Origin of the sequence: Rhizobium sp. BK538, from assembly GCF_014197575.1 — a bacterium.
Taxonomy (GTDB): Bacteria; Pseudomonadota; Alphaproteobacteria; order Rhizobiales; family Rhizobiaceae; genus Rhizobium.
The window spans coordinates 1-57,671 of sequence record NZ_JACIFT010000020.1; the positions used below are offsets into that span (position 1 = coordinate 1).

39 protein-coding genes and 5 pseudogenes (1 of these 44 running past the window's edge) are annotated in these 57,671 nt (G+C 59.7%); 20 read left to right on the plus strand and 24 right to left on the minus strand.

Features of this window, described 5'->3' with window-relative positions; genetic code table 11:
- The 11 genes and pseudogenes from FHX09_RS22360 to FHX09_RS22410 form a co-directional block, all read right to left on the minus strand.
- Positions 1-347, minus strand: a pseudogene (locus FHX09_RS22360) (transposase); the annotation flags it as partial.
- A 49-nt stretch (positions 348-396) separates the two neighbouring features.
- Positions 397-576 (minus strand): hypothetical protein, encoded by a 180-nt coding sequence (locus FHX09_RS22365; RefSeq protein WP_184450654.1) that lies wholly within the window; start codon positions 574-576, stop codon positions 397-399.
- 388 nt (positions 577-964) lie between these two features.
- Complete coding sequence (locus FHX09_RS22370; protein WP_246699490.1) at positions 965-1,900, minus strand: hypothetical protein; 936 nt, start codon at positions 1,898-1,900, stop codon at positions 965-967.
- Between the two features lie 159 nt (positions 1,901-2,059).
- Positions 2,060-3,802, minus strand: coding sequence for an ATP-binding protein (locus FHX09_RS22375; RefSeq protein WP_184450656.1), 1,743 nt, complete (start codon positions 3,800-3,802; stop codon positions 2,060-2,062).
- 9 nt (positions 3,803-3,811) lie between these two features.
- Positions 3,812-4,732: an SIR2 family protein gene (locus FHX09_RS22380; protein WP_210301579.1), complete on the minus strand. Its 921-nt coding sequence runs from the start codon at positions 4,730-4,732 to the stop codon at positions 3,812-3,814.
- A gap of 604 nt (positions 4,733-5,336) precedes the next feature.
- The gene (locus tag FHX09_RS22385) at positions 5,337-6,344 is read right to left on the minus strand and encodes a hypothetical protein (protein WP_184450658.1); all 1,008 of its coding nucleotides are present in this window, start codon (positions 6,342-6,344) and stop codon (positions 5,337-5,339) included.
- Positions 6,345-6,681: 337 nt separating this feature from the next.
- Positions 6,682-6,984 (minus strand): annotated as a pseudogene (locus FHX09_RS30055) (AAA family ATPase); the annotation flags it as partial.
- Positions 6,985-7,300: 316 nt separating this feature from the next.
- Positions 7,301-9,208 (minus strand): hypothetical protein, encoded by a 1,908-nt coding sequence (locus FHX09_RS22395; protein ID WP_184450660.1) that lies wholly within the window; start codon positions 9,206-9,208, stop codon positions 7,301-7,303.
- 90 nt (positions 9,209-9,298) lie between these two features.
- On the minus strand, positions 9,299-10,204 hold the full coding sequence (locus tag FHX09_RS22400) for a hypothetical protein (RefSeq protein WP_184450661.1): 906 nt from the start codon (positions 10,202-10,204) through the stop codon (positions 9,299-9,301).
- Positions 10,205-10,237: 33 nt separating this feature from the next.
- The gene (locus tag FHX09_RS22405) at positions 10,238-11,836 is read right to left on the minus strand and encodes a S8 family serine peptidase (RefSeq protein WP_184450662.1); all 1,599 of its coding nucleotides are present in this window, start codon (positions 11,834-11,836) and stop codon (positions 10,238-10,240) included.
- 38 nt (positions 11,837-11,874) lie between these two features.
- A complete protein-coding gene (locus FHX09_RS22410; RefSeq protein ID WP_184450663.1) occupies positions 11,875-12,585 on the minus strand; it encodes a hypothetical protein in 711 nt (236 codons plus the stop codon).
- Positions 12,586-13,178: 593 nt separating this feature from the next.
- On the opposite strand from FHX09_RS22410, the gene FHX09_RS22415 reads away from it, so the two are divergent.
- Complete coding sequence (locus FHX09_RS22415) at positions 13,179-13,370, plus strand: hypothetical protein (RefSeq protein WP_184450664.1); 192 nt, start codon at positions 13,179-13,181, stop codon at positions 13,368-13,370.
- Positions 13,371-13,937: 567 nt separating this feature from the next.
- Positions 13,938-15,197: a group II intron reverse transcriptase/maturase gene (gene ltrA, locus FHX09_RS22420; protein WP_184450665.1), complete on the plus strand. Its 1,260-nt coding sequence runs from the start codon at positions 13,938-13,940 to the stop codon at positions 15,195-15,197.
- Between the two features lie 254 nt (positions 15,198-15,451).
- Here ltrA and FHX09_RS22425 read toward each other — a convergent pair.
- A pseudogene (locus tag FHX09_RS22425) lies at positions 15,452-16,114 on the minus strand (transposase); the annotation flags it as partial.
- Here FHX09_RS22425 and FHX09_RS30060 point away from each other — a divergent pair.
- The 3 genes from FHX09_RS30060 to FHX09_RS22435 are packed head-to-tail and all read left to right on the plus strand — an operon-like array spanning position 16,040 to position 17,489.
- Positions 16,040-16,747 carry a bis-aminopropyl spermidine synthase family protein gene (locus FHX09_RS30060; RefSeq protein ID WP_348649192.1) on the plus strand — a complete coding sequence of 236 codons (708 nt, stop codon included), beginning with the start codon at positions 16,040-16,042 and terminating at the stop codon, positions 16,745-16,747. The pseudogene FHX09_RS22425 and the gene FHX09_RS30060 sit on opposite strands and share 75 nt — an antisense overlap.
- Positions 16,744-16,926, plus strand: a complete 183-nt coding sequence (locus FHX09_RS22430; RefSeq protein WP_184450666.1) for a hypothetical protein — start codon at positions 16,744-16,746, stop codon at positions 16,924-16,926. The genes FHX09_RS30060 and FHX09_RS22430 overlap by 4 nt, the downstream gene beginning before the upstream one ends.
- A complete protein-coding gene (locus FHX09_RS22435; protein ID WP_184450667.1) occupies positions 16,923-17,489 on the plus strand; it encodes a hypothetical protein in 567 nt (188 codons plus the stop codon). Before FHX09_RS22430 ends, FHX09_RS22435 begins: the two co-directional genes overlap by 4 nt.
- Here FHX09_RS22435 and FHX09_RS22440 read toward each other — a convergent pair.
- From FHX09_RS22440 to FHX09_RS22460, 5 genes are all read right to left on the minus strand, one after another.
- Positions 17,464-18,228: a hypothetical protein gene (locus FHX09_RS22440; protein ID WP_184450668.1), complete on the minus strand. Its 765-nt coding sequence runs from the start codon at positions 18,226-18,228 to the stop codon at positions 17,464-17,466. The genes FHX09_RS22435 and FHX09_RS22440 overlap by 26 nt on opposite strands.
- A 992-nt stretch (positions 18,229-19,220) precedes the next feature.
- Entirely contained in the window at positions 19,221-27,911 is an 8,691-nt protein-coding gene (locus tag FHX09_RS22445; protein WP_246699491.1) for a hemagglutinin repeat-containing protein, read from the minus strand.
- A gap of 36 nt (positions 27,912-27,947) precedes the next feature.
- The gene (locus FHX09_RS22450) at positions 27,948-28,403 is read right to left on the minus strand and encodes a hypothetical protein (protein WP_184450669.1); all 456 of its coding nucleotides are present in this window, start codon (positions 28,401-28,403) and stop codon (positions 27,948-27,950) included.
- Positions 28,404-28,424: 21 nt separating this feature from the next.
- A complete protein-coding gene (locus tag FHX09_RS22455) occupies positions 28,425-30,113 on the minus strand; it encodes a ShlB/FhaC/HecB family hemolysin secretion/activation protein (RefSeq protein ID WP_246699498.1) in 1,689 nt (562 codons plus the stop codon).
- Positions 30,114-30,156: 43 nt separating this feature from the next.
- Positions 30,157-30,756, minus strand: coding sequence for an invasion associated locus B family protein (locus tag FHX09_RS22460; protein ID WP_246699492.1), 600 nt, complete (start codon positions 30,754-30,756; stop codon positions 30,157-30,159).
- A 193-nt stretch (positions 30,757-30,949) separates the two neighbouring features.
- Here FHX09_RS22460 and FHX09_RS30065 point away from each other — a divergent pair.
- The 4 genes and pseudogenes from FHX09_RS30065 to FHX09_RS22475 all read left to right on the plus strand — a co-directional run.
- Positions 30,950-31,042: pseudogene (locus FHX09_RS30065) on the plus strand (carbon-nitrogen hydrolase family protein); the annotation flags it as partial.
- A gap of 268 nt (positions 31,043-31,310) precedes the next feature.
- Complete coding sequence (locus FHX09_RS22465) at positions 31,311-32,081, plus strand: nitrate- and nitrite sensing domain-containing protein (RefSeq protein ID WP_184450672.1); 771 nt, start codon at positions 31,311-31,313, stop codon at positions 32,079-32,081.
- Between the two features lie 272 nt (positions 32,082-32,353).
- Positions 32,354-33,724 (plus strand): annotated as a pseudogene (locus FHX09_RS22470) (methyl-accepting chemotaxis protein); the annotation flags it as partial.
- Positions 33,725-33,928 (plus strand): hypothetical protein, encoded by a 204-nt coding sequence (locus FHX09_RS22475; RefSeq protein ID WP_183721860.1) that lies wholly within the window; start codon positions 33,725-33,727, stop codon positions 33,926-33,928.
- A gap of 207 nt (positions 33,929-34,135) precedes the next feature.
- On the opposite strand, the gene FHX09_RS22480 is transcribed toward FHX09_RS22475, so the two are convergent.
- Positions 34,136-34,921 (minus strand): IclR family transcriptional regulator, encoded by a 786-nt coding sequence (locus FHX09_RS22480; RefSeq protein WP_007791060.1) that lies wholly within the window; start codon positions 34,919-34,921, stop codon positions 34,136-34,138.
- Between the two features lie 62 nt (positions 34,922-34,983).
- Complete coding sequence (locus FHX09_RS22485; protein ID WP_183721863.1) at positions 34,984-36,321, minus strand: MmgE/PrpD family protein; 1,338 nt, start codon at positions 36,319-36,321, stop codon at positions 34,984-34,986.
- 138 nt (positions 36,322-36,459) lie between these two features.
- Between FHX09_RS22485 and FHX09_RS22490 the strand changes: the two genes are divergently transcribed.
- The 10 genes from FHX09_RS22490 (at position 36,460) to FHX09_RS22535 (ending at position 45,470) form a co-directional block, all read left to right on the plus strand.
- Positions 36,460-36,765 carry a (2Fe-2S)-binding protein gene (locus FHX09_RS22490; RefSeq protein ID WP_132593755.1) on the plus strand — a complete coding sequence of 102 codons (306 nt, stop codon included), beginning with the start codon at positions 36,460-36,462 and terminating at the stop codon, positions 36,763-36,765.
- The gene (locus FHX09_RS22495) at positions 36,765-38,135 is read left to right on the plus strand and encodes an NAD(P)/FAD-dependent oxidoreductase (RefSeq protein ID WP_184450673.1); all 1,371 of its coding nucleotides are present in this window, start codon (positions 36,765-36,767) and stop codon (positions 38,133-38,135) included. Before FHX09_RS22490 ends, FHX09_RS22495 begins: the two co-directional genes overlap by 1 nt.
- On the plus strand, positions 38,132-39,268 hold the full coding sequence (locus FHX09_RS22500) for an FAD-dependent oxidoreductase (RefSeq protein WP_184450674.1): 1,137 nt from the start codon (positions 38,132-38,134) through the stop codon (positions 39,266-39,268). Before FHX09_RS22495 ends, FHX09_RS22500 begins: the two co-directional genes overlap by 4 nt.
- A gap of 30 nt (positions 39,269-39,298) precedes the next feature.
- Complete coding sequence (locus FHX09_RS22505; protein ID WP_183721872.1) at positions 39,299-40,180, plus strand: transporter substrate-binding domain-containing protein; 882 nt, start codon at positions 39,299-39,301, stop codon at positions 40,178-40,180.
- 55 nt (positions 40,181-40,235) lie between these two features.
- Positions 40,236-41,012, plus strand: a complete 777-nt coding sequence (locus FHX09_RS22510) for an amino acid ABC transporter ATP-binding protein (protein WP_184450675.1) — start codon at positions 40,236-40,238, stop codon at positions 41,010-41,012.
- On the plus strand, positions 41,005-41,655 hold the full coding sequence (locus tag FHX09_RS22515; protein WP_184450676.1) for an amino acid ABC transporter permease: 651 nt from the start codon (positions 41,005-41,007) through the stop codon (positions 41,653-41,655). Before FHX09_RS22510 ends, FHX09_RS22515 begins: the two co-directional genes overlap by 8 nt.
- Positions 41,652-42,374 carry an amino acid ABC transporter permease gene (locus FHX09_RS22520; protein WP_184450677.1) on the plus strand — a complete coding sequence of 241 codons (723 nt, stop codon included), beginning with the start codon at positions 41,652-41,654 and terminating at the stop codon, positions 42,372-42,374. Before FHX09_RS22515 ends, FHX09_RS22520 begins: the two co-directional genes overlap by 4 nt.
- 63 nt (positions 42,375-42,437) lie before the next feature.
- Complete coding sequence (locus tag FHX09_RS22525; protein ID WP_184450678.1) at positions 42,438-44,132, plus strand: dihydroxyacetone kinase family protein; 1,695 nt, start codon at positions 42,438-42,440, stop codon at positions 44,130-44,132.
- A gap of 698 nt (positions 44,133-44,830) precedes the next feature.
- Entirely contained in the window at positions 44,831-45,070 is a 240-nt protein-coding gene (locus FHX09_RS22530) for a DUF4160 domain-containing protein (RefSeq protein WP_184450679.1), read from the plus strand.
- Entirely contained in the window at positions 45,018-45,470 is a 453-nt protein-coding gene (locus FHX09_RS22535; RefSeq protein WP_246699493.1) for a DUF2442 domain-containing protein, read from the plus strand. Before FHX09_RS22530 ends, FHX09_RS22535 begins: the two co-directional genes overlap by 53 nt.
- 405 nt (positions 45,471-45,875) lie before the next feature.
- On the opposite strand, the gene FHX09_RS22540 is transcribed toward FHX09_RS22535, so the two are convergent.
- The gene (locus FHX09_RS22540) at positions 45,876-46,157 is read right to left on the minus strand and encodes a DUF982 domain-containing protein (RefSeq protein WP_007791104.1); all 282 of its coding nucleotides are present in this window, start codon (positions 46,155-46,157) and stop codon (positions 45,876-45,878) included.
- Positions 46,158-46,447: 290 nt separating this feature from the next.
- On the opposite strand from FHX09_RS22540, the gene FHX09_RS22545 reads away from it, so the two are divergent.
- On the plus strand, positions 46,448-46,723 hold the full coding sequence (locus tag FHX09_RS22545) for a BON domain-containing protein (RefSeq protein ID WP_007791107.1): 276 nt from the start codon (positions 46,448-46,450) through the stop codon (positions 46,721-46,723).
- Positions 46,724-46,979: 256 nt separating this feature from the next.
- On the opposite strand, the gene FHX09_RS22550 is transcribed toward FHX09_RS22545, so the two are convergent.
- From FHX09_RS22550 to FHX09_RS22565, 4 genes are all read right to left on the minus strand, one after another.
- Positions 46,980-47,879 (minus strand): HipA domain-containing protein, encoded by a 900-nt coding sequence (locus FHX09_RS22550; RefSeq protein ID WP_184450680.1) that lies wholly within the window; start codon positions 47,877-47,879, stop codon positions 46,980-46,982.
- A gap of 553 nt (positions 47,880-48,432) precedes the next feature.
- Positions 48,433-49,911, minus strand: a complete 1,479-nt coding sequence (locus FHX09_RS22555) for an HlyD family type I secretion periplasmic adaptor subunit (protein WP_184450681.1) — start codon at positions 49,909-49,911, stop codon at positions 48,433-48,435.
- A complete protein-coding gene (locus FHX09_RS22560; protein ID WP_184450682.1) occupies positions 49,908-52,085 on the minus strand; it encodes a type I secretion system permease/ATPase in 2,178 nt (725 codons plus the stop codon). The genes FHX09_RS22555 and FHX09_RS22560 overlap by 4 nt, the downstream gene beginning before the upstream one ends.
- Positions 52,086-52,153: 68 nt before the next feature.
- Positions 52,154-57,671, minus strand: the 3' portion of a protein-coding gene (locus tag FHX09_RS22565; RefSeq protein WP_184450683.1) for an adhesin. It continues 1,223 nt past the right edge of the window; 5,518 of the gene's 6,741 nt are visible here — the last part of the coding sequence; the start codon falls outside the window, past its right edge; it ends in the stop codon at positions 52,154-52,156.

Below are 57,671 nucleotides of genomic sequence, written 5' to 3' on the forward strand. Positions count from 1 at the left end.
CTGGCGGACAACGGACAGTTTGTGCTCGCGGTTGATCATTTCTTTCCGCTCAGCAGTCCGGCTTTGCCGAGCGCACCGGATAAAAAATCGTTCTCTAACGTCAGCTCCCCAATCTTGGCGTGCAGGGTTTTGACATCGACGGTCGGAGCCGCCGGTTCCGCTTTGGCGTCATCGCCGAAAACGCCTGTCGCCCCCTCAAGGAGCTGGTCTTTCCACTGCTTGATCTGATTGGCGTGCACGTCGAACTGCTGGGATAATTCCACAAGCGTCTGTTCACCCCTGATGGCGGCCAGCGCCACCTTCGCCTTGAAAGCCGGACTATGGTTCCGGCGCGGTCGTCTCGTCATGGTATCTCCTGTTCCCGGCATCTAAGCCGAAGTCAGACAGAAATTCCACTTATCCGTGCTGTCCAAATTTCCCCGAGCCAGCTCTCCAGTAAGCCGCAATCGCCCTGATCGAATCCCGGTCCTTTTCCGAGATCTTGCCGTCGGCCAACATCCGGTCGAAGGCCTCGCCGAGCGCCTGTGTGACCGTTCTGCCCGCCTCGGCCGCCGCCTTCAGGCTGTTGGTCGACACATAGATGTCGAGGTTGAGCCCAATCCGTTAGGCCGGGCAACGTAGCGGGCGTTGCTTCCCCGCAGGTCCAAAGGCCGATGTGCTGCGGCCTTGGACGGCCCTCTCGCTGCCGAAGGAACTCCTTCGCCGTATCGGGATCGCCGCAATCCATCTCAGCCCAAAGCGAAGTAACCAGTTCAGCCCTCGGCACGATGACAAGCGTGATGCGACCGTCTCGTGACTGCCGCGCGAACTCCACCCGAAGCGATGGTCCGTCTGCAGACCAATCAGAACGAAGCGGTAGCTCCCTCGGAGCCCACACCAAGGACCCCCAACCTAGGCAAGCAATTTTCATCGAAGGCTCCGAACGACGGTTATTATGCAAAACTAATGCAAACCTGGGCACGCTCTAAAGAGCAACTGCTGCCAAGAACATGATTCCGCCCTCAACGCGTTGGCGAATGCTCAGGAGCTTGGCAAATCCATGTTTGCCTGCTGCGCCGTGTGTCGCTTCATTAAAGACGCCGAATAGTTGGATGATGTCATCGTTGTCCTTCTCGACGAACCCAAGCATTTCGGGTGTATCCGCCCCTTTCTTCTTCAAGAGGTATCGGATTTTTGCACGTCGTGAAGGCGTGCCGTTGGGAGTCCGTTCACAATTGGCATCCGCCGCGATGACATCATCGTTGTACGCCCATTTTTCCAGTATCTCTGTGAATATCTCCCGGACACTCGTGCAGAAATGGCGTGCGGCATCGGTGTTCGCTGGGTTCAGCGCGAAGATCGCACCTTTCCAGCGGTCGCACAAATCCTGAGAAAACCCCGAGAGATATTCGAGGATCCCCGAGTCCTCGAGTACCTCCGGTTCGGCCGGCACATCGGATACAAGGACCGCTGCGACCTTCGCACTGTTGGCGGCTTCCTGCTCGGAAAGCGCGAGCAGATCTGACACGCCCGATGAATGCTGGGCTTCGCGCTCCACCCGCTCGAACTGGTCATAGATATCGTACGCGGAGTTTCTGACCTCGACATAGCGAGTGGTGGAAGTCTGGGCTTTCAGCGCCGCTATCTGTCTCGAGAGCGCTTGTCGATTCTGTCGTACCTGGTTGTTATGAGACGTTACCGCCTGGTTATATTTCCTGACGGCAGCTTTCGCATTCTCGTTATAGCGGCGAACCTCGCGATTGTAGTCGTTGACGACCTTGTGGTTGTGGCGATTGATAGCGTCGATCTCCGCCTTGCGCTCGCGGTTGAACTTGTCGACGGCCGCCTTATTGGCGCGATTTACGCGATCGACTTCGGCGTTATACCGCCTGACCATTGCGTTATACTGGGCTGGAGTCATTCGCTTGACCATAGGAGTTCTTCAACCTGACCCACGAGTACAACTTATGTCTCGTTCGATTTTGAAACAAGAAGTGGAACTCTCAGCGCCCGGCTAGATCTGAAACTCCCGACCCCGCTCTCCGCCGGGCGCGACCCTCGTTCCCACCTGCAGCCGTGTTTAAGACATGCTTTGCCGACGCCACGCCCTAACGGCATTGGCCGTATCGGACTTCGCCTCGGCTTCGCTCCATCGATCCCAAAACGCGACGGTGTGGCTGTCGGGCTTTTGGGAAGGCTCCGAAATACGGATGCGCGTCGGCAACAGACTGGCGTCGCCGACGACAAGCGCCTCCCCTACGTCGAGCACCGGTAGGAGCTCCCCGAAACTTCCGAGCGAGTCCGGCAGCAGTCGCTTAATCACACTCTGGTCGTCACCGTTCGTGAGGCGCATAGCGATCACGTTGTTACACTGGCTGAGCACCGTCCGGTTGACCTCCGACGGTCTCTGACTAATGACCATCAGGCCGATCCCGTACTTTCGTCCCTCCTTGGCGATGCGCTCGAAAATCTCGACGGCGACTGCGTCGCCGCTGTCCGACTGCGTACGCTCCGGAATGTAGAGATGAGCTTCATCGCAGAGCATACCGATCGGGTGGCGCATTTCGGATTCCGTCCACAAGCTCGTCGTAAAGAGGATCTGCGCCAGCAGGCTGACCATTAGCGGAAGCACGTCGGAGGGCACTTCGGAGAAGTCGATGATCTTGACACCGCCCGTGCCCTGCTGCGCGCCCCGGCCGGCGACCAGTCGGTGCACCATCTTCTCGAGCCAGTCCAACTGCATGCATTCAGTCGGTGGCTGAAACAGGAACGCCAGACGACGGTCGCTGCTCTTCGCCTCAAGCCGCGCGATGAGCCTGCTAAGCTTGCCATGGAAGTCGCCTTGCTTTTCGCGCCCGGAGCTTCCGGTGACCATCTCGCCGTTAAGCTCTTCCAGCGTCTTAAGCACCGAGTCAAGGCTAAACGGAACCGGGCTGTCGATCGTGAAATTGTCGAGCAGTTCCTTGTGCTCGGGCTCGCTGAGGGTCGCCTTCTTCGCTTCGGTGATCGTACGCGTGATCACCATTGATTGGTTCGGCGCATTCTGGTCGCTGCGATCGACAAACATCGCAACGAGGGCCTCGTATCCGAGCAGCCAGTACGGCAGGTGCAGTACGCCGTCGTCGAGCGCCCGCCCCTTTTCAATATCTCCAGGCCCAGCGATGCGGAGATGCTGGAACGCTTCGCCTTCGAGCGGCGAATATTCACCATGGATGTCGAAAAGGACGGCATTCGCCTGCGGCAGTACCGCGATTTGGTCAAGCAGTCGCGCGGTCGTCCAGGACTTGCCGGAACCTGTGCTACCGACGACCAGCGCATGCCTTTGGAACAGCTTATTGCCGTTCAGATACGCGACTGCATCGTCGTCCAACGTGAACGTACCCAACGAAAGCTTCGGTCCGTCCATCTCGACATTCGATACGACCTGCATGAACCTTGTGAGCCGGTCGCCTTCAAGCGAAAAGCAGTTCGCCTCGATTTCCGGCACCGTTTCCAGGGTGCGCCTGAAGACATTCGACGTGAGCCCGACCTTATCGAGCAACGTGCCGATAAGCGTAATTCTAACGAGGTTGTTTTCGGTGGGCTCGCTATCTACGCCCGGTTCGATTACAATATTGGTCTCTCGATCATCGGGTTTTCGCGTGATCTTGACGACAATACCGATGAGATGTTGCCCCGCCCGGCTGCTTTGCAGCACAACGAGGCGGTTCACTTGCAGGCGCTTGAGCCGTTCAAGATCTTCGACACGGACGATGACTGCGGTCGTGTCCACGGAAACGACCGACCCGAGCGCCTCGGCGTCGTCGAACTTAAAAATTCCCAATGCTTCCCCCTAGAATACGAGCTTGTTGAACCCATTCATCGACCAGAGCTTGGGCGATGCCACGGTCACCCCCTCCGGAAACTCCGCTGTAAAGATCCGACTGCCGTCACCGGCCTGTTCGATGCCTAGAAAGTTGTTGCCGGCCTTGGATCGTAGGAAGCTCTTCGCCTCTTCCGTCAGTTCCTGCGCTAGCACCACGATCGGAACGTTCTTTTCCCGGCACCGCTCGATAATCTTCGGATGAATATGCTTGTCGCGGAAGCCGAACCCAATGCAGAGGAACGCCGCGGCCCGCTTGAGAGCCGAGTCGGCGCCGTTGATTGTCGTTCGGAACGGATCTTCCGAGGTCTTTTCGTATTTGTTCAGTCCCGGCGTAACGATCAAAGGACTGACGCCGCTGTCCGGCAGGGAAAACACGGGGAGTCCTACGACCCGCTCATCGGCCGTTTGGAACCAGTCCAAGGATCCGTGCACCTTCCATATTTTGACGACGCGAGACTCCTTGTGTCCGTTTCGAAACGTGATCTTGTCCCCGTTTTCCCACTTCTGGAGGTAACCCGGCGCAAAGCCGGTCTGGAAGAGCAGACCCGCGGAATTGCATGCATACTCTACCACCCGATCGTAGTTCGTCGTGATGACGTCGATGGTATTGGCGTTGCTACGGAACAACGCCTCCAGAAGTTCGCCCAGCGGATAGGCGAAAGGATCGGTATAGAGCTTGCAATAAAGATCGGCGTCCTTCTCATTCACGCACTTCCAAGTCGATGCGACGATCTTGCGAAGAAGGCCGAGTGGCAGGTTCACGCCTTCCAATGCGCCCTCCAGGTGCTGGCCGCTTTCCAGCGCCTTGGACACCTGAGACCACTTTTCTTCCTCGTCCGGACCCTCGGCTTTCACCGATGCATTCAGGTATTTACTCAGGGCTTTCATGCCAGGCAGACCATGTGGCATGGACGCGCCGCTTCCGAGCACGACCGTCGGGATACTGCCAAAACAGCGTTGAGCCGCCTTTGCTAAAGTCTCTATGTCCATAGATGATTCGTGTGCGTGACCGAGAGTCGCAGCCGTAAGTGCATAACCACAAGTTGTCTACATCAAAATATCGAAAAGTACTCGCACCGCGAGAAGACAACCCGCCAGTGCCTCACGCAGGTCATGGACGGTCACGATCCCCCGGCGTATGTCAGGGCAAGGTCACCGAGGCCAGACATGGCGGCTGGTCGAGTACGGTGGAACAAGAGGTTAAATAGGATGTGGGCCAGGTCGGTATTCGGAGGAAACCCGACTCCGCCGAAGCCGTGTGACGATGTACCGCGCACGGTCCCGCATCTCCCCTTTGTCGCGTCTATGTTTGCCGCAGGCCAAACGAGCATCCCACAAGGAAAGACAAAAATAAAAATGCCCCGACTTGTCGGGGCATCCTGAAACCTTAGATCAACGTCTCTTCAGGTAACCGCACTTGGATTTCCTTTCCCAATTCGCGTTGCGTTGAGTTCTTACAAAACTATGTGTCAACGGGTTAAATTGCAAGACCTCAAGGAATTCGCTCGATAAAAATCGAGAACCCATTGCCGGGAAGCAGGATTCCGGAAGATAGCTGCCGCTGGTCACCAGGCCTATTTTGCCTTTGTGAAGGACTCATGTCGTCTATGAAGATCTTATTTATTCCATTTTCCCTGAAGCGAGTAAGAATATTAGGCGAGACGCAATTCACTTCAAGATTGTGGCCATCACAAACATGCCGCGAGGTGACCGTCAAAACGGGATCATTATCCAACTTCCACGAGGATATCCGTTCTCTTTGGAGCCTATAACTTTTCGCGCCGGACAGCTCGTAGCGCGTTTCAATATGATCCGGTCCGGTTTGCGACGTCAAAGGAATTGCCCGAGAATTGTCTGAGAGAAGTCTAATTTCGTCTTTCGAGACTGTGTATTCATTTATCCCAAGTTTCCCATGCACATGGACCCTTGTATTGATCGTCAACGGCTCGTTCGTACGGGGCACGACTTCATACGTGGAACGTTCAGTAACTTCGACAACTCCTCGCGCTTCATCAGCCCACCGGATGTCAATATTGCGTTGCATCCCTCTCACAAATTGATTTTCTTCGTGCCCCATGCCCTGCCTGATCGCACCTTTCAGTCGCTCCAGGAACTCTCGCTGCTCGGTCTCATGAAGGTTGGAGAATCGAAGGTATCGAAACGCCGTCAGCCTCTCCCAAAGATCTTCGATATCATTTCGTTTTGCTAGATAGGAATCCGACCAAGCAAACTTCCAAACCTCCTCAAAGAAGCTGATCGAGTTTAGCATTCGCAGGAGAGTCGCGACAACGCCACCAGAAAGCCCAAGCTTACCCAACTCCCAAGCGAGATTTCCGAACCACTGACTAGATCCAGTGGCCACGTTACTCGGTGTCTTCGTGAAGAAACCGAAGCCAAATAAAAGTAGAGAAACGACGATTAGAACAATGCTAGCGATCGTCCAGCGGGCCTGAACCGCCTTCCTTCCAACCCATTTGCTCATCGCTGTAACGAAATGCATTTTAGCAAAACCCCAGATGGTGAAGTTGCCGAGGTTTTAGTATGAGTCGAGTTGTGTTTGAAAGCGGCGTTCTGAAATGATCAACCTATTCCCATGTGCATGCGGCGTTCATTGCCGGAGTTAATTCACGGACTTCGGCGGCGGTTGGAAACGACGCTTGCTGCAGTCGGTTGCGACAGGTGTCGATTTCCGCGCCGACGGCGGCCCGTCGATGGCCGAGCTGATGGAGCTTGCCTACTTCGGCAAAATACAGCAGTCGCCGTGACGTCAGATGGTCGTCCGTCTTCATAGCGGCTTCGAAGGCGTCGGCCGAGGCGGCGTCCAGACTGTTTCGATGATCCTCGCTGTCCAGCAAGCTGTTCTGGGGCCGCTTGATGCGTAGGAACTCCCGGTCGTTTCCCGCTACGGTGATGTTCGCGCCTATCCGCATTGTCGGGTATGGATGCAGGAAGCCGTACCGGCTCGTGGTTCCTATCCCGAATATCAGATCGAGAATGGCGTCCAGGGATGTCGATTTGCCGGCTTCGTTCGGGCCGTAGACGACATGCAGGTCAGGCGACAGGTGCGGCTTGTCGCCGAAATCGAGAACGCCGTCGGTGAACTTTCCATATCGGGTGAGCTCGAGGCGGTTCAGAGGCATCTACTTGGCCTCGCGCGTTCTGATCCTTGGTGCTGACCGGCGTGATCACGGCGTTAGGACTCTTGCCGCGGCGATAGCGGCGGTCCGGTTTTCCTGGAGTCTATGAGCGGTAGGGCGCTTACTGGTCGGAATCGCATCGAGGGGCGTACCTCCACTTCCCAGAGAACCGAGGCTGGAATGTGGGCTTGGTGGTATCTACACCTTTATCGGCCTGCCACATGTGATGGAGTGGTTGAAGGAGATTGGTGTAGGCCCTGAGGATGTCTGCGCATAGTCAACGCACCGCCTACCGACATTCAGGCGGGAGCAGCGGAGCTTAGTGCGGTCGCCGCGTCTCAACGAAGGCGCCAGATCGCTGTAGTTCGATATTGCGGGCAATCGCGATCGCGTTACCGACTTTTTCGCGCAAGGCGGAAAGTTGCTCAGGCGTTAGCGCCTCAATCGACTGGTGAACCCGTGAGGTTGTTTCCGCTGCGTTGGGAGTAGCGATCGGCTGCGAGACACCCGCGCCGGCCGCGAAGTCACGAACGAGGTCTTCCACAAAATATCCGCCCTGCGCAGTTTCTTCCACAAGCCCCTCACCGACCGCGGCCGCGACAGTACGAGGTGCCGGCATATCTCCATAGGGCTCATAGCCGATTTCTGGGGGCGTTGGTTCCGGTGCGTTACATAGGTACCGAGCGAGCACGTATCGGCGGAACGGCAGAAATGCATCGGTAAGTGTTGGCGAAAGGGCGCGTGATTCGCTAACTTGAACGAATCCACCCGGATCAACGTCCGGCCAACGCACTACTGTTCCGTTTGGCTTTTCAAGCACGACCACGCCCGGTCCGGCGAAGCCTCCGCCTGCCGACCGCGACGCCGTCATGTGACAGCCGGCACAGGTCGCAGCACGCGCACGGTTCAATAAAATCTGGCCACGCTGCGGGTTCACGAATGGGCTCGCAGTGTTTCCGACTTGATCTAGCATTTGCGTGACCAATAGGCTGGCACCACCATCACCCGGCGCATCGGACAATCCTTGGGAAGTACTTTGGAACTCGTTGAACTTATCTTCATTACCGAGGGCTATGGTATTTAAGAGGACCTTGTCAGGTGTAAGTTCGGCAGCGACGCCTGTTCCGAGATGATAAAGATTTAGCTCGTTGACCAGCAACTGATGTTGCGCGGTCGTCTCGCTCAACAATCGCAGCGCGATCATGCTCGTCAGCGATTGCAGAAACTGGCCGTGCAGAAGGTTTGCGGCAGTTGCGGGATTTTTGGTCAAGAATGTGGTTCCCAACAGATCGTCACGGTAGAGCTCCGCAAGAGGATTATCTTTTGCGGTCACTGGTACGAAAGTCAGAGGAAGCGACGCTGGAGCAGGGTTGAATGTACGTTGCGTCAGCCACTCTCGCAGTTGCCAGGGAGGTGGATTGAATGCATTGGCTCTAACTTGGCCGCGCCCGCCGTCGCCGCCGTAGTTGCGGTAGTCGACAACCGGCCTAAGCAGGTCTGGAGCAGCGAGGGCTGGCGAGGTCTTACCTTCGTAGTAAAATGCCGATAAGCGGCGAGCCAACTCCGTCGGCGACAAGCCAGGTTCGGACAGATTCGCCCAGAACTCGGCCACGGGTCTGCACCCTTCCTTACCCTCCGACGGCTTTGGGTTGGGGACCATCGCCTCGAAAATTAGAAGGAAACGCCCCGGCCCATCGGCCAGGGGCTGACGTGCGTAAATGATACGATGCTCACCGCAATGGGCCCAGTTGTCAGGAGCGAGATCAAACCGGTTGAATACCGCCAGCGGCTTCATTGCTTGATCGCTACTCTCGTTCAACATTTTTTCAGCATCGAGAGCTGCGGCTTCCCCACGGGCGTCAAGTGGCATCACGACGCCACCTTTGGTGTTCAGCGGCAATGTCTCGGCCGGAACAAACGTGGCTAGCATCGACTTCACGAACTCCTTTTGCGCGGCAGGGCTAGTATCACCGCCGGCACTTGCCAAGACCGCGGAGATGGTTCGGCTGAACGAAAAGACTCGTTCGGAAGCGGTGCCGCCGAGTCCAATATCGCCCCGCTTCGTGTCCATGACTGCGTCGCTATGCACCACCATACTCGGCACAGCGTTGAAATTAGGCGTGAAGGTTCCATCACCTTCAGGCGTGCATATTTTGAAAGATTGCCCTAGCGCCGGATCGATCAGCGCCGCCACAACGGTAACGGCCGCAGCCATTTGTAGTTTCATCGTCGTCCCTCCGTGACTTTATGGCCCAGGCCGAGTATCGTCTCCCTAATGCAAGATGAAAGCAGATTACCTGCCCGCCCTTATGAAGGCTCAAGCCACCGGAGCTAGCTCCGCCATCTTTTCAAGGTATTTCTGCGCGATTTTGATAGCTGCGCTTTTGTCCGGATGAAGTTCGTCATGCCAGTGCCCGGCACAGCATCCCCTGGCGTTGATCAGATGAACGTTGCGTTCCCGACGATCAAAATCCGATAGGAGATCGTAAAACTCGTCAACGACGACGCGGATGATCGCGGCTACTATAGGATCGCCGATGTTATAGCCGAGAGCGCTGAACGGCGTACCCATCCACGGGCCACCTGGACGAGGTAACGCGTAGTCATAACCATGGAGCAGAATTTGCGTATTTCTGCTCCATGTCTGGACGTTGTCGATGATCCGCTGATAACCGGCAGCAACTTCAGCAAAAATTGCCTTCAAGTTGTCCCTGCGAACATAGGCCCAAGGATCGCTTACCCCGCCACCTGTCGAAAATGGCTTTACAAACCGCGCCAGGCTCCGCCCGCCGAGGAAGTCATTTCCTCCGCCAGAGAGTATGAAGAAGCCGAAAACCCCGCTCTGGATTGGCCCCTTATACTGCTCCTTCGCGACGATGTCCGAGAACTCATCGCCCGGCCACCCGATGTTGTTTACAAAGCAACGTTGATCACTCTCGATGATATCGACGAAACTCTCGTTAAAACCCCTGACCTTCGAGATTGGCCAGAGGATATTCACCCAAGAATCCCCTTCAGCACAAATCCTGTAGGGTCGAGCCAGCCGCGCCTCTAGTTCGTGATCAGTGGAAGCAGTCGGGCTCGGAAATGGCGGATACGGCTGCCGAAGGGCCTGATACTCGGCTTCGGTCACCGCGGTACCGTCACTTCTCTTTACTTCGAAGACGAGACTGTCGCTTCGTTTCTCAAGCTCGATGTCATCCGGAACCAGAGGCGCGTTCATTCTGTTCTCAGCTCCTTATTCAAGAGACGACGATCAGCTTTTAGGTGGGCATTTTGCCAGCGCTTTTGTCAGCTTTAGCATCGGTGCCGCGGCGTCTCCGGAGGCACCTGATGAAACCATGCATTTAACTGCCTCCACGCCGGTGTACTCGGGCCGGATCAAGCGGAACAGGACATGAGCGGAAGCGCAATATGGCGAGGCCATGGATGTACCGCTCATCTTTCCGTAGGAGGAGTTTGAAGGGTTGCTCTGTCCGTCAAAGGCCAGCGAACTTACGACGTCGACACCAGGGCAGGAAATGTCGGCATCGACATTCGAAAAGTTTGCGCGCTTGCCTGCCGCGTCGTGCGCAGCGACTATAACGCCGTTTTCTATACCTTTGTCTCTCGCTGCCAATGCCGCCCAATTGAACGGGCTGGCATACTGCGCGCTGATCGGTGTTTCACCTTTTTTGCTGTCGTTTCCGGCAGCGGAAAAAATCACCTTCCCGTCTTTGTTGGCTGCCTCGAGGATGGACACCAGGATCACGCCTTGGGATTCCACGAGCGAACGCCATGCGCCCGATTCAGGGAGATCTGGATTGATCCCAAAGTTGCTCCGCCAATTATAGCCCAGACTGACGTTGTAGGTGGAGACGTCGTCTTCACCACCGACGAAGTTGTTGAGGGTCGCGAGTATCTGGCTAAAGAGAACGACAAAGCGCAATTCGGGCGTCTGGGCCCCGGACTGGAAGAAGACGTCGCCCGAACGCGCCCGGACAAAGCAGTTGGGCAGGACGCCTTCGATGCCTTTCGAATTGTGTAGTCCACACGCAATTCCCGCAACATGGTTGCCGTGATTGTCCGCATGGGTGTCCGTGGGGAACTCAAGAAACGACAGGTCTTCATGCCGCGAAAATCCGACATCCATCACGCCGAATATGATCCCATCATTGGCGCCTGGCATAGACCAAAGCTTGTCTGCCTCGATATCCTTGACGCCCCAGTCGATCGTCGGCGCTAACGCCGCACCCAACGTGCCGGTTATTACATCGGTGGGCTCGATCATATTCCGAACATCGACGTCGTCTGCCGCTTTGTCTGATAGAAAAACGTCCGGCGTCGCGCTGAGGACGCGTGGGTCCTTTTTGAAGCTGTCGATTGCTTGATTCATGCCTCTGAGAATGGACTCGTTCGCGTTCTTGTCCGTGATCTCACTCTGGAAATATTTCGAAATATCGGTTTTGACCTGGACCGCGCCGATATTCTCGAATTTTTGAATTACCGGGAGATTGTTGGACTTCAGGTAGTCATCTACTTGAGCGGGCGTGACGTCCGATTCGAACTTGATGATCATCGAATTTGGTACGACGAATGGTACTGTCTTTTGCTGACCATCATTCATTTCAAGTTTCTGCTGTCCAGCAGCGTTCAGATTGTTCTGGTCCACCACAAGATCGCGGAACGCGGGCTTCTCCGACGCCCAAACCTTTGCACCCACTTCAGGCAGGTTACGAATTAGATCATTCGTCGCCTGACTTGGAAGCGTTGTCGCTTTCGAAAGTGTATCCTGCCCGCTTGCATTTGCAGGCGCCATCATCTGTGCCGTCGCCAACGTGATGACGAAAGCGCCACTCAAGCGAGACGAAATCATTATTCCCTCCGTACGTTAACGCCTCTGACCGCTGATGATCAGGCCGAACCACCATCCACGTAGACAGGGACGGGATAGAAGTGGACCTTGAGCCCCTTCATGTCGTGATAGCGGGCTACCCACTTCTTCAATGTGAAGTTCTGCTTCCAGAGCGCCGCCGCGCTTGAGTTTGAGTAGATCAGCCTGCTATCGTCACCGGTAACAGGGCCAAGGATGCCCACGTGACCAATGTTCGATCCCTCAGTCGGCGATATGATGATCCCGCCAGCGGGAACGTCGCGTTCTCTTATATTCGAGCCAAAGCATCGCCGTAGTTCCGGGTCAAAAACCGCGGTGCCGTCGGTGCGTGTGATCCAACGACCGAGGGCGTTTTTCGCTATATGCCTCACTGCCCAAACGCAGGCAAGATTTCCCCCGTCTGGTCCCGTTGCCGAAGAAAATTGGTTGACGGATTCCAGACATTCATCAAACACCGCCTTGATATCACCTGGATCACTGACCTCGCACTGCAGAGCCGCAGCCGGAGAGAACGTGTCTCTCGGACCAATGATGACCGAGTTATCGGATTCTTTTAAAACCAAACCCCGGTTAGTTATTTCGAATAGCAACTGGCCGGAATCATACTCTCCGACCTGCGTGACGATAAGATAGTCGTGCCCGCCTGAGTTTATCTGATTGGCGGACAGGGTATAAGAATCCGTTTTATCAATGAAATTTCCGACTTCCGGATATTGTTCAAGAACGCCCATAATTGCCCCCTATCGTTGAGCCCAGAGGCAGCAAGCTACACTTTAAACTACACTTAACAAGCTCTATTAATTATCGTATAAGTTGAAACTCTATGCAAATAGGGTCAGATCTGTAAGACGTTTCTATGTATAAAACATACTTGCGTTGATATATCGTTTTGACTATCGAGGTAATTGTCTTTCCGAAACAATGAAGCGGAGAGAGCCTCAACGCAACCACAGCGCGTTGAAAGGCCCCTATTTAAGAATAAGCTTGCGCCTCGCATCTACAATCTTTGCGAGTTGTGATCTGGATGCAAATAAGCCTAAAGAGGTAGGCGGGCCTATCGCCACTGCAGAAGGACGCGCAGTCTCGGGCAGCTCAGACAGGCGCAAGGTCTGGGTCCCGAGTCGGACGACCCGGTGGTGTTTCCTGTCCGCCGTGATAGCAAGGCTGACTCTTGGTTTAGGTTTTCCAGAACCTGACAATCGCCCGACTCGCGATTTTTGCCGTGCACTCGATCACTTTGTCGATGCCGCCGAACATTTTGAGGAGGGCGCCGGCCTCTCCGTCAATCCAGGTAACCAAGCCTGCTGCGGGCTGGTCGAGAACCTTGAAGGCGCCCATCTGCGGCCGGGCCGCAAAACTCTACAACCACGTCGTCAACAAGAAGGCCAAGTTCTACGTCGGCATTTCCTGCGATATCCCCACACTGATCGCCTGCTATAAGGAATTCAAGGTGGAAGAGGCCGAGGCTGCGGTGCCGGCAGCGGCGGGAGAGCCTGCCCTCATAGCGGTAGTCTAGCTAGTGCCCGTCCATAGTGTGCTGCAGCAAGCAGAAGGAGGTTCGATGGAGAACTGACAACATGCTGAGAAGCTGCGTGAAAGATGAGGGTAGGCCCCTCGGGATCGGCTTTCAGGAGCGGGTCTCAAACCAGCCCAAGCTGCTGTGGTAGAAGAGCCATGGTGGTTAGCGTTGGGTCAAAAGCCGCGGACATGATCCGGGGCAGGTAGGCATCCGGAAGATGAGCGCAAGCAAACCCTTCGATGACGCGTCGTTAGTACTCTTTGATACCACTAAAACCGAGGGCGTATGGATCTCTCGGGACAAGTCCGTCGGAAGCCTGATGACTGGGCGGACAGTGGACGGCGTATAGGGGGCATGAGCCGGATGCAGGCTTTTGCGCGGAACTGCAGGAACCAGCTTTCTGATGCCAAGGGAGAAGCACAAGCGGCACACCACCGTGAGGCGAGAGTACCGATGCAGGAAGTTGGGGCGGATCGACCCGTAGTAGTGACGAAGGTCCTGTAATGGGGCTGGAGCGAAGGGGTCGGATCAGGTGGTCGTATTTTCGAAGCAACTGGCAACAGGATGACAACGACAGATGCGACAGACAAGCCGTTTATGATCGATAAGCGGCTGGTGTACGAAGCCTACAAAGCGGTCAAATCCAATGGTGGTGCGGCTGGCGTGGACGGGCAAACGATCGAGGCATTCGAAGCCAACCTGGGGAGGAATCTCTACAGGATCTGGAACAGGATGAGCTCGGGAAGCTACTTTCCGCCACCGGTGCGTGCCGTCCCCATTCCGAAAAAGAGTGGGGGCCAGCGGATTTTGGGTGTGCCCACCGTGAGCGACAGGATCGCGCAGATGGTGGTCAAGCAGCTCATCGAACCGGAGCTCGATCAGATATTCCTGCCAGATTCCTACGGCTACAGACCGGCAAAATCGGCGCTGGATGCGGTGGGGGTCACGCGTCAGCGGTGCTGGAAATATGACTGGGTTCTAGAATTCGACATTAAGGGACTGTTTGACAACATCTCGCACGAGCTTTTGCTCACGGCAGTTCGCAGGCACGTAAAGAGCAAATGGGCATTACTATACATCGAGAGATGGCTGACAGCGCCCATGGAAAAGGATGGACAGAGGATTGAACGGAACTGCGGAACTCCCCAAGGGGGCGTAGTTTCGCCGATTCTTTCAAATCTTTTTCTGCACTATGCGTTTGATCTGTGGATGAAACGGACACATCCCGACCTCCCATGGTGTCGGTATGCGGATGACGGGCTGGTGCACTGCCGGACCGAGCAGGAGGCAGAAGCCGTCAAGGCTGCGCTTCAGGCGAGGTTGGCGGAATGCCAACTGGAACTGCACCCGACGAAGACCAAGATCGTCTACTGCAGAGACTCCAAACGCAGAGGGCAACATCCGAACGTGACGTTCGATTTCCTCGGATATTGTTTCCGACCGCGCGCGGTATGGGGAACGCAAAGCGGGCGACTGTTTTGCGGCTTCACACCAGCGGTCAGTTCCTCGGCGCTGAAAGCGATGCGGGAAAAGATCAGGGACTTGCACATCCGCCGACAGACGCAGCTCTCGTTGGACGACATCGCCCGGCTGATCAATCCGCTCCTCAGGGGGTGGATCAGCTATTATGGACGGTACGCACCAACGGAGCTGCAGCCCATACTTCGCTACGTCAATCAGACGGTGCTTGCGTGGGCAAGGCGGAAGTTCAAGCGCTTTGGCAGGGGTAAGGCTCGGGCAAGTCGGTTCTTACAACGGCTCGTCAAGCAGCGCTCCGATCTCTTCGTGCACTGGCAACTCGGTCTGATCGGCACGTTTGCCTGATGGGAGCCGTGTGAGCTGAGAGGTTCACGCACGGTTCTGAGAGAGCGGAGGCGCGCAAGCGTCTCTGCTACTCGCCAACGCCTGTTTTTCTGGGGTTTTCAAGGTTGCTTGTCCACTGAAGGATGTTTGTTGGGACGGGTGATGGCACAGAACCCTGCAGGTTATGGCGCGAAGCGCGATCTGGCGGCAATGGGGTCATGAGGTATCGGCCGCCGCTCGCCGGGTGTGCTCTGAACGCTGCCGGATGAGGGGTGTCAGGTCGGCCTGAGGCGGGCGAAGAGAGCGAGATTGTAAGCGACCACCGAGGACCAGACATAAGCCTTGAAGTGGTCGAGCCCGCGCCAGGTGCAGCGCCCCAATCCATAAGCGCGTTTCAGGCAAGAGATGCCGGCCTCGATGCCAGCGCGGAAGTTTCTGAGCTTGCGATCGACCCAGCGGCTTGTGACCATGTCTTCGATCTTGAGGCCGCACTTCTTGTGGAAGGCCATGTCGCGGATGCCGCAGGCTTTGGCTCCGCTCAGATTTTCGCGGCTGGCATAGCCGCCGTCGGCCGCCGCCTGACGCGGCGGCTCGCCGTAAAAGGCGATGTGGCGTTCCAGCATCGGCAGCAAGCGATCGCTGTCGGCCGGGTTGCCGGCTTCGACGACGAGGTCGAGGATCAGTCCGCTTCTGCCGGTGGTCAGATTGAGTTTGTGGCCGTAGTCGACGTCGCGGCTGCCCTTTACGATGATGTCGGCATGCGGCTCGAACAGGCTCACCAGCTTCTCGCCGGCCGGGACCGGCTCCCCGGCCAGGACCCGCCGCTCGGTCTGGGCGATGATCCGCTCGATCAGCGGCTTATAGTGGCAGACTTGCGCCTGCCAGAGTTCAACCGCCGGGCCCGCCGCCAGGGGCAGCCGCGACGCAAGGCGCTCGACCTTCGTTTGGCCCTCAACGCTTTGTCGGACGTCGTCCAGAACCGCCCTCCTCCGATCCGGGAGTTTGACCAGATTTACATGAAAGTCGGCGACATGGTCGTGTATGCGGAGTACCTGTGCCGGAAGCTTGATGATCGGTCACTTGTCTTCGTCGGCGACGGAGACGCGATTGGGCTTTCCATCGCGCACTTGATGAACGAAGGCATCCTCGACTACGGTCCGAGCAAGCTCCTCCTCCTCGACTTCGACGAGCGAATGGTGAATTCGGTCAATCGGTTCGCCCTAGACAACAACTTCGCGGACCGGATGGAGGCGCGTCTTTACAACGTTGCCGACGCCCTCGACCCTACCCTCCTCGAATCCTTCGATGCTTTCCATATCAACCCGCCCTGGGGACAGTACAACGACGGAAAGAGCGTCGTTTCCTTCCTGCGGCGCGGTGCGCAGCTCCTGACAGACCAAGGACTGGGCGTGGTCGCCATCGCCGACGACGACACGAAGACGTGGCCGGGTCTGGTGCTGCGGATGACGCAGAAGGCGGCGATCGAACTTGGCATGGCCGTCGTCGAAATGCAGCCGCACATGCACACCTACCACCTCGAAGACGCTCCCGGCTGGCATCCTGCGCGATGATCTTCAGGAAGGTGGAGAAGTTCGAACTGAAGAACGAGCCACTGACCGCCGACGAGAAGAAGGATTTCTACGGTCGCGACCAGCATCTCGAGGCCCGGTTCGTCAGAGAGATAGCGCACATCGGACGCGGAATGGCGGATCCACGAGACTACAAGATCGAAAGCGAGGATTCAGAATGAACGGGATGGAGTCGATCGTATTCATGAAGGTCGGAATGCATGCATCCGAATCCTTCGAGGACATTCTCGTGCGAAAGAACAAGGAGTTCGATCGCGCAGGAATGAGCTTCGGGGGCTACGGCGGCGGCACGATGCACCCGATCTCCAAGCTGCAGCCCTTCGCCAAATACCGGATTGAACAAGGTCGCGACGTCCGGCTCGTGATGGAACTCATCAAGTCGAACCATTCGATGTCGGCCGTGGCGGACGAGTATTCGGAAGACGGAGAGAACTGGAAGCCGATCCCGGAAGGGATCGAGGTCCGCGGATCGAAGTACGCCCTCGTGCTCAATGAAATCGTCCCCGGCGATCTCGAAGTCGACCTCACGCGCTACGTCGTCGGCATCGGCCCGAGCGAAGGCAAGAACGCTGGCGGATACATAAAGGGCCGCGTGGACAAGGGCCTATTGGACTACGTCGGTCCGGCGAACGAGGTCCCGCCGCGGATCGTGAAGTCAGCTTATTCGGCAAAGCTCGCGCAGCCCTTCGGTGTCCTACTCAGAGGCGAGCGGCCGGCTCGTTGAGGACGGAGGAGGAGCCCGCACGGATCTGGGTTGCGAACCGAAGCCACGTTGCTGTTTCCCCTGCCCTGTGATCGTCGACGCGGCGGCGGTCCTCCGGTTCGAGCAGGACGGGATCGCAGAGCTTCACTACAAACGGACGCCGGAGTTCGGCGCGGAAGTTGACGCGATAGCGCGACGGCGTAGAAGCCTCCGAGGTCTTCTCGAGCAGGGAGGTGACCTGCGAGAATCCGACCTTGCCACCGTTCGGACCGGCGTTTCGATAGATCGTCGGATCGAAATTGCCGTCGTCGCCGAGCCTCAGTTCCCTGTCCGAATAGCAGACCAGAGCGTAGTGGCGCTTCTTTGGGCCGAGCTTCGTGGTCGCTCGGCTCAACAGCAGGACGTGCGGAGGCAGTTCGACTTCCTGTCCGACGGGATTCACATACTTGCGCCAGACCAGCACGCTTTCGGGGTTCTTATCCTCGGACTTCGGCGCCGACAGCATGGTGGAGAAGACAAGGTCGACCCGGTCGCTTGACCGCAGCCGGGAGAAGTCCATCGAGCTTCCGATGCCCCAGAAGAAGACGCCGTTGCCGGCCTTGCGCTCGTATTCCTTTCGACGAAAGATGTCGGAGAGGTCCTGGCCGGCTTCAGCCTGCATCTTCGTCCAGCAGACGAAGCGCGGCGACGCCGAACTGGCTGGCGCGTCCGCACTGACTTCGACGAGCTCGTCCACCTCGGGAAATAGATCGAACTGCATTGCGGTCCCTCAACTCTCCGACATCCATGCCGCACAAGCGGCCGTTCTAGCGCAACTGGCGCGGACGTCGAGTCGCGCGCGCACCTGCACTTGCTTTCCACATTGCGCTTGTGTGAGGCCTGTGGAAAGCCGGTGGACAAGCGGTGACTTGCCTTACTTTGTTCCCTTTATGTCCATTAATCAACCTGCAACTTATCAATCTTTTTGGCTCGCGCGCCCGGCAAGCCCGCCAGTTTGTGATAGGCGGACCCTCGATCATTATCTGACGCCGCGGCTTTGCAAACGACCACCAGGTGCGCAATCGCTCCTCGAGTGATTGTCTCCAACAGGCCAGATAATGCCGTTTCGCGCGGCGTTGCTAACCAACGATTTCCTGGCCGACCACGAGTGATTGCGGGCCGAGCCGGTATTCTCACAGCAAGGTAAAAAGACCGGAACCGACAACGATCGCGACGCTTCGCTCGGAAAGCAGGATGCCGCACACGCGATGTATAGCGATGCCGAAAACCTGCTGATCAAGGTGTCGCCGTACCGAGCCCGTAAAATTCGAGGGAAGAAGACGCGGGTGCACGCCTCAAGCCGCGTAGAGGATCTTGGCCTTTCCCAAGTCAAACGACGCGTGACGGGTTGGATAAATGGCAAGGCCGAACTTTAGGAACGGCTTCTGCCGACGACGTTTCGATTCTCCGCCAATCGACGCCAACGCCGCCTGCGCATGGATCGGGGCCAACCATCAAGGATTCTCGAAACCAGCGTGTTTTAACTGAGCTAGCGGATTCCAGCGCAAAGGTGGGTCTACATTACTGCTCCACCAGACCATCCCATTTTTTACCCAGTCTTCGCGAAGCTGGGCATGAGCTTTGCTGGCATCGTCATAACCAAATTCGGTGCCGCAACATGGGCAAATATTATACGTTGGAAATCCCCCATCGTCATACGGGGGCTCGTCCAAGTCTGGATAACCACATACTGGGCACTGTGAGTTTGTCTGTTCATTGAGCATTGAAATAATCCAGGTTGCTGCCTTTTCCGTGAACCGCAGGATCCGGCTTATAATATGTTCGAATGACCCCGCCGATGGAGACGACACCAAATTCATCCGTCGCCGGATTGTAACGGACAATATCACCGTTAGCTCGGGTCTTCTCGAGTATTCCAGGAGACGGGGGACCTTCTAAGAACCCTTTCGCTTGGGCTTGGTATTCCGCAGCGCTCTTGGCACCAAAATCATTTCCATGTCGAGCATAGTGATCTTGAAGTTTAGCGACGCTGCCAAACATCCCCGCACCTGTCGCGGCCCCACCCAACATCGCCATCGCGATGATGGTGTTAATGTCGAGGCCGGTAGCCTCCAATCGATCGATCTTGACACTCCAGGAAATCGAGGTGTCCTGCCAGATCTTCGAGCGTTCGCCGAGTAGTTGTTCGCCAACGAGGGCGGCCGCATTTTGCCCTTGAGCGTAAGCCTTGGCATTCGCTCCATTCGGGTCATCACCATCGAGTTTCCTGATGGCGTCGCGCAGCCAGTCGTTCTTTACCCAGCTTTCCACGTCGAGGGGATGATCAACGACGAAGGCAAAGCCAGCGTTTCTCAGGATATCCGAGCGCTTTTCAGCTTCTATCGTGTTCAGATAGACATAGATGGCATCCTGGCAGTCCTGGTAGGTCTTGATGCCGAGATGAATGATCTCACCGTCCCGCTGACGGATCGTGCAATCCGTGGAAAAGTCACCCGCATATGCTGGACTCACGATCAGGTTGAACAGGTTGAACCCTTGCTGCTGGGTGCAGCCTCCGAGGGATCCTCCGTTCGCAAGTGCGTCCAGGCCGGACTTAATATTTGCGATTTCTTCCGGAGTCAGTTCCTTGCCAAGGAGATACTTGTCGATAAAGCCGCCGGGCTCGATCGCCTCCTTGATACCATTCCCAACGGCCCGCAGGCTGTTGCTGGACAGATAGAAATCGAGATCGACATGCTTGTCCTTGGTGATCTCGTAGGCCTTGTCGGGATCGCGGTTGAGCTCATCGAGCGGGCGCGTGGAACTGCCGTCCTGTTCGAGAGCGGCCTGCTGTTGCTGGTCGCGGATGACGATGTTGCCCGGACCGACGGTGGCGCGAACCGTCTGGCGCGTATCGTCGAGCTGATAGGATCCCTCCAGCGTGTGGTTGGTGGTGGAGTTGCCGTTCTCGTCCTTGCCACTGGAAAGATCGATGCCGAGATCGACGCTGAAGCCTTCGTACCCCTTGCGGCCCTCGAAATTGTCATAGGTCAGGGTGCCGGTATCGAGGATCAGGTCTCCGGATTCGGAGATGATCTTGCCGGCACCCAGATGGGTATTGCCGCCGACGGTGACATCCATCGTCCCAGTGGAGACAAGGCCCGACTGTTCAGTGATCCAGTTCGTCTCGCCGGAGCCGCTGCCGCCGCCGATCTGCACCCCGGAAAGGAGCTGGCCGCCGCCCAGGCTGAAGCCTCCGGACGCGGAATGGTTGGAGCTTGCCCCGGTGTCGGGAACGGAGAGGATCGTGAGATCGCCACTGACATTGGCAGTCACCGTATCACCGGAGACGACTGCGCCCGCAAGACGCGTATCGTTTCCTGACTCGAGGGTGATGTCACCGGTGCCGTTGACGTGGCTATTGACCTGCGTCGTGCCATCGGCGTTGGACTTGCCGGCCGCCGCGCTGGCGCTACCGGTCAGTCCGGCGGTTACACCCTTGATGCCGACGCCGGCCGAAACGCCGAACCTTGCGCCTGCTGAGGTGTTGCTCGTCGATGAGCTGTTGGTCGCCTCGGCGCTTTCGAGAATGATGTCCTTGCCAGCCTTGAGCGTGATATCGCCGGCTTTGTCATCGTCGGACGCAACGACTTCTCCATTCGCGTCGTAACCTGCAGCGATTTGCGCTCCATGGCTGGTCAGATCCCCGGAGACTGCCTCGATCGTGACAGACTGCCCTGCCCTTATGTCCGTCAGGACCGGAACAGAGGATTGAGCAGCCTCCTTTTCCTTCTGATACGTGAACCCTACGGTGAGCGACCCCGACGCGACGTTGCCGCCCTTGGCGATCTTGTCGAGCGCATCATAGGCCTTGAGCGAGGCAAAGGCCGCGTTGGCAGCGGAATAGCCGTCGGAGATGTTGGAAATCTTCTGCGCTGCGCCGCTCACGCTGTCAGCCGCGCTCACCAGGGAGGTCGACACCGACAGGCTGATGCCTGCGAAGAACTCCTCGTGCAGGTGCTCGTAGTTAGACTTGTCCTGGGCCGAGAGGAGATTGACATCGCGCTCTGCCCGGATCGCCACGTCGCGTTCGGCTTCAACGGTCGCCGCCTGCAGATTGGCGTCACGGCCTGCGGAAATGGTCAGGTCTCGTCCAGCCGACAGCGTCGAGGTCGCATTGGTCTCGGCCGACTGCGCGGTCTTGTCGACCGACTTGCCATAACCGATGCCGATCGAGGCGCCGCCATCGCCGGAACTATAGGCGATGCCGAAGCCGGAGCGCTTCTCCTGCTCGGAGGCGGAGCTGTTTTCCGCACCGGGCGTGATGTTGACATCGCGGGCGGCATCAAGAGTGATGTCCTGCCCGGCCTTGACGGTGGAGCCGATGACATTGACGTCGGTCTCGCGTGCCTTGAGCGTGACGTCGGTGCCTGATGTCAACGCCGAGGCGACGTTGAACTCGGAGGCCTGGTTCTTGTCCTTCTGTTCCTTGCCCCAGAGCGAGATGAAGCCATCGCCGGAACCGGCGAACAGGCCGGACTTCTTACTACTGCTTTCAAGCCGGTGCTGCTCCTCCGCACCGATCACCGAAACACTGTCGCCTTCGACGCTAAGGCTGCCGCCGGCCGTGACCTTCGAACCCGCGATGACGGCATTGCCATCAGCATTCAGATTGACGTTGCCAGACGCGCCGAGCTCGGAGGCGACAGTCGTCTCGTCGTAGCTCTCACGGTGCGAGCTCTTCTTGGAAAGAAAGCCCTTCTTCTTCGAGTCGACGTCGGTTGTGGTCGTGTCCTTTCCGGATGCGATCAGCAGATCGCCACCGGCTTTCATGGTCAGGTCGGCACTATGCCCGTCATTGCCCGCCTGAAGCCTGGAGGCGGAGACCAGGGTATCGCCGCCCGAGGTCGTCGCGATGCCATCGCCGCCCGATATGGATGAACCCACTGTCGTCTCGGTTTCGAAATGGCCGTGGTTCTTCGTGCGTCCCGACTTCCAGGACGCGTCAAGCATGGAGCTGTCCTCAACCTCGGCAACGGTGATGTCGTCGGAAGCCTTCAGCTCGACCTTGCCGCCAGCAGAGATGCCGCTGCCTATGATGCTGAGATCATGGTCGCCAGCGCCGGACCCTGATGTAACCGACACCGATCCGCCGGCCTGGATCTCAGCCCCTGTATGGGTCGTCGCCGACGCCGTATTCTTGCCGAAGCTGCTGTCGGAGCGTTCCTGGGTGGCGACGATATTGACGTCGTCGCCCGCCTCGATTTTGGCACTGCCGACAGCCTTCAGCGAGGAACCAGCGACAAGGATGTCGTCGCCCGCCTTGATCGTCGCATCGCTGCCCGCAGAGAGCTGCGACTGCTGCTGGTCCGTCGACGTGGTTGTCGTGTAGCCGTCGCTGGTCTCGTGGGCGAGGCCCGCGGAGACGACGTTAACGGAGCCCTTGTCGGCGGTGACGCTGAGCGCCTTTCCTGCCTTTGCGGCACTGCCGATGACGTTGACATTGTCATCGGCCGAGATCGTCAGGTTGCCACCGGATGAGACCGAACTCCCCGTCACATTCTCCTGGCCGCCATTCTCCGCCTTGGCAACGTCGAGCGTTACGGTCTGGCCTGACAGCGTAGTATTGGCGCCGGCCGAAACGCTGGCGCCCTTCAGGGTCAGATCGGAGACGGCCGACAGGTTTGCATCGCCGCCAGCCAGGACTGATGCGCCAGGAACGACGAGCGTCTGTCCACCGAGATCGAGCGACTGGGCACTGAGCGTCAGCGCACCGGACGAGATGAGCGAGACATTGCCGCCGGCCTTGAAGCTGCCGCCATTGGCCCCAATCGAGGTGCCGGATACCGACAGATCGTTCTTGGCCAGCATCGTGCCGGAGTTGTTGATCGAGGCGCCCTTGATGGTCACGCTGTCGCCTGCCATCAGCGCGCCGGAGGCGGTAAGCTCAGCCATCTCGGTGCTCGGGATATAGACGACCGGCACCAGCACCTCGATGCCGTTGACGAGTTTCTTCTCGTACCAGACGAGCGGTTCGGTCAGCGCCGCGACCTGCTCGGGTGACAGAACCTGACCCACGGCGAGCTTATGGCTTTTGGCAAAATCGACGCCCTGATCGAGGAGTTCCTTCACCTGCTCGATGGCGTCGCTGCCGGGCACAAAGGAGTGTGAGCCGAGGCCCTGGCCCGCAAGCTGACGCAGTTGCTGGTCTATGAACTGGTTCTCGAAGTAGGCATCGCCGAGGAAGGGAACGTCACGGTCGGGCTTGTACCCGATCTTGTTTGCGAAATATCCCGAACCGTAGAACGTGCCGACATCGAGGTAGGCCGCGCGTGTCTCATAGAGGAAAGACAGACCGGGCACGTCGCCATCAAAGCCACCCGACTTCGGATTGGGCAGTCCGTTCGGAAGCGCCGCCGTCAGCGCCGATCGCGTGGCCACTCCGGCATTGCCTGATAGGCCCGCGATGGCGGCATTGACGGTAAAGAGCGCCGATCCCGATGTCATCGACGAAAGGACATCGGTGGGGTCATCCAATCTGGTCGGGCGCACCACGCTCGCTCCCTGGGCTGAGGAAGCGGCGCCGATATTGTCGAGATCGACACGGGAGGTGTCGAGGGCGCCACCGGCCCTGACGATTGCCGACGCTCCTCCAATCGATTCCACCTTGCTGACGATCGAGGTGCCGTTGGCGATGTTCTTCGATGGATTGCGATTGCCGGCCGCGTCATAGGCCTCGCAGCCGCCTTGCGCGTTGCAGGTCGTCGTCGTCGTACGGTTCAGCGACATGCCCTTGTTGGTGAGCTTGTCGCCCTTGAAGGTGGCGTTGAATTCCGCTTCGATGGTGCTGTATTCGTTGGTCGCCGTGGTTGCGTCGACGGTCAGATTGCCGCCGGCGTGGATTAGCGCCTCGGGCGTCAATGCGCTCGTGAACCGGTCCTCGTAGACCGACTGGCTGAGATTGGCGCTGTAGTCCCAGGTGTAGGTGGTGCTGTAGTCGGGTACTCCGCCATGCACCACCTGGTCGACAATGAAATACCGAGACGGATTGTTCGGATCGAGGATCGGGTTGCCGTTTGCATCCTTCGGAACGCGGTCCCGGATCCAGTTGAAGATCGGGCCGACGGCCGTCGGTCCGTTTCCGCTGATCCAGGTCCAGGCATGGTAGCTCGTGCCGTCGCTGAGTGTCGCGACCGACCAGAGAAGCGGCTGGTAATCGGAAAACTGCGGCGCGTCTATGCCCGGATACAGTTGGAACATGTTCTGTTCCTCCGATTCCATGTAGGCAAACGGCAGCCCGGCGACGCCAGGATTGAGGGTGAAGCCGGAAGCGACACCGGAGGAGACGAGGACATTGCTCCAGGTCGGCGTGGTCAGGCGCTGGTTGGTCAGGTTGTCGGTCAGGATTGACAGGTCGCCGCCGGCCCGGATCATCCCGGAGATATTGGTGAGCGCGTGGTTGCGCTGGGTGGCGGCTTCACCCGCGATGGCCAAGTCATCACCGACGAGGATGGCGCCCTGGTTATTGGTGAGGTTGCCGGCGACAAACACCTTGGCGTCCCCACCGGCATAGATCAGGCCAGTCGGGCTATTGGTGAGATTGCCGGTGACCGTGACATTGAGATCGTTTTTGGCGGCGATCTGCCCGGCATTGGTAAAGTCTGCGAGCGCCAAGTTCAGATTGTGTCCAGCCAGCAGCGCCGTCGAACCTGATGTCGTCACGCTCGAGGCTTCAATCGACAGGTCACCCGTGCCACCGGACTTCGTCACCGTGTTGATCATGGCGTTGGTGACATTCGCAGTGCCCTTCAGCTTGGCGTTGAGGCCACCGAAGGTCAGCGTGCTGCCGGAGAAGTTGGCCGTGTCCGCATTGACCGTCAGCGTTCCGGATGTCGCGAGGCCACTGCGGCCATTGCTGAGGTCGACGGAAGTCTCCTTGACGGAAATGTCGCCTGCCGCACGCGTCGTCTTGTCGAGGCTGATCGTGCCAGTATCGGCCGACAGCGTCGCATCGGCATTGCTCTGCAGGCTTTGATAGGACAGATTCTGGCTGGCCTTCGCCGTCAGGTCGCCAGCACTGATCAGGTAGTTGCTGGCGACGGAGCCCTGGGTGGCTTCGACCGACAAGGTGCCGTTGACGCCGAGGAGGACGTTGCCTGCGGCGGCAGCACTTGTGCCCGCAAAATCGACGCCTGAGATCAGCGTGTCGACGTTGATGCTGTCAGCCGTCAGCTTGACGGACGAGCCGGAGAGCGACTGGCCGGAGAGTGTGATGGCATCACCGGCATCAAGGGTCAGCGCTCCATGGCTGACGGCCTTGCCCGATATGTCATCAGTTGCCGTCGCCTTCAGGTCACCAGCCGACAGCATCGTTGCAATGGCAATGTCATCGGACGAAGCGGTCAGAGTCATGTCGCCAGCGTTGCCGAGGACGACATCCCCAGAGGCTGACTGGGCCGTCGCGTCAAAGTCGACACCCGAGGCGACCGCCGCGGCGCGAATGCTCTTTCCCGATATCGTGACGTCGGAACCACCGAGCACCTGACCGCTTAGATTGACGCCGGTGTTGAGCGCAATTCCTTGACGACCACTGATCGACTGGCCGCGCAGCATCTCTGCGGTGATGTCGATGCGTCGTGCGGAGAGAACGCTGTCGACATCAATATCGTTCGTGGCCGTTAGCCTGAGATCGCCGGTGGCGGCAAGGATGATACTGCCTGAGGCCGACTGGGCAGTGGCTGCGAAGTCGACGCCCGAGACAATTGCCCCCGCCTTGATGGTGTTGCCCGATATCGCGACGTCGGAGCCGCCGAGCACCTGGCCGCTGACATCGAGATCGCCGTGAAGGTCGATCGCTCCGTGGCTGGTGATCGTCCCGGCCTGGACAAGGTTCGCCGTTGCCTGGATCTGCCCGGCCGACCCAAGCGAGGTGGCGACAACCGAACCGGAGCGGGCGCGAAGGTTAAGATCGCCGGCGCTGGCGAAGACAACCTTTCCTCCCGGCGACGCAGCGGTTGCGGCAATATCGACGCCTGATGTGACTGCACGTGCGCTCACCGCTGACGCATCAGCGGTGATGATGCCCGCCGCCGTGACATTGCCTGCGACGGTCAGATTGCTGCCCGCCGTCAGGCTGATATTGTCGTAGCTGAGCAGCGAATTGGCGGTGATCGCACCACTGACGGCCGATATCGTCAGAGCGCCGCGGCTTCTGGCATCGCCGATCGCGACCGTTCCCGAAGAGCTCGCGAGGTCAATGAGATCTCCCGCATCGAGATTGCCGATTGAAACACCAGCGGACGAGACCTGGATCGCACCGAGGGCCGAGACATCACCGGCGACCGACAGCAGTCCACTGCCGCCGCCAAGGACGACGTCACCGTCGGCTGCCACCGTCTGCAGCGTGATGCCGCGGTTGGCCTGGACGCTGACACGCGCCTTCGACGTGAGTTTGTTTGCCTGAACACTCGACCCGGATTTTATCGTCACGCCCTGACTGCCCGACGCATTGCCGATCGAGATCTTGCCGTCGGATGACAGCGACAGTTCCCCAGCGTTGGCTGCCATGTCGCCGCGCATGCGAACGCCGGCGCCCTTCTCGGTGACGACCATCTTGATGCGGCCAGCCTGCATGGCCCCGAGGGCCGATCCATCGATCGCATATTCCGGCGTTCCCGAGGTCGCCTCGAGTGCGGTCGCCTCGCCGGTGGCATAGTTGAACTTGGATGCTCCTGCCGTCAGCCGCAGGTCCTTGCCATAGACGGGACCATCGACCTTTATGGTGCGTGACACGATGTCGAAGAGGTCGACGGCACCATCCCCGGCGGCAAGGTTGGCACCCTTCGAACCGAAGGTGACATCCCCGCCCCTGACGGTGAAGCCGTTCAGCCGCCCGTCGGCACCGATATCAGGCACGCCCGTCGTCAGCGTGGCGCGGGGTGTGTTGATGAAGCCGCAGCCATCACAGGTAATGCCGTTCGGATTGGCGATGATCACATCTGCCCTGCCGCCGAACACTTCGGTCGGACCGAGAAGCGAACTGCGGTTCTGCGATGTCACCTCATTTAGGATCACCGAGGCCGGGCTTTTGCCCTGCAGGTTGGGATTGCCGGGTGTGATGCCGCCAAGCTTCGAGGTGCCGACCTCGCCGTTGAAGTTGTTGAGGATCAGGCCCTGCGTGCCGACGTTGAAGCTGTTGTATTTGTTGTGCGACAGGCCTTGGCCGTTCGGGGTGACGATGTCGATCAGCGGCATGCCGTTCGGTGCAGTCCCGACGCCTGGACGATTGATCGCGGCCGCCCCCACATCCGGTGCGATCTCCTGGGCACGCAGCAACACAGGCTGAAACGCGATGACGACGCTCAGACCACTTGCGAGGAGTTTGCGGGCAAATGTTCCAGCGAGAACAGACGACGCCTTCCGGCCGCTCACATCGCTCAAGGAGCGCTTGAATGCTCGTGTCATCGCTGGTTCACCTTCTACGCTATACCGTCAGTGGGATCAGTTCTTGGCTTTGTCGGAGAGCGACGACGAGACTTTGTCGTCCAGGCGCTTATAGACTTCTGTCAGCTTCGAGACCGGAGCCGGGCATTTCTTCGATCTGGCGATATCGGTCAGAACCTGGTTCCGGTTTCGCAGCGCGTCGATCTCGACCTTCTCCGGTGACTTCGGATCCATGAAGAATAGCGCCGGCCAGAAAAGGAGAGCGCCGGTTGCGCCAAGGACGACATTTTTGCCCTGTGCCTGGGATCGCTCCTTCACGGTCGTCAGGATCTGTCGCTCGTTCGCCTCGAATTCCCGCTTGATGCCGGCACAGTCGAAGACACTGTCACTGGGGTTGGTCGAGGCGATCGGATGGGCTTCTCGTCCCCCGCAACCGGATAGGAGAACTGCTGCGGCCAGCAACGCTGCAATGGCGGAGGTCGAGGAAGGCAATTGGAATTTCGTGAAACGCACTTGGTTTTCTCCAGGAGTTGACTACCAGCGCACCGTCGCGCTAGCGAAAATGAGATTGCCGCGGCCCTCTTCAACGCTGCTCGCAAAGGTTTTAGAGTAGCCGAAGTCGGCGCTTAAAGTTCCGCCGACGAGCTTTGCGCCGGCCGTCCAACTGGCGAGATGCCCGCCCTCAATGTCGAAGCGGCGTTGCGAAAACACCCGCCCGAAATCGAGCCCGACATAGGGTCTGAGTTCACCGAGGATCGCGGCCGCCTGGCCGCCCTCAAAGGGCGTTGTCCGCCAGGCAAACTCGTTATGACTGAAGAAGCCGTTGTTGCCGAAGATCACGCTCTGCCGGATGCCACGGATGTTGCTGTAGCCACCGAGCCCGATCTGCTCCGCCCCGAAGAGATTGTCGGGCGAGTATTGGGCACTGAGGAGTGTCGTAAGCTCGAAGCGCTCGCCTGATATCTCGAATGGACGCGTGCCGCTGACGGTTGCGCCAAACTTCGAAAACCGGGGATCGGCCGTGCCGGCACCCGGTTCTCCCGGCTGCACCGCGTCGAAGAGGTCGAGCCCTTGATCAAGGGTAAGGTCGAAGGCAAAGACGCCGCCGAGCATCTGTCGCGAATGAGAAATCCCGATCGTGCCGACACTGTATCTGCGGCTGCCGACCTCGATGCGGTTGCCGAGCAGAAAGTTGTCGGTCTGCTTGTAGGTGAGGCCGCCCCTGATCGTCGTGATGGAATTCTTGTCGCGGTCGACGACGCGATCGGCGCCAAGCCCGATCTCGGCGGAATCACCTGACGTCTCGATCGGTCCGAAGTTGCCTGGAACGGAACTGTCGTATTCGTACCAGGAGCCATTCACTGAGACGGTCCAGTAGCCGTAAGGGATGCTCGCATTGCCGGAATAGCTGTTGCTGCGACCATCACCGTCGCCGCCCCAGGGATAGTCAGGACCGGAGTGCCCGTAAGACAATCCAAGCTGGTCGTTGAGGCCGAGGAGATCGTCGAAGCCGAGCGAAACGTTGCTCTGCGAGTAACCGGTGCTTTCCTGACCGAGATTGTTGTTGGCAAGGGTCAAGTGCCAACGCTTGCCCAGCTTGTTCTCGACATTGAGGATGGAGGTGCCCTGCCTGGAGCCCGGAAGCATCGAGGTCTTTGCGTCGTTTGACGACAGACGGTTGATCTGGTCGAGCCCTTGCTCGACATCGCGGATGTTGGCGATCTTTCCCTTCATGCCGGGGAAGGCGGTGGCAAGAGCACCGTTTCGCTCGGCCGGCTTGCCGTTCAGGTAGATGTCGGAAATCGTTCCTTCGACGACCGTCAGTTTTAGCAGGCGCGTGCCTGCGATGTCCTGCGGCGGTACGTAGGCGCGCGAGGTGACGAACCCCTTGTCGAGATAGAAATTGGTCAGCGCCTTGAGCAATCCACTGATATCGGCAACGCCGATGCAGCGGTCCTGATATGGCGCTGTCAGATGATCGATGTCCTGAGGAGAAAGCTTCGCTGCCCCTTCGATGACGACGCGTGAAATGGCAAAGCACGGACCCGTCGCTTCGCCGCCGGGTAAGTTGGATATCCCGTCTCCGGTATCCGGCTCATCAGGCGTTGCCTGTTTCAATCGGTCGAGCCGTTGTGCTTGCGCCTTCTCGTCCTGCCGGCGGGAAAAATCGTCGGCCGGGGACTGCGCCTGCGCGACGCCTCCCGTGAAGGCGAGCAAAGCCATCAGTGCGGAAAACGCTCGGACCGAGTTCACCATCCGACTCCCGCTACTTCGAAGCTTGGGCTTGAAGGGCAGACAGCGCCGCCTTCAGGCCCTTGAGCGAAAATCGGATGTTGATGTCCTGGCCGTCGATCAGGCGTAGCGAAGCCTCGCCATTCGTCCCCTTCGAAAGCGCGGCCAGCATTGCGGGCGCCATTGACTGCTCGGCCCAGCATCCCGTCTGATTGCAATTGCGATAGGCGAGCTTGGCAACGGGCTTTCCCTCGGCTCTGATGGAGAGGCCGGCCTGCAGGGCGACGTTCAGCGGCACGAGCGTGGTCAAGCTCAGTGGAGGCGCGGGCTTCTTGCTACTTTTTGTCGTAATTTCCGGGGCTGATGCGATAGCAAGCGTCAAGACGTTAACGCTCTTTCCCTCACGCATGACTTGCGCAACCTGAGCGATCTCGCAGGTGCGTGCTGGTTGGCGGGACGGCGCGCAGCGGAAGTACCAGTCGTCGAACTTTTTGACGGAAACGGCTTCAGGCCCTTCGCCAGCCGTTTCCGCTGGCGCTGTCTGGCCCTTGGCATCTTCCTGGTTTATCGGGGGAGAAACAATATTCTGTGCGAAAACAGCAGGCGATATCCAGATCGCGCAACACGCTGTCAAAGCAAGAACCTTCACTGGAACGAAAGGAAATCTTGCGGACGAAGAATGACGGCGGGACATCGGAGAATACAACTTAAGAGAATGATGGTCGATAAGTCTCCTTTCACGCGTTCGCCGACAATGTCAACGTATGCTTGTATGAAATGGTGAATGATTGTTCATTTTGATACAATCCATTCTAGCAGTACGCCGCCAATGCGGCAGCTATCCAGCACCAAGTGGCCCGCGTCGAGAAACCTTCGGTCGATCGCTCGTGTGCAATCCATGGGGTGCGGTTATCGCCAGGACAGCGTTCATCGGGCCGCGACAATATCGCCAGGCTCACTGGGAAGCCAGTGCATAAAAGCAACGACTACAACGTAAAATAGCAATCTAGTAACCTTTATAGTTGATTATCTGCATGCATACCTCCTATAGGCGCATGGCTTTACCGGGCGCGCTGCCTTTGCGGCTTTTGACGCAACCCTTGCCGGGCGAATGACTCGATCGGCTTCACGCTTCTTTGGACAGGATTCATGACGCGTTCCTGTGCCCTGCCTCCCAAGAGAATGAAGATGAAACGAACGTCCATTTCAATACGCACCAGCCTCCTTGCCATTGTGTCGCTGCTTTGCCTGTCGGCCATTGCATTGGCCGGGCGGGAAGTCATCGATGCCTGGGCGAACCTCGCGGATGCCGGGCAGGTGGAATCGAGCAACAGGACATCCGACCTGCTGCTTTCTGCGGCCGGGAACTGGGCCGTCGAGCGAGGCATCGCCAATACGGCCCTTGCGGGCAAGAACCCGCTGTCTTCTGAGACCCGAAAGGCGCTTCGGGAACGTCGGGAAGATGCCGACGCCGCACTGGCCGAGGCGTTGCAACGGGTTGGAGAAGTCGACGCCGTCAAGGCCGGCGACACGACCGTCGCCAATGTGAAAGCCGCGTGGAAGCAGGTCGTCGATCTTCGCCGCCAAGTGGATAACGCGCTCGAGAGCCCGCTTGCTGCACGGGAGAGCGCAGTTGCGGAGCAATGGGTGCCGACCATGACGGCACTGATCATGGCGTCGCAGAATCTCAGAATCGCCGCGCAATACCTTCCGGACACGGCAGAAACCAAAATCAGCCAGATTCAGGACGCCAAAGGCGCGATCTGGACCATGAGCGAATATGCCGGACGGGAGCGCGCGCTGATCGGCCGGGCCGTATCGAGCGGGAAAGCGCTGGACACCGCAACACTGCAGACGCTCGCCACCCATCGGGGACGGGTCGAGCAGTCCTGGTTGGCGGTCGCCCCCGAAAGGATGCCGACCCCGATGTCAAGGCGGCAGCGGCGGCCGTCAATCTAACATTCTTCGGCAGCTTTGAGACCACACGCAAGGCAGTCTATGAGGCGGGCATCTCCGGCGGGCCCTATCCGCTCGACGCCGGCAAATGGATCGCCGAGGCAACCTCCGCGATCGACGCTTTGCTCGCCCTGGCGCACAAGGCTGGGAACGCCGCCGACAAACTGACCGCTGCCTCCGCCAGCGATGCGCGCCTGTCCATGATTGCAAATGGCGCCGTGCTTGTCGGCGGATTGCTGCTGGCCGGCACGGCATTCAGGATCGTCCTTCGAGGTGTGCTTCGGCCGATGGCGCGGATTGCCAACTGCATGACCGCGCTCGCAACAGGCAATCTGGGGACGAACGTACCCTTCACCGACCGAACGAACGAAATCGGCGAGATGGCCCGCGCCGTCGAGGTGTTCAGACAAAACGGCATCAGGGTCCAGGAGATGAATGCGCAGGAGGCAGCACTGCAGGCAAAGAGCGCCGACCTGCAGTCGAGCATCGGCGAGGTCGTCTCGGCGGCGGTCGCCGGCGACTTCTCCCGCCGCATCATCAAGGACTACGACAATGCCGACCTCAACCGCTTCGCCGCCCAGGTCAACGAATTGGTGACCTCGGTCGACAAGGGTATTGCCGAAACCCGCCGGGTCATTTCAGCCCTCGCCGAAGGCGATCTGACGGACACCATGCGCGGCGCGTTCCAGGGCGCCTTCGGCGAGCTGCAGCAGAACGTCAACCAGACGATGGCCAACCTGCGCTCGGTGCTCGGCGAGGTGCGCGCGGCGATCGACACGATCAATGGCGGCGCCGGCGAGATGCGCATGGCCTCGGGCGCTCTTTCCAAGCGCACCGAGCAGCAGGCGGCCTCGCTCGAGGAGACCTCCTCGGCCCTGGAAGAGATCACCGCCGCGGTGAAGAGCTCGACCGAACGGGCGACGGAAGCCAGCCACATGGTCGACGAGGCGAGGAGAAGTACCGAGCAGTCGAGCGCGGTGGTCAAGGATGCGGTGTCGGCGATGGACCGCATCGAAAAGGCCTCCGGCGAGATCGGCCAGATCATCAACGTCATCGACGAGATCGCCTTCCAGACCAACCTCTTGGCGCTCAACGCCGGCGTCGAGGCGGCGCGTGCCGGCGATGCCGGCAAGGGCTTTGCCGTCGTCGCCCAGGAAGTGCGCGAGCTCGCCCAGCGCTCGGCCAATGCCGCCAAGGACATCAAGGCGCTGATCAACCGCTCCAGCGGGGAAGTCAACTCCGGCGTCAGGCTGGTGACGGCGACCGGCGAGGCGCTTTCGCTGATCCAGGGCCATGTGGTCAAGATCAACGAGCATGTGCATTCGATCGCTACCGCCGCCAAGGAACAGTCCACGGGGCTGAGCGAGGTCTCGATCGCTGTCAACCAGATGGACCAGGTGACGCAGCAGAACGCGGCGATGGTCGAGGAATCGACCGCAGCCACCAGCCGGCTCGCCGACGAGGCCGCCAATCTGGCGCGGCTGATCGCCCGCTTCAAGACCGAGGCCGCGGCCACGCCTCGCCTCGCCGGCCAGCGGATGCGGCCGGTTGCCTCGCCCGCCCGGGCGCTGTCGCGCAAGCTCGCCGGCGCATTTGACGGCCGCGCGGCTACGGCAGCCGCCGCGACGAAGTGGGAGGAGTTCTGAATGAAAACGGCAGCTTCGGCCCCAGGTCAGGCGACGCTGGACATCATCGCCTTCCATCTCGGCGGTGAGCGGTTCTGCATCAAGACCACCTCGATCCGGGAGATCCGGGATGGGCAGCGGAAACGCCGCTGCGCCGCAACGCCTCGTCCCCGTCTTTCGTCAATGCCGCCCGTAGAAAGATGCACGCAAGAGCAGCACGTATAGGTCGTTCGTCAAAACAAGTGGGCCGGAATATGTGACGACGTTCCGGCTTTATTTCTTCTGTGGCTTGTTCCGATAGGGCAGCAAGACGACCTGATAAGCAACGATGCGCTGCTTTGCTGGGCCATGACGCGACGGTTGGATCGCAGATCGCTAATGGCGCCCGGTCCGGCGGTGGGTTCTCTGGGTTCTGTCGTTGCGCTTGTGGCGTCAGGTGGCGAGTGGATTGAGCTGCTGCTCGATCTCCCGCACCTCCCTGGTCAACAGTGCGACGAGTTCTGGCCTTCTCTCGGCCGTTAACCTGGGGCTCGTGAGATTGATGGCAATCGAAGCGATTGCATCGCGGCCCGGCGGCAAGATCGGCACTGCGATGGAGGCAATCCCTGCGACAAGTTCTCCATCGTCGATCGCATATCCCTGCTCGCGGATCTTCTCAAGCGCGTCCTTGATCTTACGTGACGTGAAGGTGCCAAATTTCTTGTAGAGCATTGCGTTCGTGTTGAGAATGACGTCGGCTTCCGCCGGCGGAAGAAAGGCAAGAATGGCCTGGCTTGCCGGCCCTATGCCCATCGGGATCTGCCCGCCGATATGGCCAGTCAGGCTGTCGATCACATAGGTGCCCTGCTGGCGGTCAACACAAACAGTGTTGAAGCCGGCACGCGCCATCAGGTACACCGAGTCGCTTGTCGCAGCCGCAAGCCGCAACAGCGCTGGGCGGGCGAGCTGACGAAGTCCTGTGCCATCGGCTGCCGACACCCCCATTGCAAAGAGCGCAAGGCCCAGCCGGTAGCGCTTTGTTTCCCGCTCGCGATCGACCAGGCCATGGCGCTCGAGGGCGCTAACAATACGATGAACCGTCGGCTGCTTCAGGCCCATGGCCTCGCCGATTGTCGCCATCGACGCACCGCGCTGGCCGACATCACCGAGATACTTCAGGATCGCGACCGCCCTGTCCAGCAGCTGAGTTCCTGTTGCCGCGATCTCGTCCTTCGCCATGCGTTGCCCCCAAACTCAAAGTTCGAGGAATTCCTTATACATCCGGGCGACATTGTAAACGTCTAGCTGGCGCTGCTTAATGTCTCAATCAGCGCAGCCGGATTATGATGGATGCCAAGCCCGTGGACCGCCGTCACAATACCTGCCGTCTGCTCCTGGCTCAGAGCCGACGAGAGCTTCATGAACTTTTCCTGCAGTTCGCGCGCAGTCAGCGGATTTTGCGGTTCGCCCCTTGGATGCAGCACTTCGATCGTTTCGCGTTTTCCCTTCGCCGTCATCGTCACACGTGCCGGCGTGGCGGCAGGAAAAGAATCGAAATAGTCATTTGCGCTCGACAAGCCGATGCGTCGGGCAAGCCCGGTCACGCGCTTGTCGAAAAGGTGCGCATCGTCCATCGGCAGCAACGCCTTTTCGCCGTGTACCAGTGCCAAGGCGACACAGAAGGGAATGCTATATTGTGCGGCCTCGGCCGATTGGGGCTCACTTTGGTTCGGCAGCGTCAGCGCACGCTCGAAGGTTTCAATCATCAAGCCCTCGATATCGTCGGGACCCGCCTGCAGTCGCTGAGCGAGAACCAATGCTCCATCAATTGCGGCATGTCCCCATCGGCAACAACTGTAGAGCTTGAAGTATGCCTCATCGATCGCCCAGGTCTTTGAATAGCCGTCCAGCAGACGCTGCCGGTCGTAGAGCGCGGGATCGTCCAGTATATCGAGGGGGCCACGATGGCCCGCGGCTGCAAGCGCCAGCGCCTGAAGCCCGTTCGCCGTTGCCCAAGGTATGCCTTCCTTGACGGTATGGCCGAGCCTGGTCCAACCGGTCGCCGCCTGAGATGTCGCGGTCTGTCCCGCGATCGCGATGGCGTTGGCAATCACCGATGTCGACAGGCCCTTCAGCCATCCGCAGGCAGCCGCAACACCCGGTCCACACCACAGTCCTGTGTCCGTTGTGCGGATCGTCCTGATATCGCGCGCAGCCGAAATGCGCACGGCAATCTCGTAGCCAAGGACGATCGCGCAAAGCAACCGGTCGGCGCTGCAGCCGGCTGACCCGGCAATGGCAAGTACGGCGGGCACGATCGCGGCGGCGGGATGACCGGATGCCTTACGGTGCCCATCATCGAGATCAAGGGCGGCCGCGTAGGTGGCATTGACGAAGGCCGCTCCAACAGGCGGTAGACGCCGTTTTGTAAACCAGACGGCCGCTGCGCCGTCTCCCCATATCTCGGCTGCCGCCTTGAGCGAGGCCCGGCCCGCATCCGTCGTCGATCCTGCCGCCGCAACGCCGAGCGTATCCAAGAGTGTGCGACGCGCGGAACTGTGCACGCCTGACGGAACGCGGTCGATTCCGTTGCAACGGGCGGCCAGAACCGAAGCGCCGCATTCGCTGTGGCGGGTCATCGAGATACTCCCTGTGGTAGTATTCAAGTTTCGAGCATCCTTCTGTTGAACTTGCATATGTGGATTTATATCAGCATTGACATCCATAATATGGACGCATAGCCTGTCAACATCAAATCCGGGAGGAAGGATACGAAGATGGTGGATCAGGCCCATTCCGGCCCGAAGAGACTTGCCGCTGCTGGCGCCAAGGCGATCCGGATCATGGTCGATGGTCGACCCTATACCGCCCGGCAAGGCGAGACCGTGCTGACGGCCATCAGGATGGGAATCGGTCACGCTCGCAACTTTGAGTTTCTTCCTGAGAGGCGTGCGGGCTTCTGCCTGATGGGCACCTGCCAGGATTGCTGGCTGTGGCGCAAAGATGGGCGCCGCCTGCGGACCTGCACGAGCCGTGTGGAAGCCGACATGGAACTCTTGACGACTGCGCCGGAGGCGATCTGATGGACACGACCCCAGTCATTATCGGTGCAGGACCAGCAGGCATTGCGGCCGCAGCCGCCCTTGCGCAGTGCGGATTGCGGCCGGTTGTCATCGACGAGGCGGCTCAGCCGGGCGGACAGATCTTCCGCCATCCACGGGCCGAGCTCAAAAGAACCGACGACGAGCTCTACGGCTTCGACGCAAGAAGGGCGGTCGAATTTCGGGATGGTTTCGCTGCGCTCGCACCGAAGATCGACTATCGACCCGAGACCCATATCTGGAGCGCATGCGAAGGCAAGCTGCATGTCGTCAGTAGAAGCGGGCCCTCCGTCCAGAACTGGTCCCATCTGATCATCGCGACGGGTGCGATGGACAGGATCGTGCCGGTGAAAGGGTGGACGGCCCCGGGCGTCTATAGCCTCGGGGGCGCACAGATTGCGCTCAAGGCGGAAGCATCCTTGATCGGCCAGCGCGTCGTCTTTGCCGGTACCGGCCCTCTCCTCTACCTCGTCGCCTACCAGTACGCCAAGGCGGGCGCGACCGTTGTCGCGGTTCTCGAAGTCGGCAATCCCTTCGGCCATATGGCGCTGCTGCCTGCGCTCGCTTCGGGCCGAACCGCCTTCACAAAAGGGCTGTTCTACATGGCCACGCTTCGCAGGCGCGGCGTTCCGCTATTGACTGGCGTCCGGTTGATCGAGGTCCTGCGCGGCGCCGATGATCATGTGACGGGCATTGCCTATCATTGGCGTGGCCGCGACAAGGTTGCGACCTGCGATGGCCTGGCAATCGGTCATGGCCTGAAGGCGGAAACCCAGATCGCTGATCTGCTGGGGCTCGAATTCTCCTTTGACCCTGTTCAGAGACAATGGTTGCCCCACGCCGATCGCGACGGCCGCTCGTCAATGGCGAACGTCTATCTTGCCGGTGACGGGTTTTCGATCCGCGGCAGCGAGACTGCCCAGGCCAGTGGACGGCTGGCGGCAGCAGCGCTGCTGCGTGACAGCGGTCACATTGAGCCGATCGAGATTGGACGTGACCGGCGCACGGTCGCAAAGACCGCGCGTTTTCGAAAAGCGATGGATCAGATCTTCGCGTTCCCGCATCGGGTCGCTGCCGCGCTTTCGGACGACGTCCTCGTCTGTCGCTGTGAAGGCCTGACCGCGGGGACAGTCCGTCAGGCGGTGGCGGCCTCAGGCGAGGCCGAGATCAATCGGATAAAGGCCTTTTGCCGCGTCGGAATGGGGCGCTGCCAGGGACGACTTTGTGGCGCTTCCGCTGCCGAACTCATCGCTTCGGCGGCTGGCGTTGGCATCGAGACCGTTGGTCGCTTGCGCGCACAGGCGCCCATCAAGCCAGTCACGCTTGCCGATCTTACCGGAGGCGGGCCGTGACCGGGGTCTTCGACATTGCGATCATCGGCGGTGGGCTTGCTGGCTGTTCAACGGCTCTCCATGCCCGCCTCAAGGGCGCCTCCGTGGTACTCGTGGAGCGCGGCCGCTGCGGCGCCCAGGCAAGCGGCGTCAATTATGGAGGTGTCCGTCAGCAGGGGCGTCATCCAGCCGAGCTTGCCCTTGCGCGCAGGAGCCGGGCAATCTGGGGCAGCCTGAAAAGTTTGATCGGCACGGACTGCGAGTTTACGGCCACCGGCCACTTGAAACTTGCCCGCAACGATGACGACATGGCCGAGCTGATTGCGCATCATTTGCTCCTTGGCGCACACGGCATTCATACCCTTATCCTCGACGCAGGCGATCTCAACGCCCGGTTTCCGTATCTTTCGAACCGTTATGTGGGTGGCTCTTTGTGCGCCGAGGACGGTCAAGCCAATCCGCGGCTTGTCGCGCCTGCCTTTGCGCGCGCTGCCCGCGCGCTGGGAGCCGACATTCGAGAGGGCTGCCGGGTGATCGGCGCCGATTCTTGCACGGGCGGATTTTCCATCCGCCTCGACAATGATCCGATCGTGCTCACAGCGCGCCGTCTGGTCAACACTGCCGGTGCCTGGGGTGCGGCGATCGCCGCGCAATTCGGCGACCACGTTGATGAGACGGTGATGGCGCCGAACATGTGCGTGACCGAGCCGATCGCCCCGTTGATTGGTCCAAATCTCGGCATCTGTGGCGGCGGCATCTACATCCGCCAAACCGCCCATGGAAGCGTCATCTTCGGCGCAGGCCTCGGTACTGCCGATCGAGAGCGCCTGCGCGCCCGGCCGCTCGCCGAAATCACCATGGAGGCGGCCGCAGCAGCCGTCGCCATGGTGCCTGAGCTAAAGAACGTCCTGCTGTTGCGAAGCTGGACGGGCATTGAGGGACGGATGCCCGACGGACTGCCGGTTGTCGGGCCAAGCCCGACCGTCGACGGCCTCTTTCACGCCTTCGGCTTTTCCGGCCACGGCTTCCAACTCGGACCGGCCGTCGGTGCGGTGCTCGCCGAGCTCTGCCTCGAAGGTCATTCACCGACATCCATATCCGGCCTCGCCATGACCCGGTTCAACCAGCCTCCGGCGACGGCCGTTCAATCCTGAAATTCACAAGGGAAACGAAAGGGAACAGACATGCGACATCCACTTCATCAATTTCTCGGCGGCGCTGTGGCGCTCACAATCGGACTCGCATCGGGTCCGGCCGCGGCCATCGATCCGTCCTACCATCTGAGCGAAGAAAACGTGCTCTCCGTCGCCATCACCGGCGACATGCCAGGACTGGTGGCCCGCGATGGAAAGCTTGCCGGCTATGACGGTGACATCCTTCAGATCGTGGCCGACAAGCTCGGCCTGACGATCAAGCCGGTGCCAATGGAGTGGTCGGGAGCGATCGCTGCCGTGCAGACCGGCCGCGTCGACATTATCGGCGGCAACGTTGCCTGGACAAAGCAGCGTGCCGATACGCTCTCGATGACGGATCCGACCGGCTACTTTCAAAACGGCATCACCTCGAAGAAGGCCTCTGGATGGCACACACTCAAGGACCTCGAGAACCGCAAGGTCGGCTCAATGACGGGCTTCTCGTTCCTGCCGGAGCTTCGACGGGTACCTGGACTGGAACTCTCCCTTTATGACAGCACCGACGCGGCACTTCGCGATCTCTTGGCCGGGCGTATCGAGGCGCTGGTCGGCGACCCGCCGGTCATCGACTATGCCCTGTTGAAGAATCCTGACTGGGGTCTCGTCAATCTCGCCTTTACCGACAATAACCCCGACTTTCCGCTGCTGACCGGTCTCGGCCGCCAGTATGTTTTTGGCCTCTCCAAGGAGAATGCCGCTCTTGCCGCTGATCTCAGCGCCGAGATTCGCGCGCTCTGGAGCTCATGTGAAGTGAAGGCGATCGGCAAACGCTACGGCAATATCAGCGAGGCCAACTATACGCCGTCGGCCGCAAACTTTCGGGTGGGTGCGGATCGCGCCGCCGGCTGGACGCCGCCAGCCTGCGGAAAATAGCAAGAGTGGCGGCCGGGCGACCGGCCGCATCCACCGTTCGAACAAGGAGGTCACCATGGCCGCCGACACTCTACTGGAGGTCGCCAATCTCGGCAAAACCTTCGGTCACCTGACAGTCCTCAAGAATGTCTCATTCAAGCTTGACCGGGGCGAGCGTGTCGCTCTGATCGGTCCGAGCGGCTCCGGCAAATCGACTTGTCTGAGAGCCATCAACTATCTCGAGCCACCGACAGAGGGCGAGATAAGCCTCGAAGGGCAGTTGATCGGACGCAGGCGGAATGGGCAGCCAATGACGGATCGGGAGATGGCGCCGCAGCGGGCGGAAATCGGGATGGTGTTCCAGCATTTCCACCTGTGGCCGCATCTTTCCGTTCGCGCCAATGTCGCGCTGCAGCCACGCAAGGTCAGGGGGATGAGCCGCGGTGATGCCGAGACGCTTGCAGGCGATCTGCTCGGCAAGGTCCATCTGGCGCACAAGGCCGAGGAGATGCCGCAGCGGCTCTCTGGTGGCCAGCAGCAGCGTGTGGCGATCGCCCGCGCGCTGGCGCAGCAGCCGAAGCTCCTGCTCTTCGACGAACCGACGTCGGCGCTCGATCCAGAGCTCGTCGGTGAAGTGCTGACCGTGATCAAGGAGCTGGCAGCCGAAGGGCGGGCGATGGTTCTCGTCACGCACGAGATCGCCTTTGCGCGCGAGGTCGCCGATCGCATCATTTTCATGGATGGCGGACAGATCATCGAAGAGGGATCCGCAAAGGCGGTGCTTGATCAGCCGAAGTCACCTCGCCTGAAGCAATTTCTCGCAAGCCTCAAGCTTGGGGGGGCCGATGAGTGATGCACTTCCAGGCTTGATCGCTGAGGCGTTGTTGACCGGAGCGCTGGTTACCGTCAAGGTCACCGCAGGCGCGCTTGCCGTTGCGCTCGCCATTGGCATGGCGCTTGCCGCAGCCGCCGTTTTGACGAACAACCGCATGCTCCAGACGACCATCCGCGTCTATGTCGAAGCGCTGCGCAACGTGCCGAGCCTGACATTTCTGTTCCTGCTCTATTTCGGCCTTGCATCGCTTGGAATCAGGCTGCCGTCGATGCTGGCGGCCATCGTCGGGCTGGGCCTGATTGGCAGCGCCATTACCGTCGACATATTTCGCTCGGGGTTTCTATCCGTTCCCGCCGGCCAGAGTGAGGCTGCGGCGTCGATCGGCCTGACGCCCTTCGTCGCCTTTCGACTGATCGTGTTTCCGCAAGGATTGAGACTGGCGCTGCCCTCGCTCGGCAACTACGCGGTTGCGCTTGTCAAGGATACGTCCCTTGTCGCCGCAATCGCTGCACCCGAGATCATGTTCAACGCTCGCCAGCTCGTCAACGAGACCTTCGAAACAACCCTGATTTATGGAAGTGCCGCACTCGTCTACCTGGTTCTGACTGGCGCCGTTGCACAGTTCACGTCCCTGGTTGAGCGCCGGCTGGAGACGCGATGATGTTCGTCGAAACCATTGCAGACAATGTTACCGACTGGGTGCCGCGGCTGCTCGTTGGCCTGCGATCGACGTTTGCGCTGACGGTGGGCGGATTTTGCCTCGCCTTCGTACTGGCGCTGCTCATCGAATATCTGCGCAGTCGCCGCAATCCCGCGCTCAGGCTCATTGCACGCCTTTATATCGCATGTGCGCGCGGCGTGCCGGTTCTGGTGATCCTTTATCTTCTCTATTTCGCGTTGCCAGTCGCAGGAATCACCCTGTCGGCCTTGTCTGCCGGAACGATCGGCCTTGCAGCGGTCTATGGCGCCTATCTCGCCGAAGTGTTCCGCGCTGGCCTTAGCGCCGTTCCGACGGGCCAGCGCGAGGCGGCACTGGCAAGCGGCATGACACCATTCCAGACGTTCCGGCTTGTTCTTTTGCCGCAGGCGGTCCGGCATACGATTGCCCCGCTGTTGATCAATCTGGTCTCGCTCTTGAAGGACAGTTCCATCTGCGCCCTCATCGCGGTTCCGGAACTGACGCTGGTCTCGCGCGAGATCATGTCTGAGAGTTTCATGCCGCTCTCCGTCTTCGCGCTGACTGCGCTGCTTTATTTTGCGCTCGCCTGGCCGGCCTCGCTCGTTGCCCGCGCCCTCGAGCAGCGCCTTCATCGCCCGGCGGCGCAGCGTGACCGCGGCCGCAGCAAGCGTTCCGCCGTCGAAGTCACGGCCGTGGGGTGACCGCAAGGGTGTTGCCGCAGACCCATGGGGTCCAATAATCCTTACATTGCTATGGGAGTGAAGATGAAAAAACTGATCAACCGGCCGGAAGATGTCGTCCGGGAAATGCTGGAAGGCGTTGTTGCCCTGTCGCCGGCAACCGCACTCCTGGGAGACGAAAACATCGTCGTTCAGGCCCGACTGCCGGACGATTGCGCCCGCAAGGTCGCGCTGATCTCCGGCGGCGGCAGCGGCCATGAGCCGGCCCATGCCGGCTATGTTGGACCCGGCATGCTGACGGCGGCGGTGGCAGGCGACGTCTTCACCTCGCCAAGTGCCGATGCCGTCCTTACCGCGATCCGGGCGGTTGGCGGGCCCGCCGGCGTTCTTCTCATTGTCAAGAACTACACGGGCGACAGGTTGAACTTCGGGCTCGCCGCCGAGATGGCCCGTGCTGAGGGGATACCGGTCGAGATTGTCGTCGTTGCAGACGATACAGCACTTCGTGACACGGTTCCTGCCGAGCGCCGCCGTGGCATCGCCGGCACCGTCCTGGTTCACAAGCTCGCCGGCGCGGCGGCCGCTGAGGGCCTGGCACTTGGCAGGGTCGCAGCGATCGCCAAGGCTGCGGCAGAGCGGATCTCCTCCATGGGTGTTTCGCTCGGATCCTGTACGCTTCCTTCGGTCGGCAAGCCCGGCTTTACACTTGGGGAGAATGAAATCGAGATCGGGCTCGGCATTCATGGTGAACCGGGTGTCAAGAGGATGGCCAATGCTTCGGCGGACGCATTGGTGGATCTCGTTATCGACACGATGATTGCCGACGGAAAAATCAAGCGTGGAGACGATGTCGCGCTCCTCGTGAATGGCCTTGGATCGACGCCGCCCCTGGAGCTCGCCATCCTGGCACGCGCCGGGCTGGCGCGGCTTGAGCGAGAAGGCATGACGGTCGTTCGCAGTTGGGCCGGAACGTTCCTCTCCGCTCTCGACATGCCTGGGTTTTCGCTGTCGATTTTGCCGATAACGGCAGACGACCTGGTGCGTCTTGATCATCCGGTCGAAACGCTCGCCTGGCCAGGCGGAGGCAAAATCAATAAACCTGGAGCGACGATCAGCATCCCCTCCCATTCCGTACCCGCCGATGACAGTCGGCGCGCCGTTGCTACTCAATCGGGCCAGCGGTTGCGTCAACTGTTCGCCAGCATCGCCAGCGCGCTTGTCAATGCAGAAGACGAGTTGGCGCGACTGGATAGCATCTCTGGCGACGGCGACCTTGGGGCAAGCATGCGGCGCGGCGCGGACGCTTTGCTGTCCCTGCCTGACGCTGCATTCTCAAGCGTTGCTCAAGCGTTGTCACAAGCTGGCGAGCGGGTCAGGAAAGCGATCGCGGGAAGTTCGGGGCCGTTCTATGCCACTGCACTCATGCGTGCGGCACGTCGTTTGTCTGCAATTGACGAGCCGACCGCCGCCGACATAGCAGGCGCATTTTTGGACGCGGTTCAGGCGATCATGGATCTTGGTGGGGCCCGTCCCGGCGACCGGACCATGGTTGACGCATTGGAACCCGCTGCCCGGACGCTCAGCGATCAACTCGGTTCGAACGTGGCGTTCAAGACCGCTTGGCGCACGGCCGTGGAGGCAGCCGAGGACGGAATGAAGCGGACGAGTGACATGCATCCGAAGCTTGGACGCGCGAGTTATCTCGGAAAGCGCGCAATCGGTCATCCGGACGCAGGCGCTGCCGCCGCCGTCATATGGCTAAGAGCCACGATTCAATAGCTCGCGGTGCAGCCGGCTGACGTTTTTGCTGTGAGCAGGAGGGTTTCCAGGTCGATGTTGACGATCTGCTGCAAATGACATCAGCCAGATATTTGCTCTTGGTGGCCCCGACGGCGCCGGCGAGCATGGGATAGCTTTCGGTAGGCAAGGAGGCTACGTGATGAACTGAAGGTGTGTGGAATGCTGCCGAAGAAAAGCCGAAATCAGCCAAGCCATTCCTCAAAGCTGAGTGAACGCAGGCTATTCAGATTTTGCGCAATTCCTAAGAAACATTCAGCCGGATGTTGGCGCGGGCCGTAGGGTAACCCGAACGATTTTGCTCTTCGCTCGAGATTGGTGAGGACGCGTCGACGGTAATTCTCCTCGTAGTGGGAGGCTCCCGGATCGTTGTATTCCATACCGTGCCGCAGGGTCCGGCAGTAGGGCGAGAGCAGGAAGCGCTGATTGCCTCAATATTTCCACCCTCCGGAGGATCTCCAGGTCGGGCGCGGCTTTGCGCGGCTGCGGAATGACGGGTGGGAGCTTGTCGGAGACCATGTTCAATTCCCTGTAAGTTACGCGATACGACGGGACCTCGCCGGGGTCGGCGAGCGGAAGGTCAGCGTTGTCGTATTCGTATGATCTTGAACATGCGTCAGCGCGGAAGAAATCGCTTTCCTAAGCGCTTAGGTTTTTATATAAGGTGAACACAGCCAACGGTGTTGAATTTCGCAGGACTGCGAGCGGTCATTTATCCCAACGATCATCGGCCTGCTCATGTACACGTCATTGGCAACGACTGCTCTGCGGTTTTTATCATGAACTGCCCTGATGGGTCGCCAGAGCTGAGAGAGAACAGAGGGTTCGGGAAACCAGAACTCGGTAGGATCGCAAGGAGTTCAAACGATGCGCGAAAAGGTATCTGCGAAGCATGGAGCCGCATCCATGGAGATTTCTGATCTTGAGTTCGACCTGGCCAACATGAGCGGAATGGAGCCGCAGTTGGGGCCATACGCCACATCGGCCCGCTACGACGCTGAGCATGACGCCATCGTCGTGGTGCTTAACAACGGCTCTTTCATCGGTTTTCCCGTCGAGAAACTGCAAGGGCTTCAAGGTGCTAACGCTTCGCAATTGAACAACGTCGTTGTCGAGGCCAAGGGTCTTGGGCTTCACTGGCCGGATATCGATGCCGATCTCTATGTTCCAGCTCTGATGGACGGAATTTTGGGGTCCAGAAAGTGGATGGCAGCGCAATTGGGGTCCACTGGTGGGAAGGCAAAATCCGGCGCAAAGGCCGCTTCATCGAGACTCAATGGCTTAAAGGGCGGTCGTCCCAGGAAGAATGTCGCCGCGTAATCGCTAAGACCGCACCTGCGTAAAGATCGGAAATCGTCTCAGGTCCAAGCGAACCTGTGTAGCAGGAAGTCAGGCACAGCTTTATGCCGCTCATAGAGAGCCATCAGCACTTCATGATCAGGCACGGCGTGCGGACATGCTTCGCCATGGTGAACTCCGGTCATCACGAGCGCCGAGCGGATACATACCGGCCTGATTGGCGCCGGATCGGTCATCCGGACGCAGGCGCTGCCGCCGCCGTCATTTGGCTAAGAGCCACGATCCAATAGCTCGCGGCGACGAAGGATGAGGGAGGTCACAAGCTCTCTTGGGATCCCCTCGGTGTCCCCTTACGCCATCGTTTCAGAGGTGGACGAATGCTTCGCCCACAAGCGCCTCCAAATGCGATCTGGCCGAGGCATACCGTCAGTGAACAACGGCGATGACGGGAATTCCGGCTTCCTCAGCAGCGCGAATAAGTGCGGCCCGTGCTGCCATAGCGGGGGTATGGCCGTGAATGGCATCCAGGCATGTTTTTACGGCGGCCATGTATTCCTCGCCATCGTCTGAGGGCCAGGCGACGATAAGGGCCTCGGCGACTTCCCGTAGTGATGTGACCAGCCTGTGCTTTTCTCGACCGCTCATTACAAGCAACAGAGGAGCGAAATCTTCGCTTCTGTGCCAATCCATTACACCTGCCCTTTGCATGGCTAATAATCCTTTAACCCTGCAAGAAGCGTTCCACATCCGCTGTGAAGCTCACATGCCCACCCTGGATCGGCCACTTGGTGCCTGATCGGGGAGCCCTGACGGCAATTGCGCAACAACGACCAAGAGCTCTCTGATGTCCTCTCAACAAGGATGGGGGAGCATTTAAGTCAGATGACGCGGCGGAAAAGTCGGACCTAAGTCTGACTGGCAAGCCTAAGTCGCACCCATCATATTAGCATCAGGTGAAATGCATGAAGTTCCGTGGAGGGGCGGAACAGGAGGATGGTATGAAGTTCGGCCCTGACAGCTACAGCCATGACGAGTGCTGTTCACAAGGCCATAGTTCGGCGTCGACCATCGCGACAATCGAAGCAGCGCTATCGGCTGATCCAGATATCGACAGCAGTGCCATTATGATCAGGATGCTCGGACCAATTGTTTTGCTCGAAGGTTTCATAACAAACACCGCAGACCGCGACAAAGCCATCTCGCTTGCCGCGATGATCGTAGGCCCGCAGAACGTGCAGGATCGGATGCTCAGCCGCTTCCCCCAGCAGGACTGAACGGTTTCGCGGAGCTTCGGACCAAGGTCCGACAAAGCGACGGACTGAAGCCCCACGTCTGGAACACTTCCTCCATTTAACGGTTTGACCCCAAGCGGAAACAAACCGCGTCAAAGGAGGAAACCGCCCACCAGATGAATTGAATCCGACCAGCGGCGTGGCGGTCCGACGTCGACCTTGGGGCTTTTTCGAAATTGGTAGCGAATGCCGCAACAGCGCCATTCAGCGGCCGGCCGACACGACTGAGCTTCGCCATCTAAATTTGTTCCGCTCCAAAACCGGGATACACGAAAGCACCTTCGATAGTGTTGCAATCGATTTCGGTCACGCCCGCTGAGCGCGCAACATGATACCAGGCGTCTCGAACTGTATTTGTCATGTTTTTCATGATCGCGATGGCCTCTTCCCGGCCTAACAGGAAGCGATGGCACTGAGACAGTAAGTTGCTCGCACGAGCTATCCGACCCTGATCTCCGCAAGTAATCGCCAAATCCCTTTGTTCGAGACTGATCGGCGTAGATGGGGTTAGATCATAAGCCGGTGACAACTTCCAATCCTTGTTCCTGGCCTTTGCGGCGTGGTTCCGCGGATGATCGTCGGTGTTGGAAATCAGCGCGTTGAAAGACATCCGTTTGAATAGTTCGTGTGCTTGCCGTTGGGGTGCCTCGCACACACGACGAAGTTCTTCGGCAAGCAGGATGTAGGACCAAAGATCACTTGAACGGTGACTGTCATCCGCCCGCAGGAGGGTCAATCCGCTCACCATCCTCGCCCGGTGATAGCCGCCCTGCACTTTTTCACGATCAAACCGCTTGACCAGAAGAACGTCGCGGTCGGCGACCGTAGTGATGCGACTATCCGCTGTCAGAAGGCCGCATTCTCGGCCGAGTTGGAGCATCGCAGGGTCGGCCATTTGTGCAAGCTGATCCGCCATCCCGAATACCCAAAGCATGGCGGCGTAGACGGCAATGCTTGTGGACGCCTTCCCCTTCTCGGCATCCGAGACTACGTGTCTGCCAACGCCGATTTTTTCAGCCACGTCCTGTACTTTCAAATTCCGTCGAAGGCGCGCCGTCCTGAGATTCGCGCCGAGAGTTATTAGGGAACGCTCCACCATGTACGGGGGCGCCAAACTCAAGGCATTTCTTTTCGACATGGCGGTTAAATCCTCCACAAACTGATTTAATGGTCGTTTTAACAACCATATACACCGCGTATAACATGTCGGATCGTGGTTGATAAAAACTACAGGCTCTGTAGACGATGCTCGTGACCCGTTGAACTATCAGCGCACCGACGCTGCATTCCTGGATGTTATTCTTGGCAACGAACGATGACCCCAGTTGCGTTGTTGAAGCGCTGGGGTGTCGTTCATTCTCGCCACAGCGTGCGATACAGCAAAGCTTGCGGGCACTGAGACAATTCCATGAGGCCGCCCTTGGAGGGGCAATCCAGCCTCTCCATCTCACCTCAAGTGGGATTCAGCTCAGGTCCAAGAGAACCTGTGATGCCGTAAACCTTCGCAAAAACGTGGATGCGCTAGCCGCCAAGTGGAAACGCAAAGCACGCAAGAAAGCCTGAACCTGCGGTCCTCGGCGAATGCTTACCTGTCTTCACGGACTTGGGATTACTCGTGATCTTGTCCTGGATTCGATACTGGAGGTGCATAGTCGCAGTCTCTCAGTCACGTATCCGACGGAATCCAGGCCTCACCGCTCCTTCATCGCCCCGGAGGCGATCTCAGCCAGCGGCGAAAACAGGTATTCGAGGATGCGGCGCTTGCCGGTCTTGATCTCGACGGTGACGGACATGCCCGATGACAGCGGTTGCCTGAGGCCCTCGATCTCGATGTCGTGAACGTCCAGCCTGACGGTTACCGGGAACACGAGGTTCTGGACACGCTGGGCATTGGCGATCGGCACCGCACTCTGCAACGCCTTGGCGGGATCGCCTTCGAGTTGACCCGCATCCGGCTCGGGGATGGCGTCGCGAGCCACACCGGTTACCCGTCCGGTGATGATGCCGTAGCGGGTGAAGGGGAAAGCCTCGACCTTGACGACGACAGGCTGACCGGCGGCAACAAAGCCGATGTCGCGGTTCGGCAGATAGGCCTCGACCTCCAGGGTGCCGTCTCCAGGAACGATCCGCATGAGTTCGGCGCCGGCTGAGACCACCTGGCCAACAGTGGTGATGGCGGACGCCTGGACGGTCCCGTCGATCGGGCTCGCGATGGTCATGGACTGACGCCGCTTGCGCGCCTTGATCAATTGCTGTTCCAGGGTGTTGGCGCGTCTGGCTGCCTCGCCCTCTCGGCTGACGTTGTCGGCGATGAAGGTGGCGAGCGTCTTGTCGCCGTCGCTTGAGGCGACGGCAAGCGACGCCTTCGCCTCGGTGAGCTGCCCGCTCTCCTCGGTCAGGACCGCCAGTTCCTTCTGCTGCGTCTCCATCGCATCGATGAGAGATGCCCGCGTACCCACCGACTGGTCGATGAGGGCATTGTGGAGCTTGACCCGTTCGGTGAGCGTGTCGACCAAGGTGGTCTGCGCCCTGACGGTCTGCTCCAGGCGGGCAACCGTCGCCTGGCTCTGGGTTCTCTGGGCGGCGATGTTGGCAAGTGCGGTATCAAGCTGCGCGAGATCGGCACGATAGATCGCCTGTTCGCGGTTGCGAACGTCCTGAGCGATGGTGCCGTGGAAGAGTAGTTGCTGCTGGATGCCCGGCCGTTCCGTCAGCCAGATCCCATCGCGCTGCCAGCGATCGGCGGTGTCCACGACAGCTTTCCGGCGGGTGACCTCCGCCTGCAGCGCCTCCAACTCGGTGAGGATCCCGTCCTCGTCGGACTTCAGCTCGGTTTCGTCGAGCTGCACCAAGAGATCGCCGGCCTTGACCCGCGCTCCGTTGGTGACCGGAACCGAGATCGTCTTACCCGTCTCGATCGATTGGATCACCTTCACCCGCCCAGTCGGCTGGATCTTGCCCTGAGCGGTCGCGACGATGTCGAAGGTGCCGAGATAGCTCCAGACGAGAGCGCTGATCACCACGGTCGCAATGAACCACATGAACGCGGTGCGGATCGGCGATGCCGGGGTCTCGAGGATCTCGAGGGCGGCCGGCAGGAAGGCGTTGTCGGCGCGCGGCCGCTTCGGCGGACGACCTTTCCGCTTGTTGGGGCGCACGAGCACGTTCATGCCTGGTTGAACCCCGTCTGCAATGCCCAGAGATGCGCATAGAGACCGTTGGGACGGGCAAGCAGGCTCTCGTGGTTACCCTCCTCGACGATGCGGCCGTCCTTCATGCCGATGATGCGATCGCAGTGGCGCACCGTCGCCAGCCGGTGGGCGATGATGATCACGGTACGGCCTTTGACGATCTCCCTCATATTGCCGAGGATGATCCGCTCGCTCTCGTAGTCGAGGGCGGAGGTCGCCTCATCAAGGATCAGGATCGGCGGGTTGGTCGCCAGGGCTCGGGCAATCGCCAGGCGCTGGCGCTGTCCGCCCGAGAGATTGGCGCCGCGCTCCTCGATCAGCGTGTCGTAGCCGCGCGGCAGCTTGGCGATGAACTCGTCGGCACCCGAGAGCCGTGCCATCCGCATGGCCGCTGAGCGCGACATCGACGGGTTCACCAGGCAGATGTTGTCGTGGATCGTCCGGTTGAACAGCATGTTTTCCTGCAGCACGACCCCGATATTGGCCCGCAACCAGGCCGGATCGACCTGGGCGATGTCCTGCCCGTCGACGAAGACCTGCCCGCTGCTTGGTACGTAGAAGCGCTGCACGAGCTTGGTGAGCGTCGACTTGCCTGAGCCGGACGGTCCGACAATGCCGATGACCTCGCCCGACCGGATGCCGAAGCTGATGTCCTTCAGCACCTCAGGACCGTCATGCGAATAGCGGAAGTTGACGTGCTTGAAGCCGATCGCACCCTTCGGCGGCGGCAGGCTGGCGGCGACCGATGGGCGCGGTTCCGCCGGCGCGTTGAGGATATCCGCCAGTCGAGCCACCGAGACCTGCACCTGCTGGAAGTCCTGCCAGAGTTGCGACAGCCGCAGGATCGGTTGGGAGACCTGTCCGGCGATCATGTTGAAGGCGACGAGAGCGCCGACCGTCAGCTCACCATCAATCACCGCCTGCGCGCCGAAGAGCAGTAACGCGGCCGACGTGATCTTGCTGACGTATTGGATGGCGTTCTGGCCCTTGGCGGCAAGCATGGTGGTCGCGAAGGACGACTGGACGTATCCCGCAAGCCGCTCCTCCCATTGCGAGGCCACGACCGGCTCGACAGCCGACGCCTTCAGCGTCTGAACGCCGACGACGGTCTCGACGAGGAACTGCTGGCTGTAGGCGCCGCGCTCGAACTTCTCGTCGATCTTGTCTTTGAGCAGTGGGCGGATCAGGAAGCCGATCGCCAAATAGAAAGGGATCGAGGCGACGACGATCCAGGCGAGCCGTGTCGAATAAGAGAACAAGACGAAGATGAAGACGAAGGTGAAGATCAGGTCGAGGCCGGAGAACAGTCCCTGCCCGGTCAGGAAGTTGCGGATCGTCTCCAGCTCGCGCACGCGGGCGATCGTTTGGCCGGTCGGGCGCGTCTCGAAGTAGTTGAGCGGCAGGTTGAGCAGATGCCGGAACAATCGTCGTCCGAGTTCGACGTCGATGCGATTGGTGGTGTGCGAGAGCGCATAGGTGCGCATATATTGCAGGATCACGTCGAACAGGCCGACGGCAACCAGTCCGACGACCAGAACGATGAGCGTCGAATAGCTGCGATGCGCCAGCACCTTGTCGACCACCACCTGGAAGAACAGGGGCGTGATCAGCGCGAAGATCTGCACGATCAAAGAGGCCAACAACACATGGCCGAAGGCATGGCGATAGCGCCAGATCGACGGCAGGAACCAGCGGAAGCCGAAGGCGTCGCGCGCAGCACCCGGTCCGGCGAAGCGCCGCTGCAGGAGAATGAATGCTCCCGAGGTCTCGCCAAGCAGGGCGGATGCATCGACAAGCCGGGTGGTAAAGTCGAGCGGATTGACGAGCTGGTACATCGCATCGGCATTGGCCGCACCGAGAATGGCGAAGGAACCGTCGAGCAGGCAGGCGATCGCCGGAACGGGCAAAGTTGCCAACCGCGCGGCGCTGACGCCACGAACCGTCCGTGCCTTCAGGCCGATAATCTTGCCGGCGCGCAGGAGGTCATCGGCGACCGCGGGCTTGTCCAGCGCCAGCTCGCGGGCCAGCGTCTCCGGTCGGGATGCGATCCGAAAGTAACCTGCTATGGCGGCAATGGCGGCAAGGCCGCTGTCGGGCGGCAGAGCAGCACTGTTGCCGCTCTGCTCCGCCTCATCGATGAGGGCGACGGACATGATGGGCGATCACACCGTGTCCGTTGCTGCCGGGGCACAGGGTTCCCCGGCATTGGTCTCGATGGCCATCAGGCGGCCCGATAGGCAAGCGAGGCGTCGGCGACGAGAAGCTTCTCGCCGTTGACCGTTTCGTAGGTCGCTGTGCCCGCGATGGCTGACCCGTCAGCAAAGGCCTGCGATCCCTCCGGCGTGTGCAGCAGGTTGACGAGCTTGATGCCAGCCTCCGACATCGTCATCAGTTCGCCGGCGTCGGTGATGCCGTTCTGGTTGGCGTCTCGCCAAACCCGGAACTCGCTCCAGCGGTCGTCATTGGCGTCGAGCACGTTGTCATGGTTGCTGTCGAAGACGAGCCGCAGAGCATCAAGGTCGGTGATCGGGCCGTCGCTTTCTGCGATCTGCTCCGGCGTAACCCAGTCGGTAAAGGCCAACTCCCGTGACTGATTAATCAAGCCGTCCGAACCAACTGCGCCGTTCGAGCCAAGATCGATTGCAAGGAAACCATCATCCGACCCCGCCCATGCGGTGTTGTCCCTAGCAGAGTCACCGTCCCAGTCAAAGCTGGGCGACGATTCGCCTGAAAGACTATTAGGATCAAGGGGTCGTAGGTCGATATGACCGTCGCCGTCTAAATCCACCAACACAGGAGTCTTTGTCCAGCGCACCCATTTGTCGATGAGAACGCCATCCCTATATCTGTACCACGCGTCCATCGTACCGGCAGTGTAGTGGTAATTCGTCCAAGTCCCGTCATCGTTGTATGATGTTGCGGAAGTAATCATTCTGTGGCTAGTCATCTGATACACGTATCGTGTCCACGACTTGCTGTTGTTGTAGTCGTACAGGACCTGCGCGATGTTCCCACCATCGTAGGTGATCGTCTGATCCGTCATTTGCCCAGCGGCATTGTAATTAGAAACGATGTTCGACCAGTTTTGCGCATTGGCGGGATCGTACGCATATTCCGTCCGCGTCCCATTGTCGTAATAGTTGATTTGGGTGGTCGTCCGAGCCGCGGCATCCTGCATCACGAGGACGTAGGACCAAGTCTGAGCGTTGACGACATCCCAAGTGTAGTACCACGTCCTGCCATCGTCGTAATGGTTGACCTGATTGGTCTGGCGACCGGCGGCGTCCCAGGAGTATTCGAGGATCGCCCAATCCGCTACGTTGGTGGGATCGTATTGGACCCCGTACCGGGTGCCGTTGTCGTTATACTGCGTCACGACGGTAAGCTGTCCGGCCGTGTTGAAGCTCTGGACGTATGTCGACCAAGTCACCGTGTTGGTCGGGTCGTAGCTGTAGACGTCCCATGTGCCGTTGTCGTTGAAGTTCGTCTGGTTAAGCACACGTCCGGCACTGTCGATGTACTGCTCGTAGCGCGACCAGCTTCCAGCATTCGCAACGTCATAAGTGACGGTGTTGTGGGTGCCGTTGTCGTTGGTCTGGTCGATGAAGGTCAGCTGGCCGGCGGCATTGAAGGTCTGCTTGTAGGTCGACCAAGTGGCTGTGTTGGCTGGATCGTAGTTGACCTGCACTTTGGTGCCGTCATCATTGGTGGTGACCTGGACTGTCAACTGGCCAGCCGCGTTGAAGGTCTTGTCGATCTTCGCCCAAGTGTTGGCGTTGGCGGTGTCGAAGTCCGTCGTGCCGGTCAGCACACTCGCGGCGCTGTAGAACTTGATCTGCGTTTGCGCCCCTGTGGAGGTGAAGGTGATTTCGGCGCGAGTGCCATCATCCTTGTACTGGATTTCGACTGTTTTCTTGCCCTGAGCATCGAACTGCTGTTCGACCCTGGTCCAGGCTTGTGCATTCAACGGGTCGTAGAGCGTTGCAGATGTCAGTAGGCCCGCCTTGCTGGCGTGGGTGACGCTCAGCGTCTGACCGCTTGCCGCATCATAAGCCGTTGTCACCGAGCTGCCGTCGGCGGCAATGTCGACCTGGGATGTCTTGCGTCCCTGCCCGTCCGAGGTCAGGCGTCTGGTGAGCGATCCAAGCGCGTTGACAGTATCGACGACTGTCTGGGTCAACGAGCCTGCGGCGTTGAAGTCAGCCTTGGTCAGCGTCACCGATCCATCTGCATGCGTGACCGCCGTCTCGGTATGGTCGACGGTGCCATTGTTGTCGGTGTCTTTGGAGAGCTTGGTGACGAGACCGTCGGCGCTGGTGGAGATCGTTCCCGTCGCCACGATCGCCCCTGCGGCGGTGGTTTCGGTCACCGTGGTGACGATGGAGCCGTCGATCTGGTGCACCGACTGCATCGTCACTTCGAAAACGCCGTCGCCGTCGAAGTCGTAGCGCAGAGTTTTCCTCTGGCCGTCGGTCGAGGTCGTGGTCTCGGACTTTGCCGCAATCGCCTGCGTCCAGTAGACACCGCCTGCCGTCAGATAGGATACGTTGCGGGCCGTGGCGTTATTGGTAACGACGGTCTTCGTTGCTCCCGTTGCATCTATGGTGACCGTCTCGACCTGATCGATGGTGCCGTCGCCGTTGACGTCCTTTGAAGTCGTGACGGTTTTGCCGTCGGCCGAGACAATGGTCGTGGTCTTTGCCGCCAGCGTACTGGTTGCAAGGTCGGTATCGGTGGTCACTGTCGTGCGGCTGCCGTCGGCATGCACGATGTCGTCGACACTGCGCTGGCGCTCGTTGCTGCCGTTGCCGTCATAGTCCCAGGTGATCGTGGTGTGGCGGCCGTCGGCCGACACCGTCCGCACCGAGCGGTCTCGAACAGTGGTGCCGTCAGCGTTGAAGTCCGTTGTCGTCGAGGTGAGGATACCAGAGTTCGCCGTGACGCTCTGCTGGCGCTGATCGATGATGCCGTCGCCATTGGCGTCGCGCTCGACCGTTACCGTCAGCTTGTCAGCGCTTGTCGTGGTGACTGTCCTGTCGAGTAGATGACCGCTGCTGTCCGAGGTCGTTGCTGTCTGGCGGATCGTGCCGTCGGCCAGCACCTCGCGCGTGTCGGCGCGGCTCTGATTGCCGAAGCCCGGACGCTCGTCGCTGGAAGCGACGACCCTGCCGCTCGCATCCGTTGCCGTGATCGTCTTCGAGATCAGCGTGCCATCCGTCTTGCTTGATGTGACGGTGCGCGTCGTCGTGCCATTAGCGTTAAGCACCGTCACGTCGGTGGCGGTCTGTCCATAAGTGCCCGAGCCGGTCAGGTCCCACTGCTCGGTGATTGAGAAGCCGTTGGCACTGGACGTGATCTGATGACGGCTGGCCAGCGTTGTCCCATTGAAGACGCTGATGGTGCGTGTGCGCGAGCCATCGGCATTCAGCACCGTCACATCGGTCTGGCTCTTGTCGAAGCTGCTGCCGGCACCTGTCGTATCCCATTTGGTCGTCACCGACAGCCCGTCGGCCGAGGTGTCGACGACCATTCTGCTCTTGAGCGCGCCACCGACCCGCTCCTCGGCCGTCGTGGTTTTGCTGCCGTCGGCATTAAGCGTGGTGATATCGGTGGTTTTGTTGTCCGCCGTGCCATTGCCGTCGGTATCGTAGTCGACGGTGCGCGTTAGGCCATCGGCCGAGACGGTGACCGTCTTCGTGTCGGTGACGATGCCGCCGGTCGTCAGGTCGGCGAGGACCTGCTTGACAGAACCATCCGCCTGCTTGGTTGTGACCGAGCGCTGGTCGAACGTGTTGTCGCCATCAAGGTCGCTCTCCACCTTGGTTGACAGTCCATGGGCCGCGACCGTGGTGACCGTGCGGCTTTCCAGAGCGTTGTTGGCCTTGAAATAGGAGAGCGTCTCTATCGTGCTGCCATCGGCGTTGAGCACCGTCACGTCGCTCATCGAGCGGACCGTGCCGGAGCCATCTTCCCAGGCGGCCGTCTTCGTCAAACCGTCGCCGCTTGCCGTCAGCGTCGACTTCGAGGTCAGCACATTGCCCGCGGACTCGGAGACGACTCGCGTCTGGCTGCCATTCGCGTTGAGCGTTGTCGTATCGGTGACGACCTTTTCGAAGGTATTGTCGCCGTTGAGATCAGAGCTTGACGTCTTGGACAGGCCGTTGGCGGAGTTAGTGGTCACCGAACGGCTCGCCAGCGTTCCGTCCGCCTTGTAGGTCTCGACCGTGTCCGTCGTTTCCCCGGCGGCGTTGACTGCGATCTTCTCTTGGACATCGGTCGAAGCATTGCCGTCAAGGTCAAACGTCTTGGTGGCTGTCTTGCCGTCGGCGCTGATAGTCGTTGTCGCCTTCGAAATTAGCGTGTTGTCGCCCCCGCGGGTCACCTCGACCGTCTGCGTCGAGCCGTCCGCATTGAGCGTGCGCGTCGACGTTCCACGTCTGTCGATCGTGGCATCACCATCGGCATAGACGACCGTCGACGTGGACAGGCCGTTGGCGCTGGTGGTCGTCGATGTTCGATCGATACGCGTTGTGCCGCGATAGTGAGAAACAGCCGTGTTTACCGAGCCGTCGGCGTTCAGCGTTGAGATTTCAGTTGTCTTCAGATCGATGGTGCCGTCGCCGTTGACATCTTCGCTTGTCGTGACGGAAAGGCCGTTGCCCGAGGTGACGATCGTCTTCCGGTCGAGAAGCTTGCCATCGCCGGTGGTGAGCGAGATCGTCTCGGTGCGGCTGCCGCCGGAATTCAGGACGGTCTTGTCGGAGAGAATCCGGTCGGTGCCGCCGCCATTGATGTCAAGGCTGGAGGTCTTGGTCAGGCCATCGGCACTGACCGTATCCGTCCGCGTCGCCAGCACCGTACCGTTGGCGGCATAGTCGGTGCGAACAGTCTCGGTGTGGCCGTCGGCGAACGCCGTCCTGACCTCACGGCTGTCAAGATGGCCGTCACCATCCGCATCCGTCGCCACCGTGGTCGTTTGCCGGTCGGCGCTGACGACAGTGGTGGTCTGCTGCTGTAGCGTCTCGTTGGCGCTTCTGACGCTGACCGTCTCGGTCCGCGTACCGTCCGCGCCGAGCGTGATGATATCTGACGCAATCTGGTCGACCGTGCCGTCGCCGTTCAAATCGGCCCGCACAGTCTGCGACAGGCTGTCGGCCGATCTCGTCGTCACGGTCTTCGAAAGCACCGTGCCGCTATAGCTCTTGACCGTCACCGTCTCGGTACGGCTGCCGTCGGCATTGCCTGTTATGACGTCGGTGACGATACGATCGGCATTGCCATTGCCGTCGGCATCAACCGTCGTGGTCTTCGACAGGCCGTCAGCCGAGCTGACGGCGGTGGTCTTGTTAACCAGCGAGCTGTCGGGATTGAGGGTACTCGCGGTCCTGGTTGTCGTGCCGTCGGCGGCAACGGTGATGCTGGTGAAGCTGTCATTCGCGGCGTCGCCGTTTGCATCCGTTGCAATGCTGATTGTCTTCAAGTCGGCGCTCGTCGTTGTGACCGTCCTCGACAGCAGCGTGTTGTTGCCGCTGACCTGCTGCACCGTCTGGGTCCGCGTTCCGCCGGCCGATACAACGGTGATGTCGCTGTCGACGACGTCGATGTTGCCGTCACCGGTCACGTCGGAGGAGACTGTCTTCGACAGGCCATTGGCGCTGGTGACCGTGGTCGACTTGCTCCGCAAGGAGCCGTCGCCATTGCGTACGGTTGTCTCGGCGGTGATGTCGCCCGAGGCGGCG

Coding starts and splice junctions, on each gene's coding strand:
- FHX09_RS22370 (WP_246699490.1), bottom strand. CDS start 1,900: ATGACTCCAGCCCAGTATAACGCAATGGTCAGGCGGTATAACGCCGAA.
- FHX09_RS22380 (WP_210301579.1), bottom strand. CDS start 4,732: ATGAAAGCCCTGAGTAAATACCTGAATGCATCGGTGAAAGCCGAGGGT.
- FHX09_RS22385 (WP_184450658.1), bottom strand. CDS start 6,344: ATGCATTTCGTTACAGCGATGAGCAAATGGGTTGGAAGGAAGGCGGTT.
- FHX09_RS22395 (WP_184450660.1), bottom strand. CDS start 9,208: ATGAAACTACAAATGGCTGCGGCCGTTACCGTTGTGGCGGCGCTGATC.
- FHX09_RS22400 (WP_184450661.1), bottom strand. CDS start 10,204: ATGAACGCGCCTCTGGTTCCGGATGACATCGAGCTTGAGAAACGAAGC.
- FHX09_RS22405 (WP_184450662.1), bottom strand. CDS start 11,836: ATGATTTCGTCTCGCTTGAGTGGCGCTTTCGTCATCACGTTGGCGACG.
- FHX09_RS22410 (WP_184450663.1), bottom strand. CDS start 12,585: ATGGGCGTTCTTGAACAATATCCGGAAGTCGGAAATTTCATTGATAAA.
- ltrA (WP_184450665.1), top strand. CDS start 13,938: ATGACAACGACAGATGCGACAGACAAGCCGTTTATGATCGATAAGCGG.
- FHX09_RS22430 (WP_184450666.1), top strand. CDS start 16,744: ATGATCTTCAGGAAGGTGGAGAAGTTCGAACTGAAGAACGAGCCACTG.
- FHX09_RS22435 (WP_184450667.1), top strand. CDS start 16,923: ATGAACGGGATGGAGTCGATCGTATTCATGAAGGTCGGAATGCATGCA.
- FHX09_RS22440 (WP_184450668.1), bottom strand. CDS start 18,228: ATGCAGTTCGATCTATTTCCCGAGGTGGACGAGCTCGTCGAAGTCAGT.
- FHX09_RS22445 (WP_246699491.1), bottom strand. CDS start 27,911: ATGACACGAGCATTCAAGCGCTCCTTGAGCGATGTGAGCGGCCGGAAG.
- FHX09_RS22455 (WP_246699498.1), bottom strand. CDS start 30,113: ATGGCTTTGCTCGCCTTCACGGGAGGCGTCGCGCAGGCGCAGTCCCCG.
- FHX09_RS22465 (WP_184450672.1), top strand. CDS start 31,311: ATGAAACGAACGTCCATTTCAATACGCACCAGCCTCCTTGCCATTGTG.
- FHX09_RS22475 (WP_183721860.1), top strand. CDS start 33,725: ATGAAAACGGCAGCTTCGGCCCCAGGTCAGGCGACGCTGGACATCATC.
- FHX09_RS22480 (WP_007791060.1), bottom strand. CDS start 34,921: ATGGCGAAGGACGAGATCGCGGCAACAGGAACTCAGCTGCTGGACAGG.
- FHX09_RS22485 (WP_183721863.1), bottom strand. CDS start 36,321: ATGACCCGCCACAGCGAATGCGGCGCTTCGGTTCTGGCCGCCCGTTGC.
- FHX09_RS22490 (WP_132593755.1), top strand. CDS start 36,460: ATGGTGGATCAGGCCCATTCCGGCCCGAAGAGACTTGCCGCTGCTGGC.
- FHX09_RS22495 (WP_184450673.1), top strand. CDS start 36,765: ATGGACACGACCCCAGTCATTATCGGTGCAGGACCAGCAGGCATTGCG.
- FHX09_RS22505 (WP_183721872.1), top strand. CDS start 39,299: ATGCGACATCCACTTCATCAATTTCTCGGCGGCGCTGTGGCGCTCACA.
- FHX09_RS22510 (WP_184450675.1), top strand. CDS start 40,236: ATGGCCGCCGACACTCTACTGGAGGTCGCCAATCTCGGCAAAACCTTC.
- FHX09_RS22515 (WP_184450676.1), top strand. CDS start 41,005: ATGAGTGATGCACTTCCAGGCTTGATCGCTGAGGCGTTGTTGACCGGA.
- FHX09_RS22520 (WP_184450677.1), top strand. CDS start 41,652: ATGATGTTCGTCGAAACCATTGCAGACAATGTTACCGACTGGGTGCCG.
- FHX09_RS22525 (WP_184450678.1), top strand. CDS start 42,438: ATGAAAAAACTGATCAACCGGCCGGAAGATGTCGTCCGGGAAATGCTG.
- FHX09_RS22535 (WP_246699493.1), top strand. CDS start 45,018: ATGCGCGAAAAGGTATCTGCGAAGCATGGAGCCGCATCCATGGAGATT.
- FHX09_RS22540 (WP_007791104.1), bottom strand. CDS start 46,157: ATGCAAAGGGCAGGTGTAATGGATTGGCACAGAAGCGAAGATTTCGCT.
- FHX09_RS22545 (WP_007791107.1), top strand. CDS start 46,448: ATGAAGTTCGGCCCTGACAGCTACAGCCATGACGAGTGCTGTTCACAA.
- FHX09_RS22550 (WP_184450680.1), bottom strand. CDS start 47,879: ATGTCGAAAAGAAATGCCTTGAGTTTGGCGCCCCCGTACATGGTGGAG.
- FHX09_RS22555 (WP_184450681.1), bottom strand. CDS start 49,911: ATGAACGTGCTCGTGCGCCCCAACAAGCGGAAAGGTCGTCCGCCGAAG.
- FHX09_RS22560 (WP_184450682.1), bottom strand. CDS start 52,085: ATGTCCGTCGCCCTCATCGATGAGGCGGAGCAGAGCGGCAACAGTGCT.